Origin of the sequence: Nocardioides sp. (genome assembly GCF_030019515.1) — a bacterium.
Lineage (GTDB): Bacteria > Actinomycetota > Actinomycetes > Propionibacteriales > Nocardioidaceae > Nocardioides.
On sequence record NZ_JASEEQ010000014.1, the window covers coordinates 1 to 57671 of the forward strand.

Sequence of the window (57671 nt, forward strand, 5' to 3'; positions counted from 1 at the left end):
CGTGGTCGGTCAGACCGTCGGCAACGGCGCGGTCATCTGCGAGCTCAAGGACTGACCGACGGACCGACGCCCGGGCGCAGCGCGCCGCTGAGCGCGAGCAGGGTGGCGTCGACGACGCGGTAGTAGGCCCACCGGCCGCGCTGCTCGCGGGTGACCAGCCCCGCGTCGACGAGCTGCCTCATGTGGTGCGACACCGTCGGCTGGGACAGGCCGACCGGCTCGATCAGGTCGCACACACAGGCCTCCTGGCCGGGTTGGGCCGCGATCATCGAGAGCAGGCGCACCCGCGTCGGATCGCCGAGCGCCTTGAACTGGCGCGCCAGCAGCTCGGCCTCGCCGGGCTCGAGCACGCCGTCGGTGAGCGGCGGGCAACACACACCGGACACGTCTGCCGTCACGTCGGCCAGGGGCAGGGAGGTCGCCATGCGTCGATTCTGCCACATGTATTGACAAACATCGATACATCGATCATTCTCGATTCATCGAAGTTCATCTATACGAAGGAGAACGGTCCATGTCCACCACCGAGGAGCTGCGCGAGCAGGTCCGAGCCCGCTACGCCCAGGCCGCCACCGCCGTCCGTGACGGCGCGACCAACATCGAGGTCAACGACAAGCTCCAGGACCAGCTGCAGGTCGCCGACGGCGACGGCTGCGGAGACTCCTGCTGCGGAGGGACGAGCGGCACGGTCGACGACAGCTTCGGTGCCGCGCTCTACGACGCCGAGCAGCAGGGCGACGTCCCCGCAGAGGCCCTCGCGGCCAGCCTGGGCTGTGGCAACCCGACCGCCGTGGCGGCGCTGCGACCGGGCGAGCGGGTCCTCGACCTCGGCTCGGGCGGCGGCATCGACGTGCTGCTCTCGGCCCGCCGGGTCGGCGAGACCGGCTTCGCGTACGGCGTCGACATGACCGACGAGATGCTCGAGCTCGCACGGGCCAACGCGACCAAGGCCGGCGCGACCAACGTGGAGTTCCTCAAGGGCACCATCGAGGACGTCCCGCTCCCCGACGCGTCGGTCGACGTGGTGATCTCCAACTGCGTGATCAACCTGTCCGTCGACAAGCCGAAGGTGCTCGCGGAGATGTTCCGGGTGCTGACCCCGGGCGGACGGCTCGGGATCTCCGACGTCGTCGCCGAGGACCGGCTGAGCCCCGCTGACCGTGCCGAGCGCGGCACCTACGTCGGCTGCATCGCCGGGGCGCTCTCGCGGAGCGAGTACCTCGACGGGTTGGCCGCCGTGGGGTTCGTCGACGCCGAGGTCGAGTTCACCCACGAGGCCGCCGAGGGCATGCACGGCGCGATCGTGCGGGCCACCAAGCCGCTTCCTCCTGCGTGAGGGCCTGATGGGGGTCCGCGCGACCGACCGCTAGTTTCGGTGGCATGACCGAGCAGATCCAGCCGCGGCTGCGCGAGCCGAGCCAGCGGGTCAGCCCACGGGCCCGGCTGATGTGGGGGCTCGGGGCCGCGCTCGAGGCCGGCGCGCTGCTGGTCGTGCTGGTGGTCGTCGGGCCAGCGGGCGGCTGGCTCCCGCTGCCGTGGTGGGCACTGGTGCCGGTCGCGCTCGGGGCCGTGGCGTACGCGGTGGTCGTGCCCCAGTGGCGCTACCGGGTGCACCGCTGGGAGGTCACCGGGACCGCCGTCTACATCCAGACCGGCTGGTGGGCCCGGGAGCGGCGGATCGCCCCGATGTCCCGTATCCAGACCGTCGAGCACGCCGAGGGCGCGATCGCCCGGCTCTTCGGGCTCGCGACGGTCACGGTCACCACCGCCTCGGCCGCCGGCGCGCTCGAGATCGACGGCCTCGAGCGCGACCGGGCGCTGGCGCTCGTCGACGAGCTGACGCTGATGGCCGACAGCGTCCCTGGCGACGCCACGTGAGCGACGACCTCGGCCAGGGCTGGCAGCGGCCGGATCCCCGGATGCTGCTGGTCTACCCGGTCAAGGAGCTGGGCCGCTTCCTGCCCGTGGTGATCGGCGTCCTCGTCGCCGGCACGGCCTCCGGCGGCCCGGGCACCTGGTTGCAGCTGCTCGGCATCGGGGTGCCGATCGCGCTCGGCGTGCTGCGCTACCTGACCACGTCCTACCGGATCGCGCAGGGACGGGTCGAGCTGCGCCGCGGCCTGCTGAACCGGCACGTGCTCTCCACCCCCCTCGACCGGGTGCGGACCGTCGACGTCACGGCGCCGCCGGTGCACCGGCTGCTGGGGCTGACCTCGGTGCGGATCGGCACCGGGACCGCGTCCTCGGACGAGGACGACCACCTCGACCTCGACGGGCTGCCGGCCGAGCGCGCCCGCCGGCTGCGTGCTGACCTGCTCACCGCAGGCACCGACTCGGAGGAGCAGGCCGCCACGGCGGTGCTCGACCTCGACCCGGCATGGGTCCGATACGCGCCGCTCACCAGCTCCGGACTCGTGCTCGCCGCCGGTGTGCTCGGCCTGACCAGCCAGGTCGTCGACAGCCTCGGCGGCCTCCGGGTCGACGCCAGGAACCTGCACGACGGGGCCGGCGCCTGGTCGCTCTGGGTCGCCGTACCCCTCGGCCTGCTCGGCCTGGTCGTCATGGTGGCGCTGCTGTCGATCGGGGGGTACGTCGTCACGAACTGGGGCTTCCGGCTGACCCACACCGGGCCGGGTCGCGGCGGGGCGTGGCAGCTGCGCCGCGGGCTGCTCACCACCCGCGAGACCACGATCGACGACGAGCGGCTGCGCGGCGTGGTCGTCGGCGAGCCGATCGGGCTGCGGCTGGCCGGCGCGGCCCGCGCCTCCGCGATCGTCACCGGACTGGACCGCCGCGAGTCGGGTTCCGCAGTACTGGTGCCGCCGGCACCGCGGGCCGTGGTCGAGCGGGTCGCCGGCGAGGTGCTGCGCACCGCCGCCCCGCTGACCGCGCCGCTCACCCGGCACGGTCCGCGCGCCCGGAACCGGCGCTTCACCCGCGCCCTCGGCCCCGCGCTGCTGATCGCGACGGCCGCCCTCGTGCTGACCGCGCTCGCGGACCTGCCGCTCTGGGTGCCGGTGCTGGCGGCGGTCGGGCTGCCGGTCGCGGTGCTGCTCGCCGTCGACCGGGCCGCTGCGCTGGGGCACGCGCTGGTCGAGGACCACTTCGTGGTGCGCTCGGGCAGCCTGGTCCGACGCCGCGAGGCGCTCGAGGTGGACGCGGTGATCGGCTGGAACCTGCGAGCCACGTGGTTCCAGCGCCGCGCCGACCTGACCTCGCTGGTCGCGACGACCGCCGGCGGGCGGCAGGCCGTCAGCGCCCTCGACGTCCCCGAGGACGCCGCCGTCGCGGTGGCGCTCGCGGCGACGCCCGACCTGCTCGCCCCGTTCCTCGCCGGACCGCCGGACTGAGCCCGCGGCCGTCTCGCCGAGCGCGCTGCCGTCGAGCGGACGGCCCCCGGCTTATACGGTGTCCGCATGTTCTCGAAGGTGCTCGTCGCCAACCGCGGCGAGATCGCGATCCGGGCGTTCCGCGCCGCGTACGAGCTCGGCGCGCGCACGGTCGCCGTCTTCCCGTACGAGGACCGCTGGTCCGAGCACCGGCTGAAGGCGGACGAGGCCTACGAGATCGGCGAGCGCGGCCACCCCGTGCGTGCCTACCTCGACCCGGAGGGGATCGTCGCGGTCGCGGTCCGGGCCGGCGCCGACGCCGTCTACCCCGGCTACGGCTTCCTCTCGGAGAACCCCGCCCTCGCCGAGGCGTGCGCGAACGCCGGCATCACCTTCATCGGCCCGACCGCCGAGGTGCTCACGCTGACCGGCAACAAGGCGCGCGCGATCGCGGCGGCGAAGGCCGCCGGCGTTCCGACCCTGTCCAGCGTCGAGCCGTCCACCGACGTCGACGCGCTGGTGCGGTCCGCCTCGGAGCTGCCGTACCCGCTGTTCGTCAAGGCCGTCGCGGGCGGCGGCGGCCGCGGCATGCGGCGGGTGGACGATCCGGCCCAGCTGCGCGAGGCGGTCGAGACGTGCATGCGCGAGGCCGAGGGCGCGTTCGGCGATCCGACGGTCTTCATCGAGCAGGCGGTCGTCGACCCGCGCCACATCGAGGTGCAGATCCTCGCGGACGGCGAGGGCCGGGTGATGCACCTCTTCGAGCGCGACTGCTCGGTGCAGCGGCGCCACCAGAAGGTCATCGAGATCGCGCCGGCGCCCAACCTCGACCCGGACCTGCGGGACCGGATCTGCGCCGACGCGGTGCGCTTCGCCCAGGAGATCGGCTACCGCAACGCGGGGACCGTCGAGTTCCTGCTCGACCCCCAGGGCGACTACGTCTTCATCGAGATGAACCCGCGCATCCAGGTCGAGCACACGGTGACCGAGGAGGTCACCGACGTCGACCTCGTGCAGTCCCAGCTGCGGATCGCCTCCGGCGAGACACTGGCGGACCTGGGGCTCTCGCAGGAGGCCGTGACGCTGCGCGGCGCGGCGCTCCAGTGCCGGATCACCACCGAGGACCCCGCCAACAACTTCCGCCCCGACACCGGGGTGATCACCACCTACCGCTCCCCCGGTGGCGGGGGCGTCCGCCTCGACGGCGGCACCGTCTACACCGGCGCCGAGGTCTCCGCCCACTTCGACTCGATGCTCGCCAAGCTCACCTGTCGGGGCCGCACGTTCGACAAGGCGGTCGAGAAGGCGCGCCGGGCGGTCGCCGAGTTCCGCATCCGCGGCGTCTCGACGAACATCCCCTTCCTCCAGGCGGTGCTGGCCGACCCGGACTTCTCGTCGGGTCACGTCACCACGTCGTTCATCGAGACCCACCCGCAGCTGCTGCAGGCGCGCGGCTCGGGCGACCGCGGCAGCAAGCTGTTGCACTACCTCGCCGACGTGACGGTGAACCAGCCGCACGGCGCCGCGCCGGTGAGCATCGACCCGGTCACCAAGCTGCCCGACGTCAACCTCGAGGTCCCGGCCCCGGACGGCACCCGGCAGCTGCTCCTCGACGTCGGCCCCGAGGAGTTCGCGCGCCGGCTGCGCGCCCAGAACGGGGTCGCGGTCACCGACACCACGTTCCGCGACGCCCACCAGAGCCTGCTCGCCACCCGGGTCCGCACCCGCGACCTGCTCGCGGTCGCCGGCCACGTCGCGCGCACCACCCCGCAGCTGTGGTCACTCGAGGCGTGGGGCGGTGCGACGTACGACGTCGCTCTGCGGTTCCTCGCCGAGGACCCGTGGGAGCGGCTGGCCGCGCTGCGCCAGGCGGTCCCGAACATCTGCCTCCAGATGCTGCTGCGCGGCCGCAACACGGTGGGCTACACGCCGTACCCCGCCGACGTCACCCAGGCCTTCGTCGAGGAGGCGGCGGCCACCGGCATCGATGTGTTCCGCATCTTCGACGCGCTCAACGACGTCGAGCAGATGCGGCCGGCGATCGAGGCGGTGCGGTCGACCGGCACGGCCGTCGCCGAGGTCGCGCTGTGCTACACCGGCGACCTGTCCGATCCCGACGAGACGCTCTACACGCTCGACTACTACCTCGAGCTCGCCGGCCGGATCGTCGACGCCGGCGCACACGTGCTGGCGATCAAGGACATGGCCGGGCTGCTGCGGGTGCCGGCCGCACGCACCCTGGTGAGCGCGCTGCGCGACCGCTTCGACCTGCCGGTGCATCTGCACACGCACGACACCCCGGGCGGCCAGCTCGCCACGCTGCTCGCGGCGATCGACGCCGGGGTGGACGCCGTCGACGCCGCGACCGCCTCGATGGCGGGCACCACCTCCCAGCCGCCGCTCTCGGCGCTGGTCTCGGCGACCGACCACGGGCCGCGGGAGACCGGCCTGTCGCTCGGAGCGGTCTGCGCGCTCGAGCCGTACTGGGAGGCGACCCGTCGCGTCTACGCGCCGTTCGAGTCCGGCCTGCCGTCCCCGACCGGGCGCGTCTACCGCCACGAGATCCCCGGCGGCCAGCTCTCCAACCTGCGCCAGCAGGCGATCGCGCTCGGGCTCGGGGAGAAGTTCGAGCAGATCGAGGACATGTACGCCGCGGCCAACGACATCCTCGGCAACGTCGTCAAGGTGACGCCGTCCTCGAAGGTCGTCGGCGACCTGGCGCTGCACCTGGTCGCGGTCGGTGCCGACCCGGCGGAGTTCGCCGAGGAGCCCGGCAGGTTCGACATCCCGGACTCGGTGATCGGCTTCCTCCACGGCGAGCTCGGCGACCCGCCCGGCGGCTGGCCCGAGCCGTTCCGCACCAAGGCGCTCGCCGGCCGCACCCACAAGCCGCCGGTCGAGGAGCTCACCGACGAGCAGCGCGAAGGCCTCGCCGGGAGCAGCACGACCCGTCGCCGTACCCTCAACGAGCTGCTGTTCCCCGGCCCGACCAAGGAGTTCACCGAGTCGCGGCTCCGGTACGGCGACACCTCGGTGCTGCCGACCCTGGACTACCTCTACGGGATGCGGCGCGGCGAGGAGCACGCGGTCGAGATCGAGGAGGGCAAGACCCTCATCCTCGGCGTGCAGGCGATCACCGAGCCCGACGAGCGCGGCTTCCGGACCGTGATGTCCACGATCAACGGCCAGCTCCGCCCGGTCAGCGTCCGGGACCGGAGCGTGGCCGCCAAGGTCGCCGCCGCCGAGAAGGCCGACACCTCCCAGCCGGGGCACGTCGCGGCGCCGTTCCAGGGCGTGGTGACGATCGTGGTCGAGGAGGGCCAGCAGGTCGCCGCCGGCGACACCGTGGCCACCATCGAGGCGATGAAGATGGAGGCCGCCATCACGGCGCCGGTCGCCGGCACCGTCGGGCGGCTGGCGCTGTCCGGCACCCAGGCCGTCGAGGGCGGCGACCTGGTGCTGGTGCTGTCCTGAGCCACCCGCCCGACCGGCTCAGCACGCCGCTCGTCGCGGGGGTCGTCACCGCGGTCGTCGGCTTCAGCAGCTCGTTCGTGGTCGTCCTCACCGGGCTGGTCGCGCTCGGCGCGACGGCGGCCGAGGCCGCGTCCGGCCTGCTCACGCTGTGCGTGACGCAGGCGCTCGGCATGCTCTGGCTCGCGGTCCGGCACCGCACTCCGATCACGCTGGCGTGGTCGACCCCGGGCGCGGCCCTGCTGCTGTCCACCGGCGCGGTCGCGGGCGGTTGGGCGGCCGCGGTCGGGGCGTTCGTGGTGACCGGCGTCCTGATCGTGCTCACCGGTCTGGTGCCGGCCCTTGGCGAGCTGATCGCCCGGATCCCCACGTCGCTGGCGCGCGCGATGCTCGCCGGCGTGCTGCTGCCGATCTGCCTCGAGCCCGTGACAGGCCTGGCCGACTCACCGTCGTACGTCGGTCCGGTCGTGCTCGCCTGGCTGGTCATGCACCGCGTCTCCCGCCGGTGGGCGGTGCCGGTCGCGCTCGCGGTCGCCCTGGTGGTGGTGCTCGTCGCGGCCGGCTCCTCGGTCTCGGCCTCGGACCTGGTCCCCTCGCTCACCTGGACCACGCCGCGCTGGACGCTGTCGGGCGCGATGAGCATCGCCGTGCCGCTCTACATCGTCACGATGGCCTCGCAGAACGTCCCGGGCGTCGCGGTCACGTCGAGCTTCGGCTACCAGGTGCCGTGGCGCGAGACGATGACGGTCACCGGCATCGGCACCCTGGCCGGCGCGCCCTTCGGCGGCCACGCGATCAACCTCGCCGCGATCACGGCGGCGCTCGCGGCGGGGCCCGCGGCCGGGGCGGACCGCTCCCGCCGCTGGATCGCCTGCGTCAGCGCGTCGGGCACCTATCTGGTGCTCGCGCTCGGCTGCGGCGCGCTGACCACCCTGGTCGCCGCCGCCCCCGGCGACGTCATGCAGGCCGCCGCCGGCCTCGCGCTGCTCGGCACGCTCGGCGCCGCGCTGGTCGGCGCGCTCGACGACAAGGCCGGCCGCGAGGCCGTCGTCGTGTGCTTCCTCGTCGCCGCCTCCGGCATCACCGTGCTCGGCATCGGCGCGGCCTTCTGGGCGCTGGTGGCCGGGCTGGTGCTCCGCCCGGTCCTCGCGACTGGGCGACGTTGACACTCGAGCGCCACCCTGGACGGCCGCGGCCGACTCCAAGCGGCGCTGCACGCAGCGCCTGGCGGCCGCTGGCCCTCGACCGTCGTTCGACCGGCCGACAGCCTGGACCGACAGCATCGGTTGACGCTGCTCTTCGACGTGTTTTTCGCATGTTCGCAGGCACGTGCGTCACTCACGGGTACGGACGGCTCGCCTCCGGCGATCTTCAGCCACGGATCGCCCACCGAGCTCGTCGCGCCAGTCAGTCCGCTTCCTTGTCCAGGGCAGCGGACACCCGCCGGTGGGCCTCCCAGATCTCGTCGGGCAGGCCGTCGAACTGGTCGAGGTGCTTGGTGCGGTGTCCGATCTCCTGCTTCCAGCGCGCGACGTCGATGGTGAGCACCGCATCCAGGTCGGCGAGGGTCTGCTCGTCGAGGCCGTCGAGGTTCAGCTCATCACGGGTCGGCAGGATGCCGACGGGAGTCTCGACGCCGGCGACCTCGCCGTTCTTGAGCTGCATCAGCCAGACGAGCGGGCGCAGGTTCTCCCGGTAGCCTGGCCACAGGAACCGGCCGTCGCCGCCGCGCTGGAACCAGTTCACGTGGGCGAAGATAGGCTGGTTCCGCGCCGCGCCGATGACGTCTAGCCAGTGCTGGGCGTAGTCCGCCTCCGGGTAGGACATGAACGGGCGCATCGACATCGGGTCGTAGCGCAGCACGCCCTCGAGACCGTCGGCGGCCGCCGTTGCCTCGGCTCCGAGCGTGAGGCCGTCGTAGACGCCCTCGGCGACGTCGGTGATCGCCCGGATCAGCGGCTCACGGTCCCGGGTCCGGCCGCCGAAGATGATGCCGTGGATCTCGACGCCCCTCGGGTCGTCCCAGTCGCTCGCGACGTTGGGGACGTTGCCGAGCTGGGTGGTGAACCGGGAGTTCGGGTGCGCCCAGGGGTCGTCGGCCTGGTCGTGGGCGCGGTCGGCGATCCGCTCGCCCTTCCAGTCCCGCCAGCCCCCGAAGTCGGGATCGGCATCAGTCGGCTTCTCGCCGCGGCCCTCCCACCAGACCTCCTGAGTCTTCTCGTTGTAGGCGACGTTGGTGAAGATCGCGCCGGTGCCCGGGCGGATCGAGTCGATCGCGGTCGGGTTGGTCTTCTCGTTGGTGTCCTTCGCGACGCCGAAGACCCCGTTCTCCGGATTGAAGCCGCGGAGCACGCCGTCCTCGTCGACCCAGATCCAGGCGATGTCGTCGCCGTAGAACTCGACGTAGTAGCGGTCGCCCAGGGCGTCCGGCGCCAGCGTCATCGCGAGGTTCGTCTTGCCCGATGCGGACGGGAAGCCGCCGCAGATGTTGTACTTCCGGCCGGTCTGCTTGTCCGTGATGCCGAGGAGCATGAACTGCTCCACGAGGAACCCGTTCTTCCAGCCGTCGTAGGAACCCTGGCGCAGGCCGTGGGCGATCTTGCCGAGGAGCGCGTTGCCGCCGTACGACGAGCCGAAGTGCAGGATCGTGCGCTCGTCGGCGACGGTCACGAAGTAGCGGCGGTCCTCTGCGGTCCCCTGGCCGAGGTTCTCCAGGTCCCCGGTGACGTGCACTGCCCGGACGAAGTCGTTGCCCAGGTCGTCGACGCCCTCCAGGCCCACCCGGGCCATGCGGATCATCTGCAGGACCACGTTGCGGTTGTCGGTGAGCTGGACGCCCGCGGCGAATCGGTCGAGCGGCGATCCTGCAGGCGCCATCAGGTAGGGGATCACGTACATGGTCTTGCCGGCCGACGCGCCGGTCATCAGCTCGACCAGCTTCGCCTTCATCTCCGGGGCGGGCTTCCAGTTGTTGTAGGTGCCCTTGTCGCCCTCGTCGGAGGTCGCCACGATCGTCCGCTCCTCGGCGCGCGCGGTGTCCTTGAAGTAGGAGCGCGAGTAGTACCGGCCCTTACCGGCCGGGAGCAGCTCGCCGTCCGCGAGCGACTCGGCGATCAGCCGGGCGTCGTCGGCCGCGGACACGACCTCGATCCTCGCGGCGCCGGTCACCGCCGCCCAGTGTGCGACGTACTCACGGACGTGTGGGTTCGTCAGACCCACCGCGTCCAGCACCTTCTCGACCTCGACCTCGACCATCGTGCCTGCCTTCCGGTTGGGTTTCGCGCGGCTTCGCGGAGGCTACAGGATTGAAGACCTCTTCAACTCATGTACCCTTCACTTTGAGATACCGGGGAACCGACGAGGGGATGACTGCGACGTGAGCGTGCCGCTCTATCAGGCGAAGGCAGAGCTCTTCAAGACGCTCGGCCACCCGGCACGGATCCGGATCCTGGAGCTGCTCTCCGAGAGCGACCACGCGGTGCACGAACTGCTCGAGCAGATCGTGATCGAGCCGAGCAACCTGTCCCAGCAGCTCGCGGTGCTCCGCCACACCGGCCTGGTCGTCCAGCGGCGTGAGGGCGGGCAGGTCGTCTACTCGATCAGTGTCCCGGAGACCAGCGACCTGCTCTTGGCCGCCCGGCGCATCTTGCGACTGCTCCCGGTGCAGGTCGGGCTACGGGCCGAGCTCGAGAGTGGCGAATCCAGATGAGCCTCACCCGCCTGGTCGGGCTGATCCGCCGGAGTGGGCGGATCGCCGAGCCGGCGCCGGCGATCCCCGACGGCCACCCCGGGCGTCCGACCGCGCTGGCCGGCAGCGTGCAGATCCGGCACGTCGACGCCGGGTCGTGCAACGGCTGCGAGATCGAGGTCGGGGGGGCCTTCGGTCCGGTCTACGACGCGGAGCGGTACGGCGCGCGCCTGGTCGCCTCGCCGCGGCATGCCGACGTGGTCCTGGTGACCGGCGTGGTGACCCACAACATGCTCGAGCCGCTGCGGCGTACCGTCGAGGCCACGCCGCGGCCGCGCCTCGTGCTGGCCGTGGGTGATTGCGCGCGCAATTGCGGCGCCTTCAAGGGCGGCTACGGCGTCGCCGGCGCCGTCCACGACGTGGTCGACGTCGACCTCGAGGTCCCGGGCTGCCCGCCCGAGCCGTCCGCCATCGTCGAGGCGCTGCGCCGGGTGACCGGACGGTGACCCTGCGGGTGGGCCGACGGTGACCGGTGTCGAGCTGGGCATGACCGCGCAGGTCGTGCTCGCAGCCGCGGCCGTCGCTGCCGCGGTGCTGGTGCCGCCCCGGCTGCGCAACGTCGTGGCGGGAACATTCGCCGCCGCCGTCGGCGCGTCCGGCGTGGTGACCGGCGCCGCCGCGCTCACGGACCACTCCGGCTCGCTCGAGCTGTCGACGGCCCTCCCCCTCACGGGCGTCGCCCTCGACCCCACGCCGCTCGGCGGCTTCGTGATGCTGGTCGCGGGAGCGGTCGGCGCCGTGGCCGCCGTCTTCGCGATCGGCTATGCGCACGGACCGGCCGCCTCGCGCACCTCCTGGGTGGCGCTTCCCGCGTTCCTGGTCTCGATGCAGCTGGTGCCCGCGGCCGCGGACGCCGTCTCGTTCCTGCTGATGTGGGAGCTGATGGCGCTCGCCTCGACGGTGCTGGTGCTCACCGAGCACCGGGATCGAGAGGAGGTGCGGTCCGCGGCACTCTGGTACGCCGCGATGACCCACCTGAGCTTCGGGCTGCTGCTGCTGGGCTTCACCGTGCTCGCGGCGGAGGGCGGCGGCACCGGCTTCGACGCGATGAGCGCCGTCGACCCCAAGTCCCTCCAGGCGTCGATCGCCTTCGTGCTGCTGATCGCAGGGTTCGCGACCAAGGCGGGCGCGGTCCCGTTCCACGTCTGGTTGCCCCGGGCCCACCCGGCCGCGCCGAGCCACGTCTCCGCGGTGATGAGCGCGGCGATGGTCAAGATGGGGGTGTACGGCGCACTGCTGGTCGCGTTCCGCCTGCTGCCGGACGGCCCCGCCTGGTGGGGGTTCGTCGTGGTGGCACTCGGCGCGGTGTCCGCGACGTACGGCATTCTCCAGGCCTCGGTCACCAGCGACCTCAAGCGCCTGCTCGCGTACTCCACAACCGAGAACATCGGGCTGATGTTCCTCGCGCTCGGGACGGCGATGCTCCTGCGCTCCCACGACGTCTCGGCCCCGGCGGACGCGGCGCTCGTCGCCTGCCTGCTGCTGCTCACCAGTCACGCCGCCTTCAAGACCGCACTGTTCCTCGGCGCGGGGGCCGTGCTGCACGCCACCGGTGAGCGGGACCTGGACCGGATGGGGGGTCTCGCAGCACGGATGCCGGTCACCCACGTGGCGTTCGCCCTCGGCGCCCTGGGCGCGGCGGCGCTCCCGCTGAGCGTGGGCTTCGTGGCCGAGTGGACGCTGCTCCAGTCGCTGATCCACGGCGCCCGTCCGGACGATCGACTGGTCGCGGCGATGATGCCGATCTCGGTCGCCGTCGTCGCCCTCACGGCAGGGCTGGCGCTGCTCACGTTCGTCAAGGCCTACGGGATCGCCTTCCTGGCCCGGCCCCGCTCGTCCGGTGCTGCCGGGGCCAGGGAGGCGACGCCCGGCATGCGTGCGGCGATGCTCGTGGCCGCGGTCGCCGTCATCGGCCTCGGCCTGGTTCCCGGCCCGCTCGCCGACCTCGCCGGGCGCGCCGCCGGTGTCGCCGATCCTGGGTCGGGGGCGGCCGTCGACCTGCCCGGGATCGCGGGCGGCGTGCTCGATCCCGTCGCCGTGACCGTCGTGGCGGCGCTGCTCGCGGCGCCGGTCGGCGTGGTCACGCTCGCCGCGGCACGGCGCCGCCGGCGGCGCCGGGTGGACCTCGCCTGGGGGTGCGGGGGCGCGCGGATCAGCCCGCGGATGCAGTACACCGCGACGTCGTACGCCGAACCCCTGGCGCGGGTCTTCGACGACGCCGTCCGGCCGGAGCGCGACGTGGTGGTCACCCACTACAGCGAGTCTCGCTACCTGGTCGAGCGCGTGCAGTTCCGCCAGCGGCTCGACGAGGTCGTCGAGACACGGCTCTACCAGCCGGTGCTGCGCGCCGGCGACCGCGTCGGGGCGGCGGCGCGCCGGCTGCAGAACGGCAGCATCCATCGCTACCTGGGCTACTCCTTCGTCGCCCTGGTCGCCGTGCTCGTGGTGGTCGCGCTGTGAGCGCCGGCGCGGCCGTGGTGACGGTCGGCCAGGCGGCGGTCCTGGTGGCGCTGTCCCCGCTGCTGGTGGGCGTGATGCGGCAGGTGCGGGCCCGCCTCGAGGGGCGCGCCGGTGCGGGGGTGCTGCAGCCGTGGCGCGACCTGCGCAAGCTGCTGGGCAAGGAGCCGTTGACGGCCGACGGCGTGAGCTGGATCTCGGTGGCCGGTCCGCTGGTGCTGGTCGCGTCCAGCCTGCTGCTGTGTGCGCTGACGCCCGTGCTCGGGACGGCGACGCTCGACCGGGTGCCCAACGACCTGTTCGTCGTGGTCGCCGCGCTGCTGATCGGGACCGTCGCGCTCGCACTGGTGGGCCTCGACGCCGGGACGGCCTTCGGTGGCATGGGGTCCAGCCGACACATGACGATCGCGGCCCTGGTGGAGCCGACCGTGCTGGTCTCGGTGTACGCGCTGTCGATCCCGGTCGGGTCGTCGGTGTTGTCCCAGATCGTCGAGGCCCGCCTCGACCATCCGGCGACCATCTGGTCGCCGGTCAGTCTGCTGGCGTTGCTGGGGCTCGCGATCGCGATCGTGGCCGAGACCGCGCGGCTGCCGATCGACAACCCCTCCACCCACCTCGAGGTGACGATGGTCCACGAGGCGATGGTCCTGGAGAGCTCGGGTCGCGACCTGGCCTGGCTCGAGCTCGGGTCGTGGCTGCGCCTGGGTGCCCTGCTCGGGCTGCTCGCCACCCTCCTGGCGCCATGGGGGGTCGCGACCGAGGTCACGGCACTCGGCCTGGCCGTGGCCGTCGGTGCGCTGGCCCTCAAGCTCGCGCTGATCGGTTCGTTGCTGGCGACCGTCGAGGTGTTCCTGGCCAAGGTACGACTGTTCCGGGTGCCCGAGCTGCTCGCCGGCTCCTTCGTACTCGCCTTTCTCGCGGTCACCGCGTCCTACCTGGTGGCGAGCTGATGGCCTCGGAGACGTTCGCGCAGCTGGTCGGTCTCAGCACCGGAGTCCTGCTGCTGTCCGGGGTCCTCCTCGTCTGGAGGCGCTCCCTGCACGCCCAGGTCGCGCTGCTGGCCACGCAAGGGGTCGCGCTCGCAGTCCTGGTCCTCGTGCTCGGCCTCCACGAGTCGGACGCCGAGCTGCTGGCCGTAGCCGCGCTGGTGCTCGTCCTCAAGGCCGTCGTGCTCCCGCTCATCCTGGTCCGCACCGTCGCCCGGCTCGGTGTCGGCGTCCGCGAGGAGACGCCGGTCATCAACACCACGGCATCCCTCATCGCGCTGTCGATGCTCACCATGCTGGCCTACCTCGTGAGCCGGCCGCTGCTGACGCTGGGCGACGGGCCGACGACGACCGCGGTGCCGGTCGGCATCGCCCTCGTGCTCTACGGGATGCTGCTGCTCGCGACCCGGCGGCACGCGGTCTCCCAGCTGCTCGGCTTCCTCGTGCTCGACAACGGCATCGCCACCGTCGCCTTCCTCATCGCGGGGGGCGTGCCGCTGGTCGTCGAGCTCGGCGTGTCGTTGGACGTGCTTCTGGTGGTGCTGATCCTGCAGGTGTTGACCAGCCGCATCCGCACCGAGTTCGGCGAGGCCGATCTCGACGACCTCTCGGAGCTGCGCGACTGATGGCCACCCTCGTCCTGCTCCCCCTGGCTGCCTGCACGGTGCTGGCCATCGCCACCGCGATCCTGCGGAACCGGTTCCTCAGCCGGTACGTCGTCGTCATCGCTGCCGTCGTCGTGCTCGGCTCGGGCCTGGCCCTGGTGGGGGTGGCGCTCGACGACCACACACCGACGGCGCTCGACGGCCTGCTCCGTGTCGACGCCCTCTCGGCGTTCATGCTCACCGTCATCGGCTCGGTGGGCCTCACTGCGGCCTGGGGAGCGCTCGACCCGCTCCGGCCACGGGACCACGTCTACTCGGTGCTCGCCCTGCTGTTCCTGGGCGCGATGTCGCTCGCGGTGCTCGCCGACAACCTCGGGGTGCTCTGGATCGCCGTCGAGGCGACCACCATCGCGACCGCGTTCATGGTCGGTCACCACCGCACCCGCCGCGCGATCGAGGCCGCGTGGAAGTACGTCGTCCTCGGCTCGGTCGGCGTCGCGATCGCGTTCCTCGGCATCGTGCTGCTCTACGCCGCGACCCGGTCCGCCGGCCAGCCGACCCTGTCCTGGAGCGTGCTCGCGACCACCCACCCCGACCTGGACCCGTCGGTGGTCCGGGTCGCGGCCGCGCTGGCCATCCTCGGCTTCGCCACCAAGGCGGGCCTGGCGCCGATGCACAGCTGGCTCCCGGACGCGCACAGTCAGGCACCCGCACCCGTGTCCGGGCTGATGTCGGGCGTGCTGCTCGCCGTCGCGTTCTACGCCATCCTCCGGGTGCAGGCCATCGCCACGCCGGTGATCGGCACCGGGTTGATGCGCGGACTTCTCGTGACCGCGGGCCTGCTGTCGCTCACCCTCGCCGCGCTCCTGGTGATCCGGCAGCGTGACCTCAAGCGGATGCTCGCCTACTCCAGCATCGAGCACATGGGGCTGCTCGCGCTGGCCGCCGCCGCCGGCGGCCGGCTGGCGATCGCGGGCGCCCTGCTGCACGTGCTCGGCCACGGGCTGGCCAAGTCGAGCACGTTCGTGGCCTCCGGCCGGATCCTCGCGGCGGAGGGCACGACGACGATGGCCGACATCCACGGGCTGGTCGCGCGCCGCCCCGGCGTCGCAGTCCCGTTCCTGGTCGGCGTGGTGGCGCTGCTCGGGTTGCCGCCCTTCAGCCTGTTCTTCTCCGAGGTGGCGATCGTGGTGGGCGGGGTGCAGCAGGGACTCGGGTGGGCGATGGCCGTCGCGGTACTGATGCTCCTGGTGATGTTCGTGGCGATGTCGCGCCACGTGGTGGCGATGCTCTTCGGCGGCGCTGCCGCCGCCACCGACCCGGACCGGGCGCCGTACGGCCCACGCCTCCCGCTCGTCCTCGCGCTGGCCGCGACCGGCGTCGTGGGCTTCGTCGCCGGGCCCTTCGCCACCCTGCTGGACCGGGCCGCGTCCGTGCTGGGGGGATCGTGAGCACGACGTACGACGTGAGCCACGCCGACCTGGCACCGACTCTCGGGGCCCGGCTGGCCGACGGCTTCCGGGTGGCGCTGGTCTCCGGCGCCGAGGACGACGACTGCTTCCGGGTCGTGTACGTGCTGGTGCGGGCGGGCGACCCGCCGGTCGAGCTGGCGCTCCGGGTGCCGAAGGACGAGCCGACGATCCCGTCGCTCGCCCGCCTCGACTACGGCACCGGCCGGTTCGAGCGCGAGCTGCGCGACCTCTACGGCATCACGCCGTCCGGACACCCGTTACCGCGCCGCCTGGTGCGGCACGGCCACTGGCCGCGTGGCTGGTACCCGATGCGCCGCGATGCTGGGCCGCCGCCGCCGTTCGATGCCGACGTCGGCGCCTTCCCGTTCCTCGAGGTCGAGGGCGAGGGCGTCTACGAGATTCCCGTGGGGCCGGTGCACGCGGGCATGATCGAGCCCGGTCACTTCCGGTTCTCAGTCGTCGGCGAGACCATCCTGCGGATGAAGGCCCGGCTGTGGTTCGTCCACCGCGGGGTCGAGAAGCTCTTCGAGGGCCGTCGGCCCGGGGACGCCGTCGAGCTCGCCGAGCGGATCAGTGGCGACACCGCCGTCGGCCACACGACCGCCTTCGCAACCGCCGTCGAGGACGCGCTCGGCATCGAGGTCACCGAGCGGGACCGGCTGGCCCGCGCCCTGCTGCTCGAGCTCGAACGCATGCACAACCACGTCGCCGACCTCGGCGCGCTCGCCAACGACGTCGGCTACGGGATCGTCAACGCCCACGCGCTGCGGATCCGAGAGTCGCTGCTGCGCCTGAACAAGGCGACGACGGGCCACCGGCTGCTCCGGGGCGGTGTCGGCATCGGCGCGACCCGGATCGCCGCGCTTCCCGACCCGGCCACCCTCGAGGCGGTGGCCGCCGAGGTCATCGAGCTCGCGGAGATCACGCTCGGCAACTCGATCGTGCGCGACCGGTTCACTGGGACCGCTGTCCTCGGCGCCGAGTCGGCCCGCGACCTGGGCACCCTCGGCTATGTGGCCCGGGCCTCCGGCATCGACCGCGATGCGCGCCGTGACCACCCCTTCGTCGACCTGGGCGACCGGTTCCAGGTCGTCGTCGAGACCGGGGGCGATGTGCTCGCGCGGTACCGGGTCCGGGTGCGCGAGATCGCCGTCTCCGCGGCGGTCGCCGGCGACCTCGTCCATCGCCTCAGCACCGGCACCGGCACCGGCACCGGCGTCGACAGCAACACCGCGGCCCCGGGTGGCGGGCACGGACTCGGCCTGGTGGAAGGCTGGCGAGGTGCCATCGCGCACCGGGTCGAGATGGACCCGTCCGGGCGGTTGAGCCGGGTGAAGATCGTCGACCCGTCGTTCTTCAACTGGCCCGCGCTCCCGGTCGCGCTCGCGGACACGATCGTCCCGGACTTCCCGCTCGCCAACAAGAGCTTCAACCAGTCCTACGCCGGCAACGACCTGTAGGGGCCATGCCGGTCAGGCATTCCTAGTGTCGCGAGTCGTCAATTCCTGAACAGCTTGGGAAGTCATGAGGCATGGCGAATCGTCCTGCCCCCTGCGCTGGTGTTGCGTGATGGTGATCGGGAGGGACTCGAAGGTTGGTTGCGGTCGCGGTCGGTGAGGGCTGGCCCGGTCAAACGGGCCCGGATCGTGCTACTGGCCGCTGACCGGGTGGCCAACCAGGACAAGCGAGTCCCGCCACTCTGGTGATCGCCGGCGCAACGGGCTTCCCCGACTTGGCCGGTAGCAGCATGAAATGCGGAGTTGACCGCGTGTCGGTTACCTACTGCTGGGAGCATCGAGCGCGCTCAGCAGCTCAACGATGTGCCACCGAACCATGCAGCAGTCCCCTGCGGGCTTGACCGCGTGTGTGTTACCTACTGCTTGCTCACCGGTCGAACATCCCGATCCGGTTCTCAGCGCCGAGCGCAGCTTGTGACCTGATCGTTCATCAGCCCCCCTTGCCGTCCTTCTGAGCTGCACCCCGATGGGAGTGCCTACCCGTCGTGGTCCGACATTGCTGGTCGAGAACCGACGTGAACGCCCGACGGCGACCGTACTTCCACCTCGATTGGGCGCTGATCGACGCTGCCTCAAACCGTCGCGTCAGTTGCGCGGCTCTGGACCGGCAAGGTCGGGAACGGCCATCCAATACGGCAGAGTCCAAGACTCGGATCCGCCTTCGCCAGCACAAGCCGCAACCGACAAACGCAGGCGTGTGCCAACCCGTCAACACCCAAAAGGGGGCGTGCAAGCTCGCCCTTTGCGGCTGTCACCGGATCGAGAAGCAGACCCAGCCGCACTCACCCCTCAGCCACGTGAAATCGCGAAGCTAGGTCGGATCTGCGTTGAGATACTGACGCCAGCGCGAGATGAGTTCGCGGCATGCAGCCGAGCTATCACTATCCGCAGGGAGGTAGATCGCGACCTTCAAGTGCGTGGGGCCGATGTCGGAATTCATCTCGCAGACGATGGCTTCCTGTCGATTGAGATCCTGGATCCATCGGGTCGAGTCCTCCTCGACTGGCACGTCCAGCCACTCGACGATCACGATAGGAACCTAAGCCGGCAGCCCTCAGCGGGCAAGACTCCGATCTGCGGGAGACAGCGCATCACTGACGTTCGATGCGGAGAAATGGGGCCCGGGGTCTCCAGCCCACGGACGCTGGTGACACCCGGGCCCCTTTCCGTCCTACTCGGCCGAGCAGGGCGGCGGGTCAGCCAGGCCGCTGCCGATTACCTCCGGCGTCGGTTCCCAGCTGACGGAGACGATCGAGTCGGGGGTGTTGATGGCCCACGGCGTCTGGCAGAGCTTCGGGTCTGCTTCCTTCCCCATGAGAGCGTTTGCAAGCAGACGCACGCTCATCGTGGCTTCCTGCGAGGGCGAGGCGCCGACGGTGACGACCAGCTTGCCTGCCTGAAGCATGGCATTGCCCTCCGGCGAACCGTTCTGTGAAGCCACCTTAACCTGTCCGACCTTGTCGCCCAGCGCCGCGACGGCCCCCACAGCCATGTCCTCGTTTCCAACCACCAGACCGGCGAGATCCGGGTGCTTGGTAATGATGTCCTGGGTGGCGTTGAACGCGACCTTTCGGTCGTAGTTGCCCGCGACCTCCTCGACGATCCGACTCGCGTCACCGAAGCCCGCGACAAACCCGTCATGGAACGCGACCACCTCACTGCGGCCGACCGTACCCGAGATAATTGCGATCGGGCCCTCCGGAACCTCCTTGGCGAAGGCTTCACCAAGCGCCTTGGCCTGGTTGTAGAAGTTGACCTGCACGAAACCGACCGCGTTGTCCTCGTTCTCCTCGGAGTACCCGTAGAGAACCGAGACCGGGATGTCGGCGTTGTTGGCCAGCCGAAGTTCAGCCTTGGCACTGGCGTCGCTGAGCGGGAACAGGATGATCCCGTCGACTTGGGAGGCGATCGCCGAGTTCACGTTCGCCAGCTCCTTGGTCGTGTCGAACGCGGAGTCGAAGACCTTCGACTCACCTCCGAGCTCCTCGATCGCAGCCTGCGATCCGGCGGTCGACTTGAGGTAGTACTCGGCCGCACCGGACTGGATGATCGCAATCGTCTTGCCGTCGAGCGGCTTGGCGGAGTTCGTGGCGGCGACCTGTCCTCCGTCGCTGGCGTCTGAACTTCCGCAGGCTGCTGCTGTCAGTGCGAGCAGCATTGCGGCCAGAACGGCGCCGATCCGCCTTTGGTTGCTACCAAACATCATTCTCTCCTTGTGTTGTGTTGGTCGGCACCGTCAGGTCTTTCGCTGCGCGAGCACAGCGATCACGATCACGAGGCCTTGGAGCACGAACTGCCAGCTGCTGGTGATCGACAGCAGATTTAGGGAATTACCAATCAGAGCCAGGAGAAGGACCCCGAGAAGAGTGCCGAGCACGTCACCGCGCCCCCCCGCCAGAGGCGTGCCGCCTACGGCCACCGCTGCGATGGCCGCGAGTTCCAACCCCCTGCCCATCTCTGGTTGAGCAGAGGCGAGCTGAGCGGTCATCAGGACGCCCCCGATGCCGACGAAAACACCGCTGATGGCATAGACGACGACCTTGACGGCATCGATGCGGATTCCGGACAGCCTGGCCGCGCTCTCGGACGACCCGATCGCGTACAGCCACCGGCCCAGAGCCGTGTACGTAAGAGTGAGGTGTGTGACGACCACGACAACCCCGAACACGAAGACCACGAGCGGGAGGCCAAGAGGGCGCCAGTCAATGATGCTGATGAACGACTCGGGGATGTCCGTGACGGGCGAGATCGAGACGAGCAAGGTGACCCCTTGCAGCAGCGTCAGAACACCGAGCGTGAGGACGAATGGGTGGTGCGACGACTTCGCCGCGAGAAAGCCAGTGGCGCCCCCGACCGCACTCGCCGTCATGATGGCCGCGATGACCGCGATCAACGGCGACCAGCCGTCAGCCATGAGCGTGGCAAGGAGCACGCCGGCGAGCGAGACCCCTGATCCGACGGAGAGATCGATTCCGCCCGAGACCATCAGGAGCGTGGTGCCCATCGCCAGGATGCCGATGATTGAGCACTGCACGAGGATGTTCTCGAAGTTGGCCCAGGAGAGGAACACCTCGGACTTGAATGCCGTGATGGCTGCGATCGTCCCGATGACGAGCAGGAGGGCGATCTTGGATCTGTGCTCGCTCAACCTCTGGGCCAGCTCAGCCCGCCTGGTCGTGATGGCATGGGTCATCCCTGTCATGTCAAGGCCTCCGTGTACTGGCTGGACTGGACGTTCGCGCCCATCGCGAGCGGGATGATGTCGGCCTCGGTGATGTGCTGGCGGTCGAGTTCGCCGACGATGCGGCCGCCGCGCATGACGAGCACGCGGTCCGCGATCTGCTGAAGCTCTTCGATGTCCTGGGAGATCACGAGGATGGCTCCACCATCGTCGGCCAAATTGCGCACGGCGCCCAGGATCTGGTCGCGAGCACCTACGTCGACGCCCTGGCTGGGCTCATCGAGGATCAGGATCCGCGAGCCTGCGTGCATCCAGCGAGCGATCACCAGCTTCTGCTGATTCCCTCCCGACAGTGCGTTGGGCGCGATTCTGGTCGACGGCGGTACGACAGCCAGGTGGTCGACCCACCGGGCAGCAGTCTCGCGTTCGCGGCGCAGGTTCAACAGGCCCAGGACACTCCTGGTGAGCCTGGCCAACGTGATGTTCTTTGCGGCACTCAGCCCCATGAGCAGCGCGTCCTTCTTGCGGTCCTCCGGCACCAGGCCGATACCCCGCTTGATGGCGTCCGAGGGATGCCGCGGCTTGTACGTCGTGCCGAACACCTGGATGTCGCCCCGTTCGAAGGACTCGATGCCGAAGAGAACCCGCGCCAGTCGTGATCGGCCAGATCCGACCAGACCCGTCACACCGAGCACCTCGCCGGAGCTGAGGTCGAGAGTGATGTCCGACAACCCCGCGGCCTGGCCGACCCCGCGAAGCTGGAGTGCGGGCGCGCCCAGTTCCCGCGGTTCGGTGGTTCGAGCCGCGATCTCGTGGCCGATCATGGCCGTGACCATCGTGTCGACGTCGAGCTTGTCCGCACTCTGGTGGAGCACCGTCTGTCCACCGCGCATGACCGTCACGACGTCGCAGAGATCCAGCACCTCGTCCATGTGGTGGGAGATGTAGATGATTGCGGCGCCACGATCCTTCAGTCCCCGGACCACTTCGAAGAGCTGCCTGCGCTCCTTCTCACCCAAGGCGGCCGTCGGCTCGTCCATGATCAGGACGCGCGAGTCCCGGAACAGGGCCTTGGCGATCTCCAGCAGCTGCTGCTCCGCCGGCGAGAGGGCGCCGGCAAGCGTCTCCGAGGGCTTGCTCAGTCCCACGGTGCGCAGGATCTCGGTCACTGCCGAACGCTGCCGGGCCGTTGCGAGCAGGGAACCGAAGCGGGTGGCCTCCTGACCCAGGAGCACGTTGGCCACCAGATCGAGGTGCGGCGCCAGCCCCGGATCCTGATAGATGCACGCGAGACCAAGTTGGTGCGCGGACCTCGGCGTCAGCGAGGAGCCGCTCCAGGTACCCAGCGTGATGGAACCCGAGTCTGGGTCGATCGCCCCGGACAGCACCTTCACGAGGGTCGATTTGCCGGCGCCGTTCGCGCCGACAAGCCCGTGGATCTGTCCGGACGCAACCTGAATGTCGACGCCTCGAAGAGCCTGGTTGGCTCCGTAAGACTTCGTCAGTCCGGTCGCTTTCAAGACCATCGTCGTGCTCCTCTGTGACAGTTCCGGGCAGGCGGCATCACCCCCGAGAACGGGGGTGATGCGCGCCGAGATCAGTGCGCGATTAGAGGTGGCGGTTAAGGAGATCCTTCACGACCGGGAGGCCGTTCCACGCGTCGGTCCAGACGATCGGGCCCATCGGGATTACGTCGAGCCCCCACCAGGGACCACGGAATCCGGACTCGATGATTGCCGGGATGATGGCCTCGAAGTCGAGCACCCCCCGACCCAGACCGAGGTGCGAGCCGAAGAGGTTCGACCAGGTGTTGTTGTCGTTGTCATTGATGCCGACATCCCCGATGTGGCCGCTGAGCATCGCGATGAATTCCAGCTGTCCGCCCTCGAGCTGCTCGAGGGGTTGCACCTGGTTGTGGGCCATGACAGCGATCGCCTGGCCGTGGCCGAAGTCGTAGCTGATCTTGAAGTTGTCGGACCCGACGTCCAGGAGCAATTGGAGAATCTCTGAGGGCTTGACGAAGACCTGTCCGGTCTCCGGTTCCCAGACGAGCAGGACGCCCGCTTCGGCGGCCTGCTTCGCCTGACGGCTGAAGGTCGTGACGACCCGGTCCCAGACGGCGGAATAGTCTGCGTCACGCGCCAACGGCCCGAAGGAGCCGGGATCGACCCGCATGACGGGTGCACCGATGTCAGCCGCCAACGAGAGCGAGTCGTCGAAGTACTTGGTGTACGCGGCCAACACGGAATCGTCGCCGGTTGCCCACGGCATCACGTAGGGATCGGGCGCGTAACCGGCGACCTCGAGATCGTGCGACCGGACCAGGTCTACGAGCCGGGCTCGCGAGGCCTTGTCCGGGTAGCGTTCTACCGGCGCGTGATCGGAGAATCCTGCGCCGATCGAGACGCCGTCGAACCCGAAGGCGGACAGAACCTTGACGACTGTCTCAAGCGGCGCCGGACGCTCGAACCCGAAGGTGAAGCACCAGCTGCCCATGTAGACCTTGGGTGTCGTTGTCATCGTCATACTCCTAGGCGTTGAGGTGGTACGGGACCACGGACGTGTTGAATCGGTGCGAGTTGTAGATCGCGTCCTCGAGCTCGAGCGCCCGGATCCCGTCGAGGGCAGTGATCGGCGACGCCTCACTGTTGAGAACCGAGTGCGCGAAGTCCTTGAGGACCAGCGGGAAGGTGCGATTGAAGAGGGACCCCGAGTCGCCGATGTGGTTCATGTCCCCGACGAGGTCCGGGTACGCGGCCTGCCCGTCCACACCGGCGTAGGTGAGCGACATCAGCGGGAAGTCGTTCGCGATTCGGTCGGTTCCGGTGACACTGCCGAGGCCGCCGTTGGCGAACTCGAAGATTGCCGACTTGGCGAACGGGGCGGTGTAGACCCAGTCCCCGAGGGGATACTCGAACGGTTTCCCGTCGAGGATGTACGTCCCGCGGACGCTGACGATTTCACCGCACAGGAATCGCAACAGGTCGATGCTGTGGTGGAACGTGTAGCCATGGCCGCAGATGTTGATGAACGCCAGGTCGCCGAACTCGCCGGCGTCGATTCGCTGCTTCAGCTCGACGACGGTCTCCATGTAGCGGTAGTTGTAGTTGACCATGAAGGTCAGGCCGGCGTCGTCAGCGATCTGCTTGAGCTCACGCGCCTGCGACAGGTCGTCGGTTAGCGCCTTCTCGCAAAGGACGTGCTTGCCGGCGAGTAGTGCCTTCTTCGCGATCTCGTAGTGGCCTGGCTCCTTGACACACACGTCGACCGCGTCGATCTTGGCTTCGGCGAGCATCTGGTCGACGTTTCGATAAGCCTCCGCCCCAAAACTTCCCGCCACCGGAACGGTGCGCTCCTCGAAGTTGCGCTCGCGGTCCGTACACGCGACCAGCTCGATCTCGTCGAGAGTCCTGTAGCCGCTGCCGTGCAGGGCTGAGGCCGCGAGGCCGCAGCCGACAACCCCTAGTCGAAGCCTGTCGTTTTCCATGGTGTCCCTTCCTCCGCTCGTGTGCAGTAGCCCCGCGCCGCGTGACCGCGGTCACTTGGAATCGGTTCCAGAACAAAACCACGCCGTGAATCGACTTGTCAATGGCCCGGTTCGTACCACTTTCTCGCTCGGTAGAGCGGTTCTGCTGCTTCCACCGCAGCTGATTGACGGCGTGACTTCGGCCGTGTAGAACTGGAAGCGATTCCAGCCAGTTCTAGACTCAACGACCCAAGGGAACGCCATGACCACCCACCCGGCTTCGGGAGCCAACATCGACAGCCACGCGTCATCTGTGGTCGACGCGGTCACAACGCTTGAGGGTCGCCAGCTCCCCATTCGTGAAATCCGCACCATCCCAGTGCGTGTGCCCCTCGCGCGGGAGTTCAAGGGCAGCTACTACCGAATGACCCACCGCGCGACGCTGATCATCCAGGTCATCACCACTGAAGGGATCGTGGGCGAGGCGTACGTCGGCGACGAGGATGCCGCTGCGGCCGAGATCAATGCCGTTGTCCACCAGGAGATCGCGCCACGCCTGATCGGCCTGAACGCGCTGGCAACCGAGCGCTGCTGGCAGGTCGCCTATCCGGCCACATTCGACATTCTCCGCGACCGGCGGATCGGACTGGTTGCGCTTGCCGCCGTCGACACAGCGATATGGGATGCCGTTGGGAAGGCACTCGCCCAGCCTCTCTGGTTGCTCTGGGGAGGTGCTCGCGACAGCGTTCCCATGACCGCCATCGGCGGCTACTACGGTGAACCGCTGGGACCGATCGCCGAGGAGGTCGCCTACTACCGCGACGAGCTCGGTCTCGCGGGGATGAAGTTCAAGGTGGGTGGCAGGACACCTGAGATCGACGCAGCTCGGATCCGGCAGGCGCGAGATGCTGCAGGTGACGAGTTCGTTCTGTGTATCGACGCCAACCAGGGCTACTCGGTCGAGGATGCCGTCGACCTGGCCCATCGAATTGCGGACCTCGGAATCGAGTGGTTCGAGGAGCCCGTCCTATGGCACAACGACGTCAGGTCGATGCGGGACGTTCGGTATCGCGGCGGCCTGCCCGTTTGTGCCGGCCAGTCGGAGCTCTCCCCGAGCGGTTGCCGGGATCTGATGGAGGCCGGGGCGATCGACGTGTGCAACTTCGATGCGTCATGGTCCGGTGGACCTACGGCGTGGAGGAGGACGGCAGCCATCGCAGGCTCCTACGATGTTCGCATGGGGCATCACGAAGAACCCCAGGTCAGCACTCACCTCCTTGCGAGCATCCCGCACGGGACATATGCGGAGTGTTTCCATCCCGACCGGGACCCGTTCTGGTGGAGGCTGATCGCTAACCGCCCCGCCCTTGTCGATGGGCGCCTCCCGATGCAGCCGAATCCGGGTCTGGGCTGGGAGCTCGACTGGGAGTACATCAATGCTCATCGGCTGGACCGATGACGGCGCCGGCACACCTCTCGCCGGCGCCAGGTACCCGGGTCCTCGTGACTGGGGCAGCGGGCGCAATCGGACGATCGGTCGCGTTGGCATTCGCGGAAGCGGGGGCGCGGGTAGCGGTCAGCGACCTGGATGGCGAAAGATTGCGCTCGGTCGCTCGAGAGGTGCGCGCTCTTGCCGAACTGCCTGTGGATCTCCGCTCCGTCGACGACTCCGCCGGGCTCCCCGGGGCCGCTTTCACCGCGCTGGATGGACTCGACGTCGTCGCACACATGAGCGGCCTTCTCCTCCGTCGTGACGATCTTGCCGAGATCACCGCGGAGGACTGGGACGTCCAGCAAGAGGTGAATCTCAGGTCCACCTTCTTCGTTCTGCGCGCTGCTGCCGAACTCATGGCCGATCAAGGGCAGGGTGGCCGACTGATCGCTGCCACGTCGCAGGGGTGGTGGACCGGGGGTGTTGGCGGATCGGCGGTCTACGCCGCGTCGAAGGGCGGCGTCGTCTCATTGTGCCGGGGCTTGGCGCGTACCTACGGGCCTGCTGGAATCACCGTCAACACGGTCGCCCCCGGCGCGGTGCGTAGTCCCATGCTGTTGAAGGACCTGTCGGAGGACGCGCTTCAAGACATCGTGGCACACACCCCGCTCGGCCGCCTGGGCTCACCCGAGGAGATCGCCGGGCCCGTCCTCTTCCTCGCCTCGCCGCAAGCCTCGTTCATCACCGCAGCAACGATCAACGTCAGCGGCGGCTGGCTGCCCTACTGAGGCTCCGAAACTCAGGCTGGTGCTGAGTACCCTGACGATGTGCCACTGGAACCGTTTCCCAGCGCTGAAAGGAGTGCCATGTGCTTCCCGTCGATCCACTCGGGTCCAACCACGCACCTGTGTTCTCCGACCGATGCGCCAGCCCCCCGCCCGCACCCGATCCTGTCAGGGGGTGACTCGCGTGCCCGATGACCTCCCACGACAAGTCCAGGACCGGTCGTCGTCCGGACGCCCTAACCGGGCGCTCATGCGGCAGGTTGCAGACCGCGCGGGCGTCGCAATGTCGTCCGTGTCTCGCGTGCTCAACAACCATCCCGACGTCAGCGAGTCGATGCGAGCTCGGGTGATGACAGCTGTTGAGGAGTTCGGGTACGAACCGAATGCCGTTGGACAGATGCTCCGCCAGGGCGCGACGAAGACGGTCGGATTTGTCGTCGGTGACATCTCCAACCATCTCCAGGCTGAGATCGCGCTCGGCGCCGAGCTCGCACTCGAGGCTCAGGGCTACACGATGCTGTTGATGAACTCCGTCAACAATCCACAGCTGGACGCCGAACACATCAGGCTGCTGATCCGGAGACAGGTCGACGGTCTCCTGCTGTCCGTTGCCGACGAGACGCACCGGCCCACGATCGAAGCGCTTGAAGCGGGCAACACGCCCTATGTCCTGATCGATCGGGAGCTCGACGCACAGTCCCCACCGTGGGCCGTGACGTCCGATCACCGGGGCGGCATCACGAGCGCGGTAGAGGAGCTCGTGGGGCTTGGGCATCGCCGGATCGCGTTGGTCGGCGGTTCGCCACACGTGCGGCCGACACGGGAGCGGGTCGCGGCGATCGAGGAGGCCGTCGCACGCTATCCGGACGTGAGCTGCCAGGTGCGCTCTGGAGCCTTTACCGAAGGACACGGCGCAGCAGCGACCCGCGAGCTCCTGGAAGGCAAGTTGCCACCTACGGCGATCATCGCCGGTGGAAACCAGATCCTGATCGGGGTCCTGCGAGAGATCCGCGGGCGGGCCCTTGCCATTCCTCGCGACCTGTCTCTGGTGACGTGCGACAGGATCCCGCTTGCCGAGTTCCTCTCGCCTTCGCTCTCCACGATCTATCGAGATCCCGTCGCCATGGGACGAGCCGCGGCCGAGTTGCTACTCGCGCAGCTCGCTGGCCAACCGGCCCAGGTGATCACGCTGCCGGCGACGTACGAACGCGCCGGCAGCTGCTCGCCTTCGCCCGACGCCGTGGCACCGACACATCAATGAGAAGGGCACAGCCATGACTGACGAACCTGACCGCGACACGGAGCTGTTGCTGGACCTGTTGCAGCGGATGCGAGAGATCCGTCTGTTCGAAGACACCGTCAAAGAGTGGTTTTCGTCCGGGCTGGTTCGAGGAAGCACGCATCTCGGGCAAGGGCAGGAGGCTGTCTCGGTCGGCGTGACAGCCGCCTTGCAGCATGGTGACACGACGACGTGCACCTACCGGGGACACGCGACCGTGCTTGCTCAAGGCGCACCGTTGGACAAGAGCTTCGGCGAGATCCTTGGCAAGGCCGAAGGACTGTGCGGAGGCAAGGGTGGGTCGATGCATCTGACCGACTTCAGCGTCGGAGCACTCGGATCCTTCGCAATCGTCGGTGCCCACCTCCCAATCAGCGCCGGTGCAGCCTGGGCAGCGCAACTGCTAGGCACGCGAGCAGTCAGCGTTAGCTTCTTCGGTGATGGCGCCGCCAACATCGGCACCTTTCACGAGACACTCAACATGGCCTCGGTCTGGAGCCTCCCGGTCGTCTTCATCATCGAGAACAACCTGTACGGCGAGTACTCCCCCATCGCCGTGACGACCGCCAACACTGTTCTCATCGACCGCGCCCCCGGCTACGCGATGCCTGGTGTCCGCGTGGACGGCAACGACCTGATGGCCATCCGGGAAGTCGCAATGACTGCCGTCGAGCGAGCGCGCGGGGGTGAGGGCCCGACACTGATCGAGGCGATGACCTATCGCCAGTCAGGGCACTCCCGGGCAGACCCGGCGACGTACCGCCCCGAGGGTGAGCTTGACGCATGGCTTGCTCGCGATCCGATTCTGCTTCTGGAACAGCGGCTCGCCGAGGGCGGCGTCAGCGAGACGAGGTTGGCGGACGTTGCCCGAGCAGCCGCGGAGAACGTCAGGTCGGCCGCAGACCGAGCGCTCTCGTGGCCAGAGCCAGATCCGACTTCAAGGTTCGACGACATGTGGGTGAACGCATGAGCACAACAATGGAACCAACTGCTCCGGCTGCGGATGCGACCGTCTCGATCAACTATCGAAAGGTTGTTGGTCGAGCAATCGCCGACGAACTCGCGACCGATCCGACCGTGGTGTTCCTGGGTGAGGACGTTGGCGCAGCTGGCGGAGCCTTCAAGATGACCGAGGGACTTCAGGCGCGATTCGGTAAGCGCGTTCGAGACACACCCATCGCTGAGCAGGCCATCGTGGGGATGGCGGTGGGCGCCGCCATCCAGGGACTTCGTCCCGTTGCCGAGATCATGTTTGCCGACTTCGCCGGCGTCTGCTTCGACCAGATCGTGAACTCTGCTGCGAAGTACCGCTTCACGTCGGGTGGACAGACATCTGTTCCGCTCACGATCTGCATGGCAAACGGCTCCGGAGCCGGATTCGGACCGCAGCATTCGCAGATGGGCGAGAACTGGTTCCTCAACATCCCCGGTCTCAAGATCGTGACACCCGGGACGGTTGAAGACCATTACGGGCTCCTGAGGTCATCGATCCGTGATGACAACCCTGTGTTGTTCTTCACGCACAAGAACCTCTTCGCGCTGAAGGGTCGCGTGCCAGCTGAGCCGTCGGATGAGGCGCTGATCGTACTGGGCCAGGCATCAGTCGTCACGGTCGGTTCGGCCGTGACAGTCGTAGCCAACCAGCAGATGCGACACCGCGCAGTCGAGGCTGCTCAACTCCTCACCGAAGAGGGCATCGACATCGAGGTCATCGACCCGAGAACGTTGGTGCCCTTCGACATGGACACGGTGATCACATCGCTCTCGAAGACCTCACGCCTCCTCGTCGTGCAGGAGGGCCCTCCGGACGGTGGATGGGGCGCCACCCTCGTCAGTCGCGTCGCTTCCCAGCACTTTGAGTTGCTCGACGCGCCACCGACGCTGCTGGCGAGCGACAACATCTCGGTACCCTTCGCGGCCTCGATGGAGCTGGCCTCGATCCCGGACGCTGCCCGGATTGCAACAGCGGTCCGGCAGTTGGTCGCCTACTGAGTCGACCCGTTCACGATCCACGGTTCACGCAGTCGAACTCTCGGTTAGGAGAGGTCTTGTCGAGTCAACCATTACGTGTAGGCATCATCGGCGCTGGTTCCTGGGCGGTGTCGGCACACATCCCGAGTCTGGCCTCGAGGAGTGAGGTCGAGCTGTGGGGCGTGAATCGACGAGGCGCCGTCGAGCTCGAGCGAGTAGCGCAGAGGTTTGGTTTCAGGGTCGCCACCGAGGACTACCGCGAGCTGGTCGAGTCGGGCCTGGATCTCGCGGTGGTCGCCAGCCCGACCAAGTTCCACTACGAGCACGCCAAGGCCGCTCTTGAGAGTGGCGCACACGTCCTGTGCGAGAAGCCGTTCACGATCGCGCCGGTCGAGGCGTGGGACCTGGTGAACACAGCTCAGCGCCTGGACCGGCACCTCCTGGTCGCCTTCGGCTGGAACTTCACCCCGCTCGTGGAACAAGCCCACCTGGCAATCCGGGAGGCGGACCTCGGCGAGGTCGAACATGTCAGCGTCACCATGTCCTCAGCAACGCGAGGATTGCTCACCGGTGCCAGTGCATACGCCGACGCGAGCGCCGAGACCGTGCCCGATCCGGAGACGTGGACCAATCCTGCCCTTTCTGGCGGCGGATACGGACAGGCTCAGCTGTCTCATGCCCTCGCGCTCGCCCTTCACCTGACGGGGGAGAGCGTCACGTCGGCGTTAGCTCTCACCCACCGTCCGGCCAACGCCCGGGTCGAGCTTCACGACGCCTTCGCGATGCGACTGCGTGGCGGTGGGATCGCAAGCGTCTCCGGAGCCTCGTCATTCATGGGATTCGACAACAACCGGCATCACCTCGCGGTTGAGGTGGTCGCCGAACGCGGTCAATACATCGTCGACCTGTTCCAGGATCGCGTCTGTGTGTTCAACCATCGTCAGGGCCAGGTCGAACTTCCCCTACAACCTGGCGCAGGTCACTACAACGGTTCGTTGCCCAGCCAGCGACTCGTCGACCTGGCTCTCGGACTCACGAAATCCAACCCGGCATCGGGCGCGCTTGGGGCGCGGACCGTCGAAGCGCTCGATCTCGCATACCGCAGTGAGCAGTCCCGAGCACCTGAAGACTGCGTGGCGGCCCCGTGACGATCACAGAGGTTGAAGCCATCCCGATCGGCTACAACGAGCCCAACGACGCCAACAGCACGCGACACATCTTGCTGGTCAGGCTTGTAGCCGACGACGGCACCGTCGGGTGGGGCGAGGCGGTGACGATGTGGCCCGAGGCCACCGCCGCAACAGCCGCGATCGTGACTGGACTGGCACCACTCGTGGTTGGAACGAATGTCTCCGATCACACCGCGACCTGGGCAGAGATCAAGCGCCACTGCTGGTGGTACGGCGAGGGCGGCATCGCGACCTTCGCCCTCGCTGCCATCGACATCGCCCTATGGGACCTTGCGGGCAAGCTGACTGGCGCATCCTTGGTCGACATGCTCGGCGGCCCCACTCACGACGCTCTTCCGGCCCTCGTGAGCTGCCACGCGTTTCGCGCGGACCTCGACGCGATGGCCGCGGAGATGGCCGGCTGGGTTCACGGCAATCTTGCCGATGGAATCAAGGTCGCCTTCGGCAAGCGTGGCGACGCGGCCCTCGGTCTGGACCTGGACCGCGACACCAGGTTTGTCGCATCCCTCCGTCGAGAGCTTGGGCCATCACCGCGCATCATGATCGACCTTGCCGCGACCACGACATGGACCCTCGACGACGCGATCGGTCGTGCCCACGCCTTTGAGGAACTCGACGTCGACTGGATCGAGGAACCATTGGGCGCGAACGATCCAGCCGGCTACTCACAGCTGAAGGCCGCCACCTCCATCCGCATCGCATACGGCGAGCGGGAGTGGACGCCCGCCGGCATCGCACGCATCCTCCGCACGAACACCGTTGACGTGGTCGGCGTCGACCCCGGCCGGTGTGAAGGAATCACGGGGTTCCTTCAAGCGTCCGAGGATGCGGGCGCGCAGGGACGCGAGATCAATGCTCATGCATGGTCAGGAGCGATTGTCACCGCGGCCAGCCTCGCACTCTCGATCGTCACGCCGTGGTGTCGGCAACTGGAGTTCAAGCCGCTTCCGAGTTCACCCCAGGTCGAGCTGGTCACGACACCGGTGGGTCACGCTGGCGGGGTCTTCCGGGGACTGACCGGACCGGGGCTAGGCATCGAGATCGACCTCGCCGCCCTGGACCGACTCCGCATCTGAGCCGAATGCAGCCAACGCGCCGAGATCGCAACAGGTGCAGTCACCAGCGCTCGGCAGAGCGAAACGGTGGCGTTCAAGCGGGTAGATAGTCGCGTCCATCCATGGCCAGAACGGGAGTGAAGCAAGAACATCCTCCAGACTCGCTGCCGATTCAGCCTTCCACCATCCCCATGAGCCCTGGCGAGTTGGATCCCGCCAGATCCTCACGAGCGTGCCCTCCAACTGCAATTGGACGGATCGGGCCTGCTCCGCCGCCGTGAGGTCGGCGACATCGACGTCGGACAGATCTGGGACCACAAACTCAATGCGAACCAGAAACTCGCTCACTGCCGGGCGCCGAGTGCAGAGTTCGCCCCCGACCCTCTTGAATCGGCCAGTAGCGACTGACGCAACAGCACCGTCTCGGTCAGATTGTCCACGCGATCGCAGTCGTGCCATGGGCTCCACACGTACTCGGTGGCCAGCCAGCCGTCATACCCGATCTGCTCCAGCTTCGCTACCAAACCACCGAAGTCGATCACATTGGCGCTCGACGATGCCTGCAGTACGCCGGGCGCTCCACCCCGTAGCTGGACGTGCCGCACCGAGTCAAGGAGGCCGTCCACCTCGGCTGCCGTATGTCCTGAGAAGACGAAGTGGGCCGGATCGAGTGTCAGAGTCAGCCCCGGTACGGCGGCAATCAACGCACTCGCCCGCACAGGAGTGGCGACCAGACTCTCCACATGCGGCTCGACGGACAGGCGAAGTCCACGGTTCTCCGCGGCTGCGACAAGGACTTCCAGCGCGTCGACGGAACGGGAGAAGGAGGCCTCCCACTCCTCCCCCTCGTGGTGGACGCCGGGTAGAACTGTCATCCCCTGCGCATCGGTCGAGGCAGCGAAGTCAAGACACCGCATCAAGGCGTCCAGGGCCGCTGCACGGGTCAGATCCGCCGGATCATTGACGGAGCCGACGTGAAAGTCGTCGGAGATCTGGGCGAACACGTCCGCGACGACAAGACCTGCCTCACGCACAGCAGACGCCGCGCGCTCCCCGGCTGCCGCAGGGTCGGTCAGACAGTTCTCTGGCCTGACGTGACTTCTGCCCGCAAAGAACCCGAGGTCGACACCGTCGAAGCCGAGGTCGGCGATGATCCTCAACGCCTGGCGATGGTCCACCGCCGGAAAGGTGTAGTCCGCGCAGCTCAACTTCCAAGCGCTCATCTCATTCCTGCTTCTGTCCTGTTGTCCTATGAGGGTTGGCCCATCTCAGACCATGTGCACCGTGCATGCTGCTAGCGTGTCTGGAACCGATACCGGCAACGATACCAGTCAAGGACACTTCGATGGAACGAGCCTGTTTCCTCATGACGATCCTCCCCGGACGGGAGGCCGAGTACGAACGACGTCATCGTGAGATCTGGGACGAGATGGTCACCGAACTCCGTCGTTCGGGCATCACGAACTACTCACTCTTCCGGAGGGACCGAACGGTGGTCGCCTACGCAGAGTGTCACCCCGACACCGAGACAGCCTTCTCGACGATGGGGGTGACCGATGTCAACAGGCGATGGTCGGCGTGGTTCGCGGACGTGCTCGAGACGTTCACCGACAACAATGGCCAGTTGCTCTGGGCGACGGAAGTGTGGCATCTCGCATGATCGGTCGGCGCATCCCCTTGAACGAAGACGGGGATCGGTGAAGGTCATGGCTGAATCACGAACCATTGAACTTCCGCAACTGGGCGAAAGCGTCACGGAAGCGACGATCACCCGCTGGATCAAGGATGTCGGAGCTCATGTCGCAATCGGTGACGTGCTCGTGGAGGTATCGACCGACAAGGTGGACACCGAAATCTCCTCCACCGAATCCGGCGTACTAATCGCTATCGCGGCCGAGGTCGGGGCGACCATTCAGGTAGGCGAACCGCTGGCCATTGTCGACACGACTGGTGCCGAAGAGCCCCCTGGGACCCCGAACCCGGCTGACGATGAGATAGCACGTCCTGCCACAGCCCGAACGGCCGCCGGCCAGAAGGCGCTCGCACAGATTCCCAACGCCGACAGGCGCGATCTTCATGCGAGGAGCGTCACTTCAAGTGCGACGCTGGCCGGTTTTCTCTCGCCACTCGTGAAACGGCTCTCGGCAGAGCACCAACAGGATCCGACCGCAATGAAGGGCACCGGACGGGAGCACCGGGTAACAAAAGCAGACGTTCTCTCGGCAGCCGAGTCTGCGCGAGCAGGGAAGGTCGTAACGGTTGACTCGGCACAGTTGCCGACGAGGGTGGCAGCCGACGCGTGCGGCGGTGCAAGTAGCCGCGCCGAGCCGCAGCCGCTCAGCAGACTCCGCAAGTTGATCGCCCGCCGCATGGTCGAGTCACATGCAAGCTCCGCTCAACTCACCAGCGTGCTCGAGGTCGACGTCTCAGAGGTCGTTCGGCTTAGAAGCCAAGTCAGGGAGCAGTTCGCGATCAGGGAAGGGGTAGCGCTGACATTCTTGCCCTTCTTCGCGATGGCCGCGGTCGACGCGCTTCGCCAGTTCCCGGCGTTCAACGCGTCTCTCGATATGCAGGATGGATCGGTGCACTACCACCCGCAGCAACATCTGGCTGTCGCGGTTGATACAGAATGGGGCCTGGTCGCGCCAGTCATCCAAGATGCCGGTGCCTTGAGTCTCAGCGGCCTCTCGCGTGCCATCGCGGACGCCGCAGATCGTGCGCGGAACAACTCGTCTAGTCCAGACGAGTTGGTAGGGGGCACCTTCACACTGACGAACACTGGCAGTCGTGGTGCGCTTTTCGACACCCCGATCATCAACCAGCCCCAGGTAGCGATCCTCGGGACGGGGATGATTGCGAAGCGGCCCGTCGTGGTGAACGATGCGTTCGGGTCGGACCTCATCGCGATCCGATCAATGATGTATCTGAGTCTTACCTACGATCATCGGCTGATCGATGGCGCCGACGCCGCCCGATTCCTGACAGAAGTGAAGACGCGACTCGAGTCGGGGTCGATCGGACAGGAGCTCGCGCACCATCCCAGCTGATCGCGTGCCCCCGACTCGCACTATAGCGCTCAACTCGACGACCGTGAGAAGGTTCGGCGGCGAGCGACCAAATGGAGGATGTTCGCCAACCGGTCCGGACTTGCGGCACTCTGTCAAATCTGCCCGCGCATATCGCAGCTGAAACAGACCCGCGTTCCCCGGTCGCGCCAGGTGGGGCCTGCACCTCGGCGCCATCCGTAGCTCAACGGCAAGAGACCCGCGAGTGTCGAAGTCGCCGAACTGTGACCCGTTCGGGCGGGCCAGCAGGAGTCAGGTACACGTCGCCGCCTGCACCGTCAGGGGTACAACTTGTCGGTGGCCATGAAGAGGCCCCACTGGTGGCCAGGTCGAGGTCCCCCCATTCGCGTCGTGTCGTAGCCGATCCGGAGGGCCCTGCGTAATGACGGTGGCGGCGCCGACCGCGTCTGTCGCCGGGCACCACGCAGGGCCTTCCATTGAAGAACGCGAAGGAACGAATGGACCCTGCGACCAGTTCAGCCCCTTACAGCTGCAACCCGGCCTCGTGCGCAAGGCGGCCCGAGTCCCGGTCGAGATCGAGGTCCAGATCGAGGTCCAGATCGAGGTCGAGATCGAGCCATGCGCTCATCCTCGATGCCTGATTTCGACCCGATACCCACCGACCCGGCGAGATGCGCCGGTCGCGGCCGCCGCATAGGCCTGCGCATCGGTAGAGAAGGTCACGGAGACACAGGGCACCACGGCTCCGGCAGCCGGTATCAGTCGAGCATTTCCTTGGATCTGGTCAAGCAGGGTGTGTCCGTCGGTATTGACCGCGGTGAACCCGCGGCTGATCGCGCGCGACCTGCAGCCAGTTCTGGCCGGAGAGCGGCCGACTCAGACGGCGGCGACCCTGAAGGTCACCCACGTCGAGCGCAGGCCGAGCACCGCGCGGAAGGTGTCTCCGGAGACGACGACCCGGCCCCTGCTGCCGCGCAGCGCGATCGTGCGGACCCGGCCGCCCCAGTCGCCGTTGCCGTCCCGCGCGGTGACCGCGATCCGCCTCAGGTTCCCGATCGCGGGCCAGGCCTGCTCGAGGCGGGTGTCGTCGACGGTCGTGGTCCAGGTGTGCACCGGGTTGCCCGACCAGCCGTCGTACGGGTCCCGCTTGGCCGGCAGGTAGGGCACCGAGCCGGCCGAGGTCCAGCCGCCGCTGCTCGACCCGAACTGGGTGAACGCCGGCGCGCCGTCGCTGGTGAGGATCGCCCCGGCGGTGGCGTCGACGGCGCGGTTGGACGCGGGGTACTCCGCGTCGACGCCGCCGTAGACCTGGCAGGACCAGGTGTCGCAGAGCTGGTAGGCACGGGACTGCGGGTGCCGACGCTCGTACGACGCGTAGGTGCGGGCCGCCACCGCCTGGGCGCGGACCGCCTCGGCGCTCCACGACGCCGGGATCTCCAGCGGCACCACGCCCTTGAGGTAGCTCTCCAGGCCGACGTCGTTGACCGTGACCCGGTCCCCGGTGGCGCTCACCCCGACGCGGAGCCGGCCGCGGTAGGAGCGCTCGCCACTCGGGGTGACCAGCGTGACCGGGTCGCCGCCGGCGTAGAACTCGCCCTGGCCCTCGAGAGCCCGCCACCGGTGCCAGCGCCGGTCCCGGTAGGCGATGCGGTTGACCCCGTCCTTGCCGACCGCCACCCGCCAGCGCCGCGCGCCGTTGTCGGGCAGCACGGTGCGGCCCTTGCCGGCGGTGTCGCGCACGGTGAGCCCGGGCCGGGCGGCCACGATCAGGTCGTCGGTCGTGTCGGCGGTCAGCAGCACCGTGACCCGGCCCTTGCTGGTCCCCCACGCGGTGCCCGGGTAGTAGAACTTCGCGATCTGCCGGTACGTCAGGCCCTGGCGGGCGGCTCCCTCGGCGCCGTACTGCGACATCCCGTGCCCGTGCCCGTAGCCGTGGCCCCTGATCGTCACGCGCGCGGTCGGGGGCACGCTCCAGACGTCGGCCTCGGCGGCCCCGGCGGGGCCGGCCACCGTCAGGGCGCCCGCCGCCAGCATCGGGGTCGTCAGCGCCAGCGCGAGCAGGCTCGAGACGGCGCGCATCGGTGACCTCTGGGACGACTGTGACGGGTGGGAACCCAAATCGCATCACGGGCCACACCGGTTCGCAATGTGAACCAGAGAACTACAGTTATGTAATTTCGAGCAGCGTGGTGCGCAGGCCGAGGTAGGAGCGGAACGTCGACCCGGTGACGTCCACCGAGCCGTCGGTGCCGGTGACCCGCAGCAGCGTCGCGCGGCCGCCGGGCACCTCCGGGGTGCCGCGGCCGTCGCGCTCGACCACCTCGACGGACACCAGGTCGCCGAGCCCGGTCCAGTGTCGGGTGATCTCCGGGCCGGTGAACGTGCGCGCGTGCGGGTCGTCGGGGATGCCCTGGTCCTGGTCGTCGGGTGCGGCCACCAGGTAGGGGTAGCCGCCGTCGACGCTGTAGCCGCCGTTGCTGGCGGAGAACTGCGCGAAGATCGGCTCGCCGGCGTAGGTGCGGACCTCCCCCGCGGTGACCGCGACCGCGGCGTCGGAGCCGGGGTGCTCCGCGGCGGCGCCGGCGTACACCTGGCAGGCGGCGGTGTCGCAGAGGTCGTAGTCGCGGCCTGCGGCGACGTTGCCGCGCTCGAAGACGGCGTACGTGCGCGCCGCCACCGCCTGGGCCTGCACGGCCGCCGCCGGCCACAGGGCCGGGACCTCCCTGGGGACGACCCCGCGCAGGTAGGCCTCGACGCCGACCACGTTCACGACGCCCGAGGGGGTCAGCCGGAGCTGGCCGCGGTACGTCGACGCGCCCACCAGGGCGGTCGGCCGGCTGCCGAGGAAGGCGGCGTCGCCGCGCGGCCGGCGCCACTCCTGCCAGGTGCCGGCGCGGTAGGCGATCTCGGTGCGGTCGCCGGCGGGCTTGATCCGCCACCGCTTGACGACCCTGCCGTCCCGCTTGGTCGGCAGCGTCCAGGTCCGGCCGGTCGCCAGGCTGCGGGCCTTGAGGCCGGACCCCGCGAGCACGACCAGGGAGCGGGTCGGCGCCTCGGTCAGCAGCACCCGGATGGTGCCTCCGGCGCTGCCCGGGGACGTCCCGGGGTAGTAGTGGTCGAGGATCTGGCCGTAGGTCTGGTGCGCGTTCGCGCGGTTGCGGGCGCCGTACTGCGAGAGGCCCTTGCCGTGGCCGTTGCCCCACGTGGAGATGGTGACGCTGGCCGGCTCCCGCTGGACCGGCACCCGCTCGGACCGCTCGGCGTACGCCGGCGCGACCGGCGCGGCGAGGGCGGCGGCGGTCAGCAGGACGGCGAGCCGTCGGATCATGAGTCCCCCCGAGAGTTGTCGGCCTAGGCGCGGTGCAGGCGGCGAGCGGCCTCGGCGATCGAGCCGCTCATCGATGGGTACACCGTAAAGGCCTGGGCAAGCTGGTCGGCGGTCAACGACTCGGCCACCGCGATCGCGACCGGGTGGATCAGCTCGCTGGCCCGCGGGCCGACGACCACGCCCCCGACGATGGTGCGGGTGCCGGGCCGGCACAGCAGCTTGACGAAGCCGTCGCGGACGCCCTGCATCTTCGCCCGGGGGTTGCCCGACATCGGCAGCATCACCACCTCGGCCAGGATCTCGCCCGCCTCCACGGCGCGCTGCGACCAGCCCACGGTCGCGATCTCGGGAGCCGTGAAGACGTTGGACGACACGGTCTTGAGGTCGAGGGGCTGCACGGCGTCACCGAGGAAGTGCCACATCGCGATCCGGCCCTGCATGGCGGCGACGCTGGCCAGCATCAGCACGCCGGTGCAGTCCCCGGCCGAGTAGATGCCGCGGGCCGACGTACGGGAGACCCGGTCCACCTTGACGAAGCCGCCGTCGTTGAGGACCACCCCGGCCTCCTCCAAGCCCAGGCCCGCCGTGTTCGGCACCGACCCGAGCGCGAGGATGCAGTGCGAGCCCTCGACGGTGCGACCGTCGGTCAGGGTGACCGTGACCCGGTCGCCGTCACGCGACACCGACTCCATGCGCGAGCGGGCCAGGACGTTCATGCCGCGCCGCGTGAGGACGTCCTCGAGGACCTTCGCGGCCTCGGCGTCCTCACCGGGGAGCACGTGCTCGCGGGAGGAGACGAGCGTGACGGGGATCCCGAGGTTGAGGTAGGCGCTGGCGAACTCGGCGCCGGTGACGCCGGAGCCGATCACGATCAGCTCGGTGGGGACCTCGGTGAGGTCGTAGACCTGCTCCCAGGTGAGGATCCGCTCGCCGTCGGGCTGCGCGGTCGGCAGCGTGCGCGGCGCCGCTCCCGTGGCCAGCAGCACCGCGTCGGCCTCGAGGACCTGCTCGGTGCCGTCGGCGAGCCGGGCCAGCACCCGGTCGGGACCGACCAGGCTGCCGCGACCGCGGAGGACGGTGACGCCGTCTCGGTCCAGCCGCCGCCCGATGTCGGCGGACTGGGCGGCGGCCAGCCGCTTGACCCGCGCGTTGACCGTGGCGAGGTCGACCCGGATCGAGGTCGCCGCGTCCCCCTCGGCGTCGAGGAAGTTCACGCCGAGCTCGGCGGCGTCGGCGAGGTCGCTCATCACCTCCGCGGTCGCGATCAGGGTCTTGCTCGGCACGCAGTCGGTGAGCACGGCCGAGCCGCCGACCCCGTCGGTGTCGACGATGGTGACCTGGGCACCGAGCTGGGCCGCGACGTGGGCGGCCTCGTAGCCGCCGGGGCCGCCGCCGATGATCACGACGCGCTGGCTCACAGTCGATCCTTTCGTCTCACGGGGTCTCGACACGTCGGACCGCCCACTGCTCGACCTGGCCGAGCCCACGCCGTGCGCTCGTGCCTCGCGTCCGGCTGCTCGTCACATCACAAGTTGATCATGTGGCCGGCGATGCCCTCGATAGCCTCCTTCATCGCCTCCGAGAGCGTGGGGTGGGCGAAGATGTTGCGGGCGACCTCGTCGGCGGTCAGGTCCCACTGCTGGGCCAGCGTCAGCGCGGGCAGCAGCTCGGTGACCTCCGGGCCGATCAGGTGCGCGCCGACGATCTCGTTGTACGCCGCGTCCGCGACGATCTTCACGAAGCCGACGCCCTCGGCCATCCCGCGGGCCTTGCCGTTGGCGCTGAACGGGAACGTCGCGACCTTGACGTCGTACCCCCGCTCCCTGGCCTGCGCCTCGGAGTAGCCGAACGACGCGATCTGCGGCTGGCAGAACGTCGCGCGGGGGATCATGTCGAAGTTGATCTCCTGGGTCTCGGCGCCGGCGATCGTCTCCGCGGCCACCACGCCCATCGCCTCGGCGGTGTGGGCGAGCATCAGCTTGCCGGTGACGTCGCCGATCGCGTAGACGCCGTCGACGTTGGTACGGCCGCGCGCGTCCACCTCGATCGCGCCCCGGTCGGTGACCCGGACCCCGGCGTTCTCGAGGCCGTAGCCCTCGATCCGCGGCGCGAATCCGAACGCGGCGAGCATCTTGTCGGCCTCGAGGACCTGCGCATCGCCGCCACCGGCCGGGCTGACCGTGACCCGGACGCCGGAGCCGGTGTCCTCGACCTGGTCGACCTTCGTCGAGAGCAGCACCTTCACGCCGAGCTTCTTGTACTGCTTGAGCAGCTCCTTGGAGACGTCCGCGTCCTCGGTCGGGACCATCCGGTCGAGGAACTCCACGATCGTCACGTCGACGCCGAAGTTGGTCAGCACGTAGGCGAACTCGACGCCGATCGCGCCGGAGCCGCCGATGATGATCGACCCCGGGAGCTGGTCGGTGAGGATCTGCTCCTCGTAGGTGACGACGTTCTGGCTCACGCTCATGCCCGGCAGCATCCGGACCCGCGCACCGGTGGCGATGATCAGGTTGTCGCAGGTGTGGGTCTGCTTCTGGCCGTCCTTGTCGACCTCGACCTCGCGCGGGCCCTTGATCGTGCCCCAGCCGTCGAGCTCGGTGATCTTGTTCTTCTTCATCAGGTAGTGCACGCCCTTGGCGCTGGCCTCGGCGACGCCGCGGCTGCGCTTGTGGGTGACGCCGAAGTCCATCGACGCCTCGCCACTGATCCCGAAGGTGTCCTTCTCCCTCGTGATGATGTGGGCGATCTCGGCGTTGCGCAGCAGCGCCTTCGAGGGGATGCACCCGACGTTGAGGCACACCCCGCCCCAGTACTTCTCCTCGATGACGGCGACGGACTGGCCCAGCTGGGCGGCGCGGATGGCGGCGACGTACCCACCGGGGCCGGCGCCGAGGACGAGGACGTTGAAGTGGGTCACGGTCGCCAGCCTACTGACGTGGCCGGGACCGGCTCCATGGTGCTCCACTACTCTGCACGCGTGACGCTCTACGCCGCCTACGGGACCAACCTGGATCCCGTCCGGATGGGCGAGCGCTGCCCGCACTCCCCGCTGTCCACCACCGGATGGCTCCAGGGGTGGCGGCTCACCTTCGGCGGCGAGGAGCACGGCTGGGACGGCGCGCTGTCGACGATCGTCGAGGATCCGATCGACCAGGTCTTCGTCGCCGTGTACGACGCCACCCGCGAGGACGAGGCCGCCCTGGACGGCTGGGAGGCCGCCGACCTGGGCCTCTACCGCAAGACCCGGGTCCGGGTCGCCACCATGACCGGCGAGCTCGTCGCGTGGACCTACGTGCTGGACGCCTACGAGGGCGGGCTGCCCTCCGCGTCGTACCTCGGCATCCTCGCCGACGCCGCCGAGGCCGCCGACGCCCCCGCCGACTACGTCGCCGCCCTCCGCAACCGCCCCTGCCGCTCGACCGGGTTGTAGCGTCCGGGCGCTGCCTGCGACGGTTTCCCCGGCCGGCCGGGGAAACCACCACTTGTCGCGGGAAGCTTCCGGCTCGAAGTGGAGGTATCGGCCGACAAGTCCGACTCAGGCGGCGCGGCCGGCCAGTGCCTGACGGATCTTCGCCGCAGTTCGCGCTGGGTCCGCCAGGTCCGCCCATGAGATGCGGATGCACCGCCACCCGGTCAATCGGCAGATCATCTCTTCGCGGCGCTTCTCCGCCCAGACGACGTCCGAGGCGCGCTGTCCGTCCTTCAGGAGCTTCTCGTACTTGACCTTCCCGTCAAACTCCAAGAAGACCCCGAGCTCGGGCCACGCGAAGTCCACCCGGGCAACGACCCGACCGGTCTCGTCGCGGATCTCGTACTGGGGCTGTGGCATCGGCAGACCCTCGTGGAAGCACAGGTAGTAGGTGCGGCACTCGCCCACGGACTCGAACCGGTGGTCGGACAGCCGGAGCACCAGATCCGTGCCGAGACTGTCCGGCCAGTGCTGCATCAGCTCGTACCTCGCTCGCAGCTGCTCCATCGTCGTCATGCTCGCGTGCAGGAGATGGCTGACCACGCACACACCTGCCTCGACGTTCGCGACCAACGTCGTCTCCAATGCCAGACGAGTCGCGTCCATGACCCTGAGCCCATCGCACTCGACCACGTCGCCGGCGATGATCCCGCCTCGGTGCTGGCGGACTCCCCCCTCCGAGCGACCGGCCTTGCCGTCCTCCCTGGTGACGTGCACGAGGTCGAGGTCGATCCCCCAGGTCGGGGCCCCGAGGAAGGGCAGCCCCGACACGTGCGAGACGACGACCTTGGTGCGCGATTGCGCGACAACCGCCCGCGCCGCCAGGGCGTGGCGGCCCGCTTCATCCAGGGCGTTCCAGGTCGCGGCCTCGGTGTAGGCGCCGTGTCGGATCTTGACCCACTCGCCGCCTTTGACGCGTCGTGCGATGGCCTTGTCGTCGTAGCCTGCGGCGAGCAACTGCTTGCGCAGCATGACTCGTCCGCGGCGGGGATCGGTCAACGGGATCATCATGATGGCCACTTGCCCGGGACTGACAAGGCCGACACCGCCTGATCCGCGCCCTGTGGAGAACCGGCCCGGCCGTGACCTCGTGGCCAATCCCGCCACTTGTCGGCGGAAGTTTCGGCCCACAGGTGGCGGTTTCCCCGGCCGGCCGGGGAAACCGCCACCACCACGAGCCAGACCCGACGGCGGCGGCCGACCGGGCGAGGTCGGAGCAGTTGATGCCCACGTGGTCGATCGGGCTCGAATCGTGCCCGCCGCGGCGTCAGCATTAGAGTCCGAGGCGTGACGCAGCAGCCCGACCAGACCCAGCACCAGAGCCCGTACGACCTGGCGGCCGAGGCCGCGGAGCGGCTCGCGGACCTCACCGGGGTGGCGAAGCACGACGTCGCCCTGGTGCTCGGCTCGGGCTGGCTGCCCGCAGTCGACGCGCTCGGCGAGGCGACGGCCGAGATCGCGACCACCGACCTGCCGGGCTTCTCCCCCGCCGCGGTCGCCGGCCACTCCGGCCGGATCCGCTCGGTGCGCGCCGGTGACAAGCAGCTCCTGGTGTTCCTCAGCCGCACCCACTACTACGAGGGCAGGGGCGTCGCCGCCGTCGTGCACGGCGTGCGTACGGCGGCCGCCGCAGGCGCCCGGGCCGTGGTGCTGACGAACGGCTGCGGCGGACTCAAGGAGTCCTGGTCGCCCGGCACCCCGGTGCTGATCAGCGACCACATCAACCTGACCGGCCGGTCCCCCATCGAGGGCGCCCGGTTCGTGGACCTGACCGACCTCTACAGCCCGCGGCTGCGGGCGCTGTGCCACGAGGTCGACCCGACGCTCGACGAGGGCGTGTACGTCCAGTTCCCCGGCCCGCACTACGAGACCCCCGCCGAGATCGGCATGGTGCGGGCGATCGGCGGCCACCTGGTCGGCATGAGCACGACGCTCGAGGCGATCGCGGCCCGCGAGGCCGGCCTGGAGGTCCTCGGCATCAGCCTGGTGACCAACCTCGCCGCCGGCATCAGCGGCGAGCCGCTCAACCACGAGGAGGTCCTCGAGGCCGGCCGCGCCGCCGCCTCCCGGATGGGCGACCTGCTCGGCCGCATCGTCCCGAGGATCTGAGCCGCACCGTGGCCGCCTCCACCGCCTCGCGCACGACCGGCGCCGCGGCCCGAACGCGCCGGACCCTGGTCGAGGCGGCGACGGAGGCGTTCGCGGAGCAGGGCGTGTTCACGGCGTCCCTGGTCGACATCACCCGGCGCGCCGGCCAGCGCAACCGGGGCGCGGTGCACTACCACTTCGGCTCCCGCGACGGCCTGATCGTCGCGGTCGTCGACCAGCACGCCGCCTTCCTCGCCCGGCGCGAGGGCGAGCTCCTCGAGCTCGCCCTCGAACGCCCCGACGACGACCTGACCTCGGTCCTGGAGGCGATCGTGCGGCCGGCGGTCGAGCTCGCCGAGGCCGGCACCGACGGCCGCCGCTACCTGATGATCATCGGCCAGCTCGTCGAGGAGTACGACCGGGTGCACCCCGAGGTGACCGCCGCGCTCGAGCGCACCGGCGGCATGCCGGTCTACGCGCTGCTGCAGGCGCGGCTGCCGGCGTACGACGAGGCGCTGCTCAACGAGCGGATGGCGCTCGTCACCAGCTTCATCCTGCGCTCGGTCGCGGACCGCGCCCGGGCGCACGGGAGCGACGCCCCCGGCCGGGCCCAGCTGCCGACCGAGCGGTTCGTCGCGAACCTGGTGGCGATGGCCGTGGGGATGGCGACCGCACCCCTGCCCGAGTAGGGACGGATAGCCTTCGCCGCGTGAAGGTTCTCGTCACCGGCTCCGCCGGCAGCATCGGACGCGTCGTCACTCTGGGCCTGGCCGACCGCGGTCACGTCGTCGTCGGCCTGGACCGGGTGCCGCAGCCCGACGGCGAGGACGGTGCGTGGCACACCGTCGACGCCACCGACCCGGACGCGGTCGCCGCCGTGCTCGCGGAGGAGCGGGTGGACGCGGTCGTCCACCTCGCCGGCCACCCCGGCGAGGGGAGCCTCCCCTCCTCGCTGACCTCCCACGTGGTGACCACGGGCGCCCTGCTGGACGCGATGGTGGAGCACGACGTACGCCGCCTCGTCTACGCCTCCTCCAACCACGCGGTCGGCCGCACCCCCCGCGCCGGGCTCGAGAGCGACCTGCTGGGCGTCGACGTCCGCCCCCGGCCGGACACCTACTACGGCGTCGCCAAGGTGGCGGCCGAGGCGCTGCTGAGCCTGTACGCCGACCGCCACGGCATCGACGCCGTCGCCTGCCGGATCGGGTCGTTCCTCGACCGCCCCGAGACCGTGCGCCAGCTCGAGACCTGGCTCTCCCACGACGACTGCGTGCGGATGATCGAGGCCGCACTGACCGCGCCCGCGCCGGGCTTCGCGGTGCTGTACGGCATCTCGCGCAACACCCGCGCCTGGTGGGACCTCGCGCCCGGCCGGGCGTTGGGCTACGAGCCGCAGGACGACGCCGAGGACTTCGCCGCCTCGGTCGCCCCCGGTCCGGCGGACCAGGCGGAGGCCGCCCACGTCGGCGGCCCGTACGCGACGGCCGAGCTGGAGCGGCCGGCGCTGGACCGCTCCTCTTGACCTGACGCGTCCAGCGGGTTGGGTGGGGGGCATGACCATCCACCAGCGCACCCTCGGCACCGTCGCCCCGCTCACCGTCTCCGAGCTCGGGCTCGGCTGCATGGGCATGTCGGAGTTCTACGGACGCCGCGACGAGGACGAGGCGGTCGCGACCATCCACCGCGCCCTCGACCTCGGCGTCACCTTCCTCGACACCGCCGACATGTACGGCCCGTTCACCAACGAGCAGCTGGTCGGCCGCGCCATCACGGGACGCCGCGACGAGGTCCAGCTCGCCACCAAGTTCGGCAACGAGCGGCTCCCCGACGGCACCCGGCTCGGCATCAACGGCCGCCCCGAGTACGTCCGGTCCGCCTGCGACGCCTCGCTCCAGCGGCTCGGCGTCGACCACCTCGACCTGTACTACCAGCACCGCGTCGACAAGACCGTCCCGATCGAGGAGACCGTCGGCGCCATGGCGGAGCTGGTCGCGGCCGGCAAGGTCCGCCACCTCGGACTGTCCGAGGCCTCGGCGACCACGATCCGGCGCGGCCACGGCACCCACCCGATCACGGCCCTGCAGTCGGAGTACTCGCTGTTCACCCGCGACCTCGAGGACGAGATCATCCCGACGCTGCGCGAGCTCGGCATCGGCCTGGTCCCCTACGCCCCGCTGGGCCGCGGCATCCTGACCGGCGCGATCACCTCGGACTCCTCCCTGGACGAGGGCGACTCGCGGCGCTCGGCGTACTTCCCGCGCCTCAACGGCGAGGGCCTGCGCGCCAACCTCGCGCTGGTGGACCGGGTGCGGGCGATCGCCGAGGAGAAGGGCTGCACGCCCGGCCAGCTGGCCCTGGCGTGGGTGCTGGCGCAGGGCGACGCCGGGCTCGGCGTCGCGCCGATCCCCGGTACCAAGCGGGTGCGCTACCTCGAGGAGAACGCCGGCGCCGCCACGGTCGAGCTGACCGACGCCGACCTGGCCGCCCTCGACGAGGCGGTCCCGCGTGGCGCGGTCGTCGGCGAGCGGTACGGCGACATGAGCTCGATCGACGCCTGAGCGCGGCCTCCGCGCGCGTGCCGGCGCCGGGCAAGGCCCGGCCAACCCTCGATCACCCGGCCCCGGCGACGCGGGCGGAGAGACCAGCCACGCACCCGGCCATCATCCGGTGGTGGTTCCAGCGCAGCACCGGGCGGGCGGCGTACGACGCCAGCCCGAGCAGCCCGCGCACCGTGACCTCCTGGTCGAGGTGGAGGTCGGTGCCGCGGCCGCCGTCGGCCGGCGCGAGCGTGAAGCGGACCGACCCGCTCAGGTCGCCCGAGACGCCGACCTCGAGCCGGGACGGCGACCGGTCCGTCGCGTGCAGGACCAGGTCGAGCGTGTAGGGCAGCACCGAGCGGCACAGCACCCGCGCGTCGTCCGGACCGAGCGATGCGACCGCGACGACCTGCGGCCACCACTCCGGGTAGTGCTCGAGGTCGACCAGCACATCGTGCACCGCGATCGGCGGGGCAGGGACGAACCAGCGACCACCGAACGCGAAGACCGGACCCACCCTCGTATCGTGCCCTCATGACGTCCGCCGATGCGCCCACCGATGTGCCTGCCGATGTGCCGAACGATGTGAGCAGCCTGCTCGAGACCGCCCGTTCCTGGGCGGCCGACGACCCCGACGACCAGACCCGTGCCGAACTGGAGGCGGTGATCGCGGACGTGGCGGCGGGCGGCGCCGCCGACGACCTGCGCGACCGCTTCGCCGGGACGCTCGAGTTCGGCACCGCCGGGCTCCGCGGGGCGCTCGGCGCGGGCTCCAACCGGATGAACCGGGTGGTCGTGACCCGGGCGGCGGCGGGCCTCGCGGCCTTCCTGAAGGAGCAGAGCCGGAAGGGCACCGGCGTGGAGCGTGGGTCCGTCGTGATCGGGTACGACGCGCGGCACAACTCCGACGTGTTCGCGCGCGACACCGCGGAGGTGATGACCGGCGCCGGGCTGACGGCGTACCTCCTCCCGCGGCCGCTGCCCACGCCGCTGCTGGCCTACGCGATCCGCGAGCTCGGCTGTGCCGCGGGCGTGATGGTGACGGCGAGCCACAACCCGCCCCAGGACAACGGCTACAAGGTCTACCTCGGCGACGGGAGCCAGATCGTCCCGCCGGCCGACGCCGAGATCGCCGCCAGGATCGCGGCGGTCGGCGCGGTGGCCGACGTACCGCGCGGCAGCGGCGGCACCGTGCTCGAGGAGCAGATCATCGACCGCTACCTCGACACCGTGGCCGGCCTGGCCGACGACGGCCCGCGGGACCTGTCGATCGTCTACACCCCCCTGCACGGCGTGGGCGGTACGACGGTCCAGCGGGTGCTCGAGGCCGCGGGCTTCTCCGAGCCGGCGGTCGTCGTGCAGCAGGAGCTGCCCGACGCCGACTTCCCGACCGTCGCGTTCCCGAACCCCGAGGAGCCCGGGGCGATGGACCTGGCGATGGAGCTGGCGCGGGCGCGCGGAGCGGACCTGGTCGTGGCGAACGACCCCGACGCGGACCGGTGCGCAGCGGCCGTGCCCGGCCCGCACGGCTGGCGGATGCTGCGCGGCGACGAGGTCGGGGCGCTGCTCGCCCACGCGCTACTGAGCCGCGGCAAGCAGGGCACCTACGCCACCAGCATCGTGTCCTCGAGCCTGCTCGGGAAGCTGGCGAGGGCGGCGGGCCAGCCGTACGCCGAGACGCTCACCGGGTTCAAGTGGATCGGCCGGGTCGAGGGCCTGGCGTTCGGCTACGAGGAGGCGCTCGGCTACTGCGTCGACCCCGAGCACGTGAGGGACAAGGACGGCGTCTCGGCGCTGCTGCTGCTCTGCGAGCTCGCGGCCGCGGCGAAGGCGGACGGTCGCGGGCTGGTGGACCTGCTCGACGACCTGGCCGTCGAGCACGGGCTGCACGCGACCGACCAGCTCTCGGTGCGGGTCTCCGACCTCGGCGAGATCGCCGCGGCGATGGCCCGACTGCGGGCGAACCCGCCCGCCGAGCTCGGCGGTCTCGCCGTCGAGCGCGTCGACGACCTGTCGACGGGCAGCCCCGACCTGCCGCCGACGGAGGGGCTGCGCTACCTGCTGGCCGACGGCGCGCGCGTCGTGGTGCGCCCGAGTGGCACCGAGCCCAAGCTGAAGTGCTACCTCGAGGTCGTGGTGCCGGTCGCCGCCGACAGTGGCGTGGACGCGGCCCGGATCGCCGCGGTCGGCCGGCTCGACGCGCTGCGCGACGGCATCAAGCAGGCTGCCGGCATCTAGACGACCAGGGCGACCACCAGGGCCGCCACCAGCACGACCACGCCGGCGATCTCTGGCCAGGCGAGGGTACGGCGTACCTCCCCGGCGTCGCGGTGCAGCTCCCGGGCTTCGCGGGAGAGGTGGGTGATCCGCTCCTCGACGAACACCTGGTAGGTGTCCATCGCGGTCGGGGCCGGGCGGTTGCGAGCAGCACCAGCACGGTTGCGCAGGGTCTGGCGGGCGGTGTAGCCGACCACCGGGGAGGTGTAGCGCTTGTCCGCCGCGACGACGGCGAGCACCTGTCCCACCACCACCGTCGTGATCGACGCGAGCGGCACGTGGTCGGTGTGGAGCATGTTCCGCATCACCAGGTGGTCCCGGCTGGCCCAGAGGGCCGGGCGGAGCAGCGCCACCCACACCAGCAGGGCGCCGAGCAGCGCCGCGACGGCGACCACGGGCGCGTGCTCACCGCCCCAGGCCACGATCGCGAGCACCAGGACGACGCCCGCGCAGGCCAGACCGAGGTAGCCGCTGAACCGCCCGTTCGTCGCGTGGAAACGCTCCACGACGGCGTCGGGGCTGGGGTCGGTCATGAGGGCACTCTCCCGGTTGTGGTCCATGGCGCGGACAACCCTATGCTGGGTCGGTGAGCAGCACTTCCACCATCCTCGATCCCGCGTTCGAGGACGTCACCCGGTCGGAGGCGTCCCTCCGCAGGTTCCTCCACGGGCTGCCGGGCGTCGACCAGGTCGGCGCCGAGGCCCGCGCCGCCGGACTCGCGACCCGGTCGATCAAGACCAGCGCCAAGGAGTTCGCCCTCGACCTGGCGATCCGGATGGTGGACCTGACCACCCTGGAGGGCCAGGACACCCCCGGCAAGGTCCGGGCCCTGTCCGCGAAGGCGATGCGGCCCGACCCGTCCGACCCGACCTGCCCGGCGACCGCCGCGGTCTGCGTCTACCCCGACATGGCCGGCATCGCGAAGCAGGCGCTCGGCACCAGCGGCGTGCACGTCGCAGCGGTGGCCACGGCGTTCCCGAGCGGCCGGGCCGCCCTCGACATCAAGCTCGCCGACACCCGCGACGCGGTGGACGCGGGCGCCGACGAGATCGACATGGTCATCGACCGCGGCGCGTTCCTCGCCGGGCGCTACCAGCACGTGTACGACGAGATCGTGGCGGTCCGCGAGGCGTGCCACCGGGAGAACGGCGAGAGCGCCCACCTCAAGGTGATCTTCGAGACCGGCGAGCTGCAGACCTACGACAACGTCCGCCGCGCGAGCTGGCTGGCGATGATGGCCGGCGCGCACTTCATCAAGACCTCGACCGGCAAGGTCCAGCCCGCCGCCACCCTGCCGGTGACCCTGGTGATGCTCCAGGCCGTCCGCGACTTCCGGGAGACCACCGGCCGGATGGTCGGCGTGAAGCCGGCCGGCGGCATCCGCACCGCCAAGGACGCCATCAAGTACCTGGTGATGGTCAACGAGGTGGCCGGTGAGGACTGGCTGGACCCCGACTGGTTCCGCTTCGGCGCCTCCACGCTGCTGAACGACCTGCTCATGCAGCGCACCAAGATGAAGACCGGCCGCTACTCCGGTCCCGACTACTTCACGCTGGACTGATCCCCATGCCATCGCCCTTTGAGTACGCCCCGGCACCCGAGTCGCGCGCCGTCGTCGACATCAAGCCGTCGTACGGCCTGTTCATCAACGGTGAGTTCGTCGACGGCCACGGCGCGTCGTTCAAGACGATCAGCCCGGCCACCGAGGAGGTGCTGGCCGAGATCGCGGAGGCCGACGAGGCCGACGTCGACGCCGCCGTGAGGGCCGCCCGCACCGCCTACGACAAGGTCTGGTCACGGCTGCCCGGCCGTGAGCGCGCCAAGTACCTCTACCGGATCGCCCGGATCATCCAGGAGCGCAGCCGCGAGCTCGCGGTGCTGGAGTCGCTCGACAACGGGAAGCCGATCAAGGAGTCGCGCGACGTCGACGTGCCGATCGTCGCCGCGCACTTCTTCTACTACGCCGGCTGGGCCGACAAGCTGGAGTACGCCGGTCACGGCGCCGACCCGCGGGCCCTCGGCGTCGCCGCCCAGGTGATCCCGTGGAACTTCCCGCTGCTGATGCTGGCCTGGAAGATCGCGCCCGCGCTGGCGTGCGGCAACACCGTGGTGCTCAAGCCCGCGGAGACCACGCCCCTCACCGCGCTGCTGTTCGCCGAGATCTGCCAGCAGGCCGACCTCCCGCCAGGCGTCGTCAACATCGTGACCGGCGCCGGGGGCACCGGCCAGGCACTGGTCGGCCACCCCGGCGTCGACAAGGTGGCGTTCACCGGCTCGACCGCGGTCGGCAAGGCGATCGCGCGCTCGGTCGCCGGCACCAGCAAGCGGGTCACGCTCGAGCTCGGCGGCAAGGCCGCGAACATCGTCTTCGACGACGCGCCGATCGACCAGGCCGTCGAGGGCATCGTCGACGGGATCTTCTTCAACCAGGGCCACGTCTGCTGCGCGGGCTCCCGCCTGCTGGTCCAGGAGAGCATCGCCGAGGACCTGCTCGAGCGGCTCAAGGCCCGGATGTCCACGCTGCGCATGGGCGACCCGCTCGACAAGAACACCGACATCGGCGCGATCAACTCCGGCGAGCAGCTCAAGCGGATCCGCGAGCTCTCCGAGGTCGGCGACGCCGAGGGCGCCGAGCGCTGGGAGGTCGCCTGCGAGCTGCCCACCAAGGGGTTCTGGTTCCCGCCGACCCTGTTCACCGGCGTCTCCCAGGCCCACCGGATCGCCCGCGAGGAGATCTTCGGGCCGGTGCTGTCGGTGCTGACCTTCCGCACCCCCGCCGAGGCGCTGGAGAAGGCGAACAACACGCCGTACGGCCTGTCCGCGGGCGTGTGGACCGAGAAGGGCTCGCTGATCCTCAAGATGGCCAGCTCCCTGCGCGCCGGCGTGGTCTGGGCCAACACGTTCAACAAGTTCGACCCGACGAGCCCGTTCGGCGGCTACAAGGAGTCGGGCTACGGCCGCGAGGGCGGCCGCCACGGGCTGGAGGCGTATCTCAAGTGACCCCGTCAAACGCGCGCATCGACGTCCGCAAGACCTACAAGCTCTACATCGGGGGCGCATTCCCCCGCTCGGAGTCGGGCTACTCCTACGAGGTCCTGGACAGCAAGGGGAAGTTCGTGGCCAACGCCGCCCTCGCCTCCCGCAAGGACGCTCGCGACGCGGTCACCGCGGCCCGCAAGGCCTTCGGCGGCTGGTCCGGGCGCACGGCGTACAACCGGGCCCAGATCCTCTACCGGATCGCCGAGGTCATGGAGGACCGCCGCCCGCAGTTCGTGCAGGCCGTCAGCCAGTCCGAGGGCCTCTCGGCCGCGAAGGCGGGCGGGGTCGTCGACGAGGCGATCGACCGCCTGGTCTGGTACGCCGGGTGGGCCGACAAGATCACCCAGGTCGTCGGCAACGCCAACCCGGTGGCCGGGCCGTACTTCAACCTCTCGACCCCCGAGCCCACCGGGGTCGTCGCCGTGCTCGCCCCGCAGGCCTCCTCGCTGCTCGGCCTGGTCAGCGTGGTCGCGCCGGTCATCGTCACCGGCAACACCACCGTGGTCGTGTCCTCCTACGACCGGCCGCTGCCGGCCGTGACGTTCGCCGAGGTGCTCGCCACCTCCGACGTCCCCGGCGGCGTGGTCAACCTGCTGACCGGGTCCGCGGCGACCGTCGGCCCGTGGCTGGCGGCGCACATGGACGTCAACGCGATCGACCTGACCGGCGTCGCCGGCGACACCGCCCTGGCCACCGACCTCGAGGTCGCCGCGGCCGACAACCTCAAGCGGGTACGTCGGGCCCCGGCCGCCGAGCCGGACTGGTCGCTCGACCAGGGTCTCGAGCCGATGACGGCGTTCCTCGAGACGAAGACCGTGTGGCACCCCATCGGGGTCTGATCCGTCGGTGCGCGCGCGTGTGATCGTCCTCGCCGGGCCCTCGGGTGCCGGCAAGTCCCGCCTCGCGGAGCGGGTCGGCCTGCCGGTCCTCCGGCTCGACGACTTCTACAAGAATGGCGACGACCCGACCCTCCCCCGGATCACCGAGGGCGCCAACGCGGGCCTGGTCGACTGGGACGACCCGCGGTCGTGGTGGCTCGAGGACGCGCTCGCCGCCCTCGACGCCATGTGCCGGCAGGGCAGCGCCGAGGTGCCGGTCTACGAGATCGCCCGCGACGGGCGCTGCGGCATGCAGACCCTCGACCTGCAGGGCTCCGACCTCTTCATCGCCGAGGGCATCTTCGCCCAGGAGGTCGTGCCGCACGTCACCGACACCGGCCAGCTCGCGGCGGCGTACTGCGTGCGCCAGCACCCGGCCGTCACGTTCTGGCGCCGGCTGACCCGGGACCTGCGCGAGCACCGCAAGCCCCCGCTGGTCCTGGTCCGGCGCGGCCTCGCGCTGATGCGCGACCAGCGCCGCGTGGTGGCCCACGCGGTCGCGAAGGGCTGCGAGCCGGTCACCCCGGAGCAGGGCTTCGCCGCGGTCACCGCGCTGATCGGGAAGGGCGCGCTGCGGTGAGCGAGGACTGGCCGGAGCGGGTCTTCCGCGAGCGCCTGGTCCAGCCCGACCGGGTCTCCTGCGGCGCGACCGTCCTGGTCGTCACGCGGATGATCCTCGACCACGGGTACGGCGAGTACATCGGTGCCGCCCCGTCCGTGCCCGACCGGTTCCGCGAGGAGGTGCTCGCGATGCACCGCCGGGTGACCGGCACCGTGGACCGCGGCCGGCTCCAGCTGCCGTGGCCGCGGGCGCTCGGGACCCCGCCCTGGGCGGTCGCCCGCCAGCTCGGCGACCGGGACGTCCGGTGGATCCGCACGTCCCCGGCCTCGGGGTACGACGCCGTGACCGCTGCGACCCGCGTCCACCAGCCGGTCCCGGTCTACGTCGGCAGCCGCTGGCTGCCCCGGCACGTCGTGCTGGCCCTCGGCGAGCACGAGGGCGCGCTGCGCTTCTTCGAGCCGGCACGGGGCCGCCTCGTGGACGTCTCCCGCACCGAGTTCGCGGCGGCCCGGCTGGGCCTGGCCGGCTGGGACCACGCCTGGTGGGCGGTCCTGCCCGAGTGAGAGCCGGGCCGGGCCCGGTCGGGTATCAGTCGTGCTCGGCCTTGAGCGCGGCGTACTCCGGCTTGATCAGGTCGGTGATCAGGGCCAGCCGCTCGTCGAACGGCAGGAACGCCGACTTCATCGCGTTGATCGTGAACCACTCCAGGTCCTTCAACCCGTAGCCGAACGCCTCCACCAGCGACCACAGCTCGTGGGTCACGGAGGTGCGGCTCATCAGCCGGTTGTCGGTGTTGACCGTGACCCGGAAGCCGAGCCTCTTCAGCAGCCCGATCGGGTGCTCGGCGATCGAGGTGGCCGCGCCGGTCTGCACGTTCGACCAGGGGCACATCTCCAGCGGGATGCGCTTGTCGCGGACGTACGCCGCCAGCAGGCCGAGGCTGACCGTGCCGTCCTCGGCGACCGTGATGTCGTCGATGATCCGCACCCCGTGCCCGAGCCGGTCGGCGCCGCACCACTGGATGGCCTGCCAGATCGACGGCAGCCCGAAGCCCTCGCCCGCATGGATCGTGAAGTGGGCGTTCTCCCGCTGCATGTACTCGAAGGCGTCCAGGTGCCGGGTGGGGGGATAGCCGGCCTCGGCGCCGGCGATGTCGAAGCCGGCGACGCCGCGGTCGCGCCACGCGACCGCGAGGTGGGCGATCTCCATCGACCGCGCCTGGTGCCGCATCGCGGTGAGCAGCTGCCGTACGACGATCCGCCCGCCGGCGGCCTCGACGCCCTGGTCGAAGCCCTCCTGGACCGCCGCCACCACCTCGTCGAGGCTCAGGCCCTGGAGCACGTGCTGCTCGGGCGCGTAGCGGACCTCGGCGTACACCACGCCGTCGGCGACCAGGTCCGCCACGCACTCCCGCGCCACCCGGGTGAGCGCCGAGGCCGTCTGCATCACCGCGACCGTGTGGTCGAAGGTCTCCAGGTAGCGCTCCAGGGAGCCGGAGTCGGAGGCCTCCGCGAACCACCGGCCGAGCGTCTCGGCGGAGAGGTCCCCCTCCACGGCCGGGAGCTGGTGCCCGATCTCCGCGGCCAGCTCGATGATCGACTGGGGACGCAGCCCGCCGTCCAGGTGGTCGTGCAGCAGCGCCTTCGGCGCCCGCTGCACCTGGTCGAGGGTCGGGGACGGGTTCGGGGACGGGCTCGACGACACGGTCATGCCGCGATCCTTCCACCTCCCGGGCCCGGTCCGCGCCGAGTACGGCGGACCGGTAGGTTCCCGGCATGCGCGTCTTCACGACCCTGGAGCAGGTTGCCGCTGCGAGCGGCGAGGAGCTGGGCACCTCCGAGTGGCTCACGATCGAGCAGGACCGGGTGGACCGGTTCGCCGAGGCGACCGGGGACCACCAGTGGATCCACGTCGACGTCGAGCGGGCGGCCACCGGGCCGTTCGGCGGCACCATCGCCCACGGCTACCTCACGCTGTCGCTGGTGCCGTTCCTGGGCAGCCAGGTGTTCTCCCTGGAGACCCCGGGCGCCAAGCTGAACTACGGCGTCAACAAGGTCCGCTTCCCGAACCCGGTGTTGGTCGGCAAGCGGGTCCGGGCCCACGTGACGCTGGCCGAGGTCGCCGAGATCCCGGCCGGCCAGCAGATCACGCTGCGCTACACCGTCGAGATCGAGGACGAGGCCAAGCCGGCCTGCGTCGCCGAGACGGTCGTCCTGCTGCTCCCCTGACCCGCAGGGTGCCGAGTCGGCGCATCTTGCTCACCCGGGAGGCTCGAGTCGGCGCGTTGTGCCCGCAGCCCGGGCAAGTTGCGCCGAGTCGGCGGGGGATCAGCTGACGCGGTCGATGACCAGCGGGGTGGGGAGGTACGGCGCGTCCGCGGGCGCGATGTCGTAGCCGCCCTCGAGCGAGGCGAGAGCACGCTCGAACCGGTGCGCGTCGTCGGTGAGCAGCGTGAACAGGGGCTGGCCCTCGGTCACGGCGTCCCCCGGGCGGGCGTGCCACACGACGCCCGCGCCGGCCTGCACCGGGTCCTCCTTGCGGGCCCGGCCCGCGCCCAGTCGCCAGGCGGCCAGGCCGACCGCCATCGCGTCGAGGCGGGCCAGCACACCGGACGCCGGAGCGGTGACGACATGGCTCTCGCGCGCCTCGGGCAGCGGTGCGTCCGGGTCGCCGTCCTGGGCGCGGATCATCGCCTTCCAGGCGTCCATCGCCGAGCCGTCGGCGAGCCGGTCGGCCGGGTCGACGTCGTCGCGGCCCGCGCCGGCGAGCATCTCGCGGGCCAGCGCCAGGGTCAGCTCGACCACGTCGGCCGGGCCGCCGCCGGCCAGCACCTCGACCGACTCGGCGACCTCGATCGCGTTGCCGGCGGTGCGACCCAGCGGGGTGGCCATGTCGGTGAGCAGCGCGACCGTGTGGACGCCTGCGTCCTTGCCGAGCGCGACCATCGTCTCGGCGAGCTCTCGCGCTGAGTCGACGTCCTTCATGAACGCGCCCGTGCCGACCTTGACGTCGAGCACCAGCGAGCCGGTGCCCTCGGCGATCTTCTTCGACATGATCGACGAGGCGATCAGCGGGATCGCCTCGACGGTGCCGGTGACGTCGCGCAGCGCGTAGAGCTTCTTGTCCGCGGGGGCCAGCCCGTCGCCGGCCGCGCAGACGACCGCGCCGACGGACTCGAGCTGCGCCATCATCTCGTCGTTCGACAGCGCGGCCCGCCAGCCGGGGATCGCCTCGAGCTTGTCGAGGGTGCCGCCGGTGTGGCCCAGCCCGCGCCCGGAGAGCTGCGGGACGGCGACCCCGCAAGCGGCGACCAGCGGCGCGAGCGGCAGCGTGATCTTGTCGCCGACCCCGCCGGTCGAGTGCTTGTCGGCGGTGGGCCGCGAGAGCGAGGAGAAGTCCATCCGCTCCCCCGACGCGATCATCGCGGCGGTCCACCGGGCGATCTCGCGCCGGCTCATGCCGTTGAGCAGGATCGCCATCGCGAGCGACGACATCTGCTCGTCGGCGACCGCGCCCCGCGTGTAGGCGTCGACCACCCAGTCGATCTGGCTGTCGCTCAGCTCGTGACGGTCACGCTTGGCGGCGATCACCTCGACGGCGTCATGGTCAGGCATGTGTTCCTCCCACGGGCACGCTACGGAACCCTCTCAACACGAACGTCCCCCGGCTCTCCGGCTCTCCGGTGAGGGCCAGGTCGGGGAACGTCTCGAACAGTTCGGACACCGACTCCGCCAGCTCCATCCTGGCGAGCGGGGCGCCGAGGCAGAAGTGCACGCCGACCCCGAACGCCAGGTGGTTGTTGGGGTCGCGGTCCACGTCGAACACGTCGGGGTCGGCGAAGACCGCCGGGTCGCGGTTGGCGGCGCCGAGCAGCGCGACGATCCGCTGCCCCTCCTCGACGAGCACCGCCTGCTCTCCCTCGCCCACCTGCACGTCCTCGATCGCGGTCCGCTCGAAGAGCTGGAGGGCGGAGTCGAAGCGCAGCATCTCCTCGACCGTGCGGGGCACGTCGGAGCCGGGACGCAGGCCCCGGCGCAGCATCGCCGTGAGGCCGTTGCCGAACACGTTGACCGAGGCCTCGTGCCCGGCGTTGAGCAGCAGCACCACCGCGGCCACGACCTCGTCCTCGGTCAGCTCGGTCGCGACCAGGTCGGTGATCAGGTCCTCGGCGGGCGACGTACGCCGCTCCCGCACCAGCTCGCGCACCAGGCCGGCGAAGTCGATCGCGGCGGCGACGGCCGCGTCGACCGTCTCCTGCGGCGGCGAGACCTCGTACATCCGCACGATCGCCTGCGACCAGTCCCGCAGGGAGTGGGCGTAGGTGCGGGGCACGCCGAGCAGGTCGGCGATCACCAGCACCGGCAGCGGCTCGGCGTAGTCCCCGACCACGTCGAAGCCGGCCGGGTCCACACCGGCGAGCAGCTCCGCGGCGAGCTCGCGCACCCGCGGGCGCAGCCGCTCCACGTGACCGCGCGCGAACGCCGAGGCGACCGGGCGCCGGAGCCGGGTGTGCTCGGGCG

The 57671-nt window shown here is 70.0% G+C and carries 53 protein-coding genes (1 of these 53 running past the window's edge); 33 read left to right on the forward strand and 20 right to left on the reverse strand.

Translation table 11 applies throughout. The features are described from left to right. Positions 1-44: 44 nt before the first annotated feature. On the reverse strand, positions 45-425 hold the full coding sequence (locus QMC84_RS17865; RefSeq protein WP_300377042.1) for a metalloregulator ArsR/SmtB family transcription factor: 381 nt from the start codon (positions 423-425) through the stop codon (positions 45-47). An 89-nt stretch (positions 426-514) separates the two neighbouring features. On the opposite strand from QMC84_RS17865, the gene arsM reads away from it, so the two are divergent. The 5 genes from arsM (at position 515) to QMC84_RS17890 (ending at position 7966) form a co-directional block, all read left to right on the forward strand. Next, positions 515-1336, forward strand: coding sequence for an arsenite methyltransferase (arsM, locus tag QMC84_RS17870; RefSeq protein WP_300377043.1), 822 nt, complete (start codon positions 515-517; stop codon positions 1334-1336). Between the two features lie 44 nt (positions 1337-1380). Beyond that, complete coding sequence (locus tag QMC84_RS17875; protein ID WP_300377045.1) at positions 1381-1878, forward strand: PH domain-containing protein; 498 nt, start codon at positions 1381-1383, stop codon at positions 1876-1878. Continuing rightward, a complete protein-coding gene (locus QMC84_RS17880) occupies positions 1875-3350 on the forward strand; it encodes a PH domain-containing protein (RefSeq protein ID WP_300377047.1) in 1476 nt (491 codons plus the stop codon). Before QMC84_RS17875 ends, QMC84_RS17880 begins: the two co-directional genes overlap by 4 nt. 66 nt (positions 3351-3416) lie before the next feature. Then, positions 3417-6803: a pyruvate carboxylase gene (locus tag QMC84_RS17885; RefSeq protein WP_300377049.1), complete on the forward strand. Its 3387-nt coding sequence runs from the start codon at positions 3417-3419 to the stop codon at positions 6801-6803. After that, the gene (locus QMC84_RS17890) at positions 6800-7966 is read left to right on the forward strand and encodes a benzoate/H(+) symporter BenE family transporter (protein WP_300377286.1); all 1167 of its coding nucleotides are present in this window, start codon (positions 6800-6802) and stop codon (positions 7964-7966) included. The genes QMC84_RS17885 and QMC84_RS17890 overlap by 4 nt, the downstream gene beginning before the upstream one ends. A gap of 241 nt (positions 7967-8207) precedes the next feature. Here the strand turns inward: QMC84_RS17890 and QMC84_RS17895 are convergent, their stop codons facing one another. Further along, positions 8208-10055 carry a phosphoenolpyruvate carboxykinase (GTP) gene (locus tag QMC84_RS17895; RefSeq protein WP_300377051.1) on the reverse strand — a complete coding sequence of 616 codons (1848 nt, stop codon included), beginning with the start codon at positions 10053-10055 and terminating at the stop codon, positions 8208-8210. 121 nt (positions 10056-10176) lie between these two features. Here QMC84_RS17895 and QMC84_RS17900 point away from each other — a divergent pair, with 121 nt between their 5' ends. Genes QMC84_RS17900 through QMC84_RS17930 form a run of 7 tightly spaced genes read left to right on the forward strand, consistent with a single transcriptional unit; the run spans position 10177 to position 17528 of the window. Further along, entirely contained in the window at positions 10177-10509 is a 333-nt protein-coding gene (locus QMC84_RS17900) for a metalloregulator ArsR/SmtB family transcription factor (RefSeq protein ID WP_300377052.1), read from the forward strand. Continuing rightward, positions 10506-10994, forward strand: a complete 489-nt coding sequence (locus QMC84_RS17905) for an oxidoreductase (RefSeq protein ID WP_300377054.1) — start codon at positions 10506-10508, stop codon at positions 10992-10994. The genes QMC84_RS17900 and QMC84_RS17905 overlap by 4 nt, the downstream gene beginning before the upstream one ends. 40 nt (positions 10995-11034) lie before the next feature. Then, on the forward strand, positions 11035-13008 hold the full coding sequence (locus QMC84_RS17910) for a proton-conducting transporter membrane subunit (RefSeq protein WP_300377056.1): 1974 nt from the start codon (positions 11035-11037) through the stop codon (positions 13006-13008). Next, complete coding sequence (locus tag QMC84_RS17915) at positions 13005-13955, forward strand: NADH-quinone oxidoreductase subunit H (protein ID WP_300377058.1); 951 nt, start codon at positions 13005-13007, stop codon at positions 13953-13955. The genes QMC84_RS17910 and QMC84_RS17915 overlap by 4 nt, the downstream gene beginning before the upstream one ends. After that, entirely contained in the window at positions 13955-14617 is a 663-nt protein-coding gene (locus QMC84_RS17920) for a hypothetical protein (protein WP_300377060.1), read from the forward strand. The genes QMC84_RS17915 and QMC84_RS17920 overlap by 1 nt, the downstream gene beginning before the upstream one ends. Then, entirely contained in the window at positions 14617-16047 is a 1431-nt protein-coding gene (locus QMC84_RS17925) for a proton-conducting transporter membrane subunit (protein WP_300377062.1), read from the forward strand. The genes QMC84_RS17920 and QMC84_RS17925 overlap by 1 nt, the downstream gene beginning before the upstream one ends. Beyond that, positions 16044-17528 carry an NADH-quinone oxidoreductase subunit C gene (locus QMC84_RS17930; protein ID WP_300377064.1) on the forward strand — a complete coding sequence of 495 codons (1485 nt, stop codon included), beginning with the start codon at positions 16044-16046 and terminating at the stop codon, positions 17526-17528. Before QMC84_RS17925 ends, QMC84_RS17930 begins: the two co-directional genes overlap by 4 nt. Before the next feature lie 868 nt (positions 17529-18396). On the opposite strand, the gene QMC84_RS17935 is transcribed toward QMC84_RS17930, so the two are convergent. From QMC84_RS17935 to QMC84_RS17960, 6 genes are all read right to left on the reverse strand, one after another. Next, the gene (locus tag QMC84_RS17935; RefSeq protein ID WP_300377066.1) at positions 18397-18615 is read right to left on the reverse strand and encodes a hypothetical protein; all 219 of its coding nucleotides are present in this window, start codon (positions 18613-18615) and stop codon (positions 18397-18399) included. Positions 18616-18756: 141 nt separating this feature from the next. Then, positions 18757-19788, reverse strand: a complete 1032-nt coding sequence (locus QMC84_RS17940; protein ID WP_300377068.1) for a sugar ABC transporter substrate-binding protein — start codon at positions 19786-19788, stop codon at positions 18757-18759. Between the two features lie 33 nt (positions 19789-19821). Beyond that, positions 19822-20778 (reverse strand): hypothetical protein, encoded by a 957-nt coding sequence (locus QMC84_RS17945; RefSeq protein ID WP_300377070.1) that lies wholly within the window; start codon positions 20776-20778, stop codon positions 19822-19824. A gap of 5 nt (positions 20779-20783) precedes the next feature. Further along, on the reverse strand, positions 20784-22292 hold the full coding sequence (locus QMC84_RS17950; protein ID WP_300377072.1) for a sugar ABC transporter ATP-binding protein: 1509 nt from the start codon (positions 22290-22292) through the stop codon (positions 20784-20786). Between the two features lie 82 nt (positions 22293-22374). Beyond that, positions 22375-23286, reverse strand: coding sequence for a sugar phosphate isomerase/epimerase family protein (locus QMC84_RS17955; RefSeq protein ID WP_300377074.1), 912 nt, complete (start codon positions 23284-23286; stop codon positions 22375-22377). Between the two features lie 10 nt (positions 23287-23296). Further along, positions 23297-24253 (reverse strand): Gfo/Idh/MocA family oxidoreductase, encoded by a 957-nt coding sequence (locus QMC84_RS17960; RefSeq protein WP_300377076.1) that lies wholly within the window; start codon positions 24251-24253, stop codon positions 23297-23299. A 241-nt stretch (positions 24254-24494) separates the two neighbouring features. Between QMC84_RS17960 and QMC84_RS17965 the strand changes: the two genes are divergently transcribed. The 7 genes from QMC84_RS17965 to QMC84_RS17995 all read left to right on the forward strand — a co-directional run bounded on the left by QMC84_RS17965 (position 24495) and on the right by QMC84_RS17995 (position 31965). Then, a complete protein-coding gene (locus QMC84_RS17965) occupies positions 24495-25691 on the forward strand; it encodes a mandelate racemase/muconate lactonizing enzyme family protein (RefSeq protein ID WP_300377078.1) in 1197 nt (398 codons plus the stop codon). Beyond that, positions 25688-26452 (forward strand): SDR family oxidoreductase, encoded by a 765-nt coding sequence (locus QMC84_RS17970; protein ID WP_300377080.1) that lies wholly within the window; start codon positions 25688-25690, stop codon positions 26450-26452. Before QMC84_RS17965 ends, QMC84_RS17970 begins: the two co-directional genes overlap by 4 nt. Positions 26453-26699: 247 nt before the next feature. After that, positions 26700-27710, forward strand: a complete 1011-nt coding sequence (locus tag QMC84_RS17975; RefSeq protein ID WP_300377082.1) for a LacI family DNA-binding transcriptional regulator — start codon at positions 26700-26702, stop codon at positions 27708-27710. 13 nt (positions 27711-27723) lie between these two features. Next, a complete protein-coding gene (locus QMC84_RS17980) occupies positions 27724-28698 on the forward strand; it encodes a thiamine pyrophosphate-dependent dehydrogenase E1 component subunit alpha (RefSeq protein WP_300377084.1) in 975 nt (324 codons plus the stop codon). Then, positions 28695-29720 (forward strand): transketolase C-terminal domain-containing protein, encoded by a 1026-nt coding sequence (locus QMC84_RS17985; protein WP_300377086.1) that lies wholly within the window; start codon positions 28695-28697, stop codon positions 29718-29720. The genes QMC84_RS17980 and QMC84_RS17985 overlap by 4 nt, the downstream gene beginning before the upstream one ends. A gap of 56 nt (positions 29721-29776) precedes the next feature. Beyond that, positions 29777-30847, forward strand: coding sequence for a Gfo/Idh/MocA family oxidoreductase (locus QMC84_RS17990; RefSeq protein WP_300377088.1), 1071 nt, complete (start codon positions 29777-29779; stop codon positions 30845-30847). Further along, positions 30844-31965, forward strand: a complete 1122-nt coding sequence (locus tag QMC84_RS17995; protein WP_300377090.1) for a mandelate racemase/muconate lactonizing enzyme family protein — start codon at positions 30844-30846, stop codon at positions 31963-31965. Before QMC84_RS17990 ends, QMC84_RS17995 begins: the two co-directional genes overlap by 4 nt. On the opposite strand, the gene QMC84_RS18000 is transcribed toward QMC84_RS17995, so the two are convergent. Both QMC84_RS18000 and QMC84_RS18005 read right to left on the reverse strand, forming a co-directional pair. Further along, positions 31918-32292: a muconolactone Delta-isomerase family protein gene (locus QMC84_RS18000; protein ID WP_300377092.1), complete on the reverse strand. Its 375-nt coding sequence runs from the start codon at positions 32290-32292 to the stop codon at positions 31918-31920. The two genes, QMC84_RS17995 and QMC84_RS18000, sit on opposite strands and share 48 nt — an antisense overlap. After that, on the reverse strand, positions 32289-33167 hold the full coding sequence (locus tag QMC84_RS18005) for a sugar phosphate isomerase/epimerase (protein WP_300377094.1): 879 nt from the start codon (positions 33165-33167) through the stop codon (positions 32289-32291). Before QMC84_RS18005 ends, QMC84_RS18000 begins: the two co-directional genes overlap by 4 nt. Before the next feature lie 122 nt (positions 33168-33289). Between QMC84_RS18005 and QMC84_RS18010 the strand changes: the two genes are divergently transcribed. Further along, the gene (locus QMC84_RS18010; RefSeq protein WP_300377096.1) at positions 33290-33604 is read left to right on the forward strand and encodes an L-rhamnose mutarotase; all 315 of its coding nucleotides are present in this window, start codon (positions 33290-33292) and stop codon (positions 33602-33604) included. A 46-nt stretch (positions 33605-33650) separates the two neighbouring features. Beyond that, entirely contained in the window at positions 33651-34991 is a 1341-nt protein-coding gene (gene sucB, locus QMC84_RS18015; RefSeq protein WP_300377288.1) for a 2-oxoglutarate dehydrogenase, E2 component, dihydrolipoamide succinyltransferase, read from the forward strand. 855 nt (positions 34992-35846) lie between these two features. On the opposite strand, the gene QMC84_RS18020 is transcribed toward sucB, so the two are convergent. The 4 genes from QMC84_RS18020 to lpdA all read right to left on the reverse strand — a co-directional run bounded on the left by QMC84_RS18020 (position 35847) and on the right by lpdA (position 41218). After that, entirely contained in the window at positions 35847-37049 is a 1203-nt protein-coding gene (locus QMC84_RS18020; protein WP_300377097.1) for a SpoIID/LytB domain-containing protein, read from the reverse strand. An 88-nt stretch (positions 37050-37137) separates the two neighbouring features. Continuing rightward, positions 37138-38298, reverse strand: coding sequence for a SpoIID/LytB domain-containing protein (locus tag QMC84_RS18025; protein ID WP_300377099.1), 1161 nt, complete (start codon positions 38296-38298; stop codon positions 37138-37140). A 23-nt stretch (positions 38299-38321) separates the two neighbouring features. Continuing rightward, the gene (locus QMC84_RS18030) at positions 38322-39716 is read right to left on the reverse strand and encodes an NAD(P)H-quinone dehydrogenase (protein WP_300377101.1); all 1395 of its coding nucleotides are present in this window, start codon (positions 39714-39716) and stop codon (positions 38322-38324) included. Positions 39717-39823: 107 nt separating this feature from the next. Next, positions 39824-41218: a dihydrolipoyl dehydrogenase gene (gene lpdA / locus QMC84_RS18035; protein WP_300377104.1), complete on the reverse strand. Its 1395-nt coding sequence runs from the start codon at positions 41216-41218 to the stop codon at positions 39824-39826. Positions 41219-41278: 60 nt separating this feature from the next. Here lpdA and QMC84_RS18040 point away from each other — a divergent pair, with 60 nt between their 5' ends. Next, positions 41279-41731 (forward strand): gamma-glutamylcyclotransferase, encoded by a 453-nt coding sequence (locus QMC84_RS18040; RefSeq protein ID WP_300377106.1) that lies wholly within the window; start codon positions 41279-41281, stop codon positions 41729-41731. Positions 41732-41836: 105 nt separating this feature from the next. Here the strand turns inward: QMC84_RS18040 and QMC84_RS18045 are convergent, their stop codons facing one another. Further along, entirely contained in the window at positions 41837-42877 is a 1041-nt protein-coding gene (locus QMC84_RS18045; RefSeq protein WP_300377108.1) for a type IV toxin-antitoxin system AbiEi family antitoxin domain-containing protein, read from the reverse strand. Positions 42878-43057: 180 nt separating this feature from the next. On the opposite strand from QMC84_RS18045, the gene QMC84_RS18050 reads away from it, so the two are divergent. Genes QMC84_RS18050 through QMC84_RS18065 form a run of 4 tightly spaced genes read left to right on the forward strand, consistent with a single transcriptional unit; the run spans position 43058 to position 46416 of the window. Continuing rightward, positions 43058-43879, forward strand: coding sequence for a purine-nucleoside phosphorylase (locus QMC84_RS18050; protein WP_300377110.1), 822 nt, complete (start codon positions 43058-43060; stop codon positions 43877-43879). A gap of 8 nt (positions 43880-43887) precedes the next feature. Then, positions 43888-44547 carry a TetR family transcriptional regulator gene (locus QMC84_RS18055; RefSeq protein ID WP_300377112.1) on the forward strand — a complete coding sequence of 220 codons (660 nt, stop codon included), beginning with the start codon at positions 43888-43890 and terminating at the stop codon, positions 44545-44547. A 20-nt stretch (positions 44548-44567) separates the two neighbouring features. Beyond that, complete coding sequence (locus tag QMC84_RS18060; RefSeq protein WP_300377114.1) at positions 44568-45380, forward strand: NAD(P)-dependent oxidoreductase; 813 nt, start codon at positions 44568-44570, stop codon at positions 45378-45380. A gap of 31 nt (positions 45381-45411) precedes the next feature. After that, on the forward strand, positions 45412-46416 hold the full coding sequence (locus QMC84_RS18065) for an aldo/keto reductase (protein ID WP_300377116.1): 1005 nt from the start codon (positions 45412-45414) through the stop codon (positions 46414-46416). Between the two features lie 52 nt (positions 46417-46468). Here the strand turns inward: QMC84_RS18065 and QMC84_RS18070 are convergent, their stop codons facing one another. Continuing rightward, positions 46469-46912, reverse strand: coding sequence for an SRPBCC family protein (locus tag QMC84_RS18070; protein ID WP_300377118.1), 444 nt, complete (start codon positions 46910-46912; stop codon positions 46469-46471). A 17-nt stretch (positions 46913-46929) separates the two neighbouring features. Between QMC84_RS18070 and QMC84_RS18075 the strand changes: the two genes are divergently transcribed. Then, a complete protein-coding gene (locus tag QMC84_RS18075) occupies positions 46930-48633 on the forward strand; it encodes a phospho-sugar mutase (protein ID WP_300377120.1) in 1704 nt (567 codons plus the stop codon). Here the strand turns inward: QMC84_RS18075 and QMC84_RS18080 are convergent. Further along, positions 48630-49205, reverse strand: a complete 576-nt coding sequence (locus QMC84_RS18080) for a hypothetical protein (RefSeq protein ID WP_300377123.1) — start codon at positions 49203-49205, stop codon at positions 48630-48632. The two genes, QMC84_RS18075 and QMC84_RS18080, sit on opposite strands and share 4 nt — an antisense overlap. 53 nt (positions 49206-49258) lie before the next feature. Here QMC84_RS18080 and deoC point away from each other — a divergent pair, with 53 nt between their 5' ends. Genes deoC through QMC84_RS18105 form a run of 5 tightly spaced genes read left to right on the forward strand, consistent with a single transcriptional unit; the run spans position 49259 to position 53714 of the window. Further along, positions 49259-50233: a deoxyribose-phosphate aldolase gene (gene deoC, locus QMC84_RS18085; protein WP_300377125.1), complete on the forward strand. Its 975-nt coding sequence runs from the start codon at positions 49259-49261 to the stop codon at positions 50231-50233. 5 nt (positions 50234-50238) lie between these two features. Next, positions 50239-51672 (forward strand): aldehyde dehydrogenase family protein, encoded by a 1434-nt coding sequence (locus tag QMC84_RS18090; RefSeq protein WP_300377127.1) that lies wholly within the window; start codon positions 50239-50241, stop codon positions 51670-51672. Further along, positions 51669-52550, forward strand: coding sequence for an aldehyde dehydrogenase family protein (locus QMC84_RS18095; protein ID WP_300377129.1), 882 nt, complete (start codon positions 51669-51671; stop codon positions 52548-52550). Before QMC84_RS18090 ends, QMC84_RS18095 begins: the two co-directional genes overlap by 4 nt. Before the next feature lie 7 nt (positions 52551-52557). Further along, positions 52558-53169, forward strand: a complete 612-nt coding sequence (locus tag QMC84_RS18100; RefSeq protein WP_300377131.1) for an ATP-binding protein — start codon at positions 52558-52560, stop codon at positions 53167-53169. After that, a complete protein-coding gene (locus tag QMC84_RS18105; protein ID WP_300377133.1) occupies positions 53166-53714 on the forward strand; it encodes a hypothetical protein in 549 nt (182 codons plus the stop codon). The genes QMC84_RS18100 and QMC84_RS18105 overlap by 4 nt, the downstream gene beginning before the upstream one ends. Before the next feature lie 25 nt (positions 53715-53739). Here QMC84_RS18105 and QMC84_RS18110 read toward each other — a convergent pair whose 3' ends face one another. Then, entirely contained in the window at positions 53740-54861 is a 1122-nt protein-coding gene (locus QMC84_RS18110) for an adenosine deaminase (protein ID WP_300377135.1), read from the reverse strand. Between the two features lie 65 nt (positions 54862-54926). Between QMC84_RS18110 and QMC84_RS18115 the strand changes: the two genes are divergently transcribed. Next, a complete protein-coding gene (locus tag QMC84_RS18115; RefSeq protein ID WP_300377138.1) occupies positions 54927-55379 on the forward strand; it encodes a MaoC family dehydratase in 453 nt (150 codons plus the stop codon). A gap of 99 nt (positions 55380-55478) precedes the next feature. On the opposite strand, the gene QMC84_RS18120 is transcribed toward QMC84_RS18115, so the two are convergent. Both QMC84_RS18120 and QMC84_RS18125 read right to left on the reverse strand, forming a co-directional pair. Beyond that, positions 55479-56765, reverse strand: a complete 1287-nt coding sequence (locus tag QMC84_RS18120) for a thymidine phosphorylase (RefSeq protein WP_300377140.1) — start codon at positions 56763-56765, stop codon at positions 55479-55481. After that, on the reverse strand, positions 56758-57671 hold the 3' portion of the coding sequence (locus tag QMC84_RS18125) for a cytochrome P450 (protein ID WP_300377142.1). The gene runs 262 nt beyond the window's last position; only the last 914 of its 1176 coding nucleotides appear in the window; the start codon falls outside the window, past its right edge — the gene reads right to left on this strand; its stop codon occupies positions 56758-56760. The genes QMC84_RS18120 and QMC84_RS18125 overlap by 8 nt, the downstream gene beginning before the upstream one ends.

Excerpts from the sequence above, each read along its gene's own strand:
- QMC84_RS17960 (WP_300377076.1), bottom strand. The coding sequence starts at position 24,253 with ATGGAAAACGACAGGCTTCGACTAGGGGTTGTCGGCTGCGGCCTCGCG.
- QMC84_RS17925 (WP_300377062.1), top strand. The coding sequence starts at position 14,617 with ATGGCCACCCTCGTCCTGCTCCCCCTGGCTGCCTGCACGGTGCTGGCC.
- QMC84_RS17970 (WP_300377080.1), top strand. The coding sequence starts at position 25,688 with ATGACGGCGCCGGCACACCTCTCGCCGGCGCCAGGTACCCGGGTCCTC.
- QMC84_RS17885 (WP_300377049.1), top strand. The coding sequence starts at position 3,417 with ATGTTCTCGAAGGTGCTCGTCGCCAACCGCGGCGAGATCGCGATCCGG.
- QMC84_RS17865 (WP_300377042.1), bottom strand. The coding sequence starts at position 425 with ATGGCGACCTCCCTGCCCCTGGCCGACGTGACGGCAGACGTGTCCGGT.
- QMC84_RS18110 (WP_300377135.1), bottom strand. The coding sequence starts at position 54,861 with ATGACCGTGTCGTCGAGCCCGTCCCCGAACCCGTCCCCGACCCTCGAC.
- QMC84_RS18025 (WP_300377099.1), bottom strand. The coding sequence starts at position 38,298 with ATGATCCGACGGCTCGCCGTCCTGCTGACCGCCGCCGCCCTCGCCGCG.
- QMC84_RS17940 (WP_300377068.1), bottom strand. The coding sequence starts at position 19,788 with ATGTTTGGTAGCAACCAAAGGCGGATCGGCGCCGTTCTGGCCGCAATG.
- QMC84_RS17985 (WP_300377086.1), top strand. The coding sequence starts at position 28,695 with ATGAGCACAACAATGGAACCAACTGCTCCGGCTGCGGATGCGACCGTC.
- QMC84_RS18005 (WP_300377094.1), bottom strand. The coding sequence starts at position 33,167 with ATGAGCGCTTGGAAGTTGAGCTGCGCGGACTACACCTTTCCGGCGGTG.
- QMC84_RS18115 (WP_300377138.1), top strand. The coding sequence starts at position 54,927 with ATGCGCGTCTTCACGACCCTGGAGCAGGTTGCCGCTGCGAGCGGCGAG.
- QMC84_RS17875 (WP_300377045.1), top strand. The coding sequence starts at position 1,381 with ATGACCGAGCAGATCCAGCCGCGGCTGCGCGAGCCGAGCCAGCGGGTC.
- QMC84_RS17950 (WP_300377072.1), bottom strand. The coding sequence starts at position 22,292 with ATGGTCTTGAAAGCGACCGGACTGACGAAGTCTTACGGAGCCAACCAG.
- QMC84_RS18010 (WP_300377096.1), top strand. The coding sequence starts at position 33,290 with ATGGAACGAGCCTGTTTCCTCATGACGATCCTCCCCGGACGGGAGGCC.
- QMC84_RS17895 (WP_300377051.1), bottom strand. The coding sequence starts at position 10,055 with ATGGTCGAGGTCGAGGTCGAGAAGGTGCTGGACGCGGTGGGTCTGACG.
- QMC84_RS17905 (WP_300377054.1), top strand. The coding sequence starts at position 10,506 with ATGAGCCTCACCCGCCTGGTCGGGCTGATCCGCCGGAGTGGGCGGATC.
- QMC84_RS17965 (WP_300377078.1), top strand. The coding sequence starts at position 24,495 with ATGACCACCCACCCGGCTTCGGGAGCCAACATCGACAGCCACGCGTCA.
- QMC84_RS17945 (WP_300377070.1), bottom strand. The coding sequence starts at position 20,778 with ATGACCCATGCCATCACGACCAGGCGGGCTGAGCTGGCCCAGAGGTTG.
- QMC84_RS17975 (WP_300377082.1), top strand. The coding sequence starts at position 26,700 with ATGCGGCAGGTTGCAGACCGCGCGGGCGTCGCAATGTCGTCCGTGTCT.
- QMC84_RS17920 (WP_300377060.1), top strand. The coding sequence starts at position 13,955 with ATGGCCTCGGAGACGTTCGCGCAGCTGGTCGGTCTCAGCACCGGAGTC.
- QMC84_RS18075 (WP_300377120.1), top strand. The coding sequence starts at position 46,930 with ATGACGTCCGCCGATGCGCCCACCGATGTGCCTGCCGATGTGCCGAAC.
- QMC84_RS17910 (WP_300377056.1), top strand. The coding sequence starts at position 11,035 with ATGACCGCGCAGGTCGTGCTCGCAGCCGCGGCCGTCGCTGCCGCGGTG.
- sucB (WP_300377288.1), top strand. The coding sequence starts at position 33,651 with ATGGCTGAATCACGAACCATTGAACTTCCGCAACTGGGCGAAAGCGTC.
- QMC84_RS18090 (WP_300377127.1), top strand. The coding sequence starts at position 50,239 with ATGCCATCGCCCTTTGAGTACGCCCCGGCACCCGAGTCGCGCGCCGTC.
- arsM (WP_300377043.1), top strand. The coding sequence starts at position 515 with ATGTCCACCACCGAGGAGCTGCGCGAGCAGGTCCGAGCCCGCTACGCC.
- QMC84_RS18080 (WP_300377123.1), bottom strand. The coding sequence starts at position 49,205 with ATGACCGACCCCAGCCCCGACGCCGTCGTGGAGCGTTTCCACGCGACG.
- QMC84_RS18020 (WP_300377097.1), bottom strand. The coding sequence starts at position 37,049 with ATGCGCGCCGTCTCGAGCCTGCTCGCGCTGGCGCTGACGACCCCGATG.
- QMC84_RS17980 (WP_300377084.1), top strand. The coding sequence starts at position 27,724 with ATGACTGACGAACCTGACCGCGACACGGAGCTGTTGCTGGACCTGTTG.
- QMC84_RS18065 (WP_300377116.1), top strand. The coding sequence starts at position 45,412 with ATGACCATCCACCAGCGCACCCTCGGCACCGTCGCCCCGCTCACCGTC.
- QMC84_RS18120 (WP_300377140.1), bottom strand. The coding sequence starts at position 56,765 with ATGCCTGACCATGACGCCGTCGAGGTGATCGCCGCCAAGCGTGACCGT.
- QMC84_RS17955 (WP_300377074.1), bottom strand. The coding sequence starts at position 23,286 with ATGACAACGACACCCAAGGTCTACATGGGCAGCTGGTGCTTCACCTTC.